Annotated in this window: 53 protein-coding genes, 1 tRNA gene and 1 riboswitch (1 of these 55 only partly in view); of the genes, 35 read left to right on the forward strand and 19 right to left on the reverse strand. The window is 66.6% G+C overall.

Annotated features, from left to right (window positions below; translation table 11 throughout):
* Positions 1 to 279: 279 nt before the first annotated feature.
* The 4 genes from ACH438_RS39435 to ACH438_RS39450 form a co-directional block, all read right to left on the reverse strand.
* On the reverse strand, positions 280 to 1038 hold the full coding sequence (locus ACH438_RS39435) for a nucleotidyl transferase AbiEii/AbiGii toxin family protein (protein ID WP_397015065.1): 759 nt from the start codon (positions 1036 to 1038) through the stop codon (positions 280 to 282).
* On the reverse strand, positions 1038 to 1685 hold the full coding sequence (locus tag ACH438_RS39440) for a type IV toxin-antitoxin system AbiEi family antitoxin (RefSeq protein ID WP_397015067.1): 648 nt from the start codon (positions 1683 to 1685) through the stop codon (positions 1038 to 1040). Before ACH438_RS39440 ends, ACH438_RS39435 begins: the two co-directional genes overlap by 1 nt.
* Before the next feature lie 249 nt (positions 1686 to 1934).
* On the reverse strand, positions 1935 to 2327 hold the full coding sequence (locus tag ACH438_RS39445) for a PIN domain-containing protein (protein WP_397015069.1): 393 nt from the start codon (positions 2325 to 2327) through the stop codon (positions 1935 to 1937).
* Positions 2324 to 2575 (reverse strand): AbrB/MazE/SpoVT family DNA-binding domain-containing protein, encoded by a 252-nt coding sequence (locus ACH438_RS39450; RefSeq protein ID WP_397015070.1) that lies wholly within the window; start codon positions 2573 to 2575, stop codon positions 2324 to 2326. The genes ACH438_RS39445 and ACH438_RS39450 overlap by 4 nt, the downstream gene beginning before the upstream one ends.
* A gap of 67 nt (positions 2576 to 2642) precedes the next feature.
* On the opposite strand from ACH438_RS39450, the gene ACH438_RS39455 reads away from it, so the two are divergent.
* Both ACH438_RS39455 and ACH438_RS39460 read left to right on the forward strand, forming a co-directional pair.
* Entirely contained in the window at positions 2643 to 3395 is a 753-nt protein-coding gene (locus tag ACH438_RS39455) for an SDR family NAD(P)-dependent oxidoreductase (RefSeq protein ID WP_397015072.1), read from the forward strand.
* A gap of 17 nt (positions 3396 to 3412) precedes the next feature.
* Positions 3413 to 4177: a class I SAM-dependent methyltransferase gene (locus tag ACH438_RS39460; protein WP_397015074.1), complete on the forward strand. Its 765-nt coding sequence runs from the start codon at positions 3413 to 3415 to the stop codon at positions 4175 to 4177.
* Between the two features lie 209 nt (positions 4178 to 4386).
* Here ACH438_RS39460 and ACH438_RS39465 read toward each other — a convergent pair whose 3' ends face one another.
* Positions 4387 to 5118: an SDR family oxidoreductase gene (locus ACH438_RS39465; RefSeq protein ID WP_397015331.1), complete on the reverse strand. Its 732-nt coding sequence runs from the start codon at positions 5116 to 5118 to the stop codon at positions 4387 to 4389.
* A 121-nt stretch (positions 5119 to 5239) separates the two neighbouring features.
* On the opposite strand from ACH438_RS39465, the gene ACH438_RS39470 reads away from it, so the two are divergent.
* Positions 5240 to 5686 carry a helix-turn-helix domain-containing protein gene (locus tag ACH438_RS39470; RefSeq protein ID WP_397015076.1) on the forward strand — a complete coding sequence of 149 codons (447 nt, stop codon included), beginning with the start codon at positions 5240 to 5242 and terminating at the stop codon, positions 5684 to 5686.
* A 28-nt stretch (positions 5687 to 5714) separates the two neighbouring features.
* On the opposite strand, the gene ACH438_RS39475 is transcribed toward ACH438_RS39470, so the two are convergent.
* Positions 5715 to 7151 (reverse strand): glycoside hydrolase family 27 protein, encoded by a 1437-nt coding sequence (locus tag ACH438_RS39475; RefSeq protein WP_397015078.1) that lies wholly within the window; start codon positions 7149 to 7151, stop codon positions 5715 to 5717.
* A 98-nt stretch (positions 7152 to 7249) separates the two neighbouring features.
* On the opposite strand from ACH438_RS39475, the gene ACH438_RS39480 reads away from it, so the two are divergent.
* The gene (locus ACH438_RS39480) at positions 7250 to 8071 is read left to right on the forward strand and encodes an alpha/beta fold hydrolase (RefSeq protein ID WP_397015080.1); all 822 of its coding nucleotides are present in this window, start codon (positions 7250 to 7252) and stop codon (positions 8069 to 8071) included.
* On the opposite strand, the gene ACH438_RS39485 is transcribed toward ACH438_RS39480, so the two are convergent.
* Positions 8072 to 9490 (reverse strand): short-chain fatty acyl-CoA regulator family protein, encoded by a 1419-nt coding sequence (locus ACH438_RS39485; protein WP_397015082.1) that lies wholly within the window; start codon positions 9488 to 9490, stop codon positions 8072 to 8074.
* Positions 9491 to 9644: 154 nt separating this feature from the next.
* Here ACH438_RS39485 and prpD point away from each other — a divergent pair, with 154 nt between their 5' ends.
* The 4 genes from prpD to ACH438_RS39505 all read left to right on the forward strand — a co-directional run bounded on the left by prpD (position 9645) and on the right by ACH438_RS39505 (position 13846).
* Positions 9645 to 11147: a 2-methylcitrate dehydratase PrpD gene (gene prpD, locus ACH438_RS39490; protein WP_397015084.1), complete on the forward strand. Its 1503-nt coding sequence runs from the start codon at positions 9645 to 9647 to the stop codon at positions 11145 to 11147.
* Positions 11147 to 12061 (forward strand): methylisocitrate lyase, encoded by a 915-nt coding sequence (prpB, locus tag ACH438_RS39495; protein WP_397015086.1) that lies wholly within the window; start codon positions 11147 to 11149, stop codon positions 12059 to 12061. Before prpD ends, prpB begins: the two co-directional genes overlap by 1 nt.
* Positions 12061 to 13185: a bifunctional 2-methylcitrate synthase/citrate synthase gene (locus ACH438_RS39500; protein WP_397015088.1), complete on the forward strand. Its 1125-nt coding sequence runs from the start codon at positions 12061 to 12063 to the stop codon at positions 13183 to 13185. Before prpB ends, ACH438_RS39500 begins: the two co-directional genes overlap by 1 nt.
* Before the next feature lie 250 nt (positions 13186 to 13435).
* Entirely contained in the window at positions 13436 to 13846 is a 411-nt protein-coding gene (locus ACH438_RS39505; protein WP_397015090.1) for an SDR family oxidoreductase, read from the forward strand.
* A gap of 4 nt (positions 13847 to 13850) precedes the next feature.
* On the opposite strand, the gene ACH438_RS39510 is transcribed toward ACH438_RS39505, so the two are convergent.
* The gene (locus tag ACH438_RS39510; RefSeq protein ID WP_397015092.1) at positions 13851 to 14792 is read right to left on the reverse strand and encodes a DMT family transporter; all 942 of its coding nucleotides are present in this window, start codon (positions 14790 to 14792) and stop codon (positions 13851 to 13853) included.
* An 83-nt stretch (positions 14793 to 14875) separates the two neighbouring features.
* Here ACH438_RS39510 and ACH438_RS39515 point away from each other — a divergent pair, with 83 nt between their 5' ends.
* From ACH438_RS39515 to ACH438_RS39525, 3 genes are all read left to right on the forward strand, one after another.
* Positions 14876 to 15766 (forward strand): LysR family transcriptional regulator, encoded by an 891-nt coding sequence (locus ACH438_RS39515; protein ID WP_397015094.1) that lies wholly within the window; start codon positions 14876 to 14878, stop codon positions 15764 to 15766.
* A 69-nt stretch (positions 15767 to 15835) separates the two neighbouring features.
* Positions 15836 to 16906: a LacI family DNA-binding transcriptional regulator gene (locus ACH438_RS39520; RefSeq protein ID WP_397015096.1), complete on the forward strand. Its 1071-nt coding sequence runs from the start codon at positions 15836 to 15838 to the stop codon at positions 16904 to 16906.
* A 21-nt stretch (positions 16907 to 16927) separates the two neighbouring features.
* Positions 16928 to 17131 (forward strand): hypothetical protein, encoded by a 204-nt coding sequence (locus ACH438_RS39525; protein WP_397015098.1) that lies wholly within the window; start codon positions 16928 to 16930, stop codon positions 17129 to 17131.
* 5 nt (positions 17132 to 17136) lie between these two features.
* Here the strand turns inward: ACH438_RS39525 and ACH438_RS39530 are convergent, their stop codons facing one another.
* The 4 genes from ACH438_RS39530 to ACH438_RS39545 all read right to left on the reverse strand — a co-directional run bounded on the left by ACH438_RS39530 (position 17137) and on the right by ACH438_RS39545 (position 22462).
* Positions 17137 to 17592, reverse strand: coding sequence for an SRPBCC family protein (locus ACH438_RS39530; protein ID WP_397015099.1), 456 nt, complete (start codon positions 17590 to 17592; stop codon positions 17137 to 17139).
* 46 nt (positions 17593 to 17638) lie between these two features.
* Entirely contained in the window at positions 17639 to 18559 is a 921-nt protein-coding gene (locus ACH438_RS39535) for a methylenetetrahydrofolate reductase (RefSeq protein ID WP_397015333.1), read from the reverse strand.
* A gap of 155 nt (positions 18560 to 18714) precedes the next feature.
* Positions 18715 to 20979 carry a 5-methyltetrahydropteroyltriglutamate--homocysteine S-methyltransferase gene (gene metE / locus ACH438_RS39540; RefSeq protein WP_397015101.1) on the reverse strand — a complete coding sequence of 755 codons (2265 nt, stop codon included), beginning with the start codon at positions 20977 to 20979 and terminating at the stop codon, positions 18715 to 18717.
* A gap of 133 nt (positions 20980 to 21112) precedes the next feature.
* Positions 21113 to 21347: riboswitch (cobalamin riboswitch) on the reverse strand.
* Positions 21348 to 21439: 92 nt separating this feature from the next.
* On the reverse strand, positions 21440 to 22462 hold the full coding sequence (locus ACH438_RS39545; protein ID WP_397015103.1) for a LacI family DNA-binding transcriptional regulator: 1023 nt from the start codon (positions 22460 to 22462) through the stop codon (positions 21440 to 21442).
* Between the two features lie 152 nt (positions 22463 to 22614).
* Here ACH438_RS39545 and ACH438_RS39550 point away from each other — a divergent pair, with 152 nt between their 5' ends.
* From ACH438_RS39550 to ACH438_RS39565, 4 genes are all read left to right on the forward strand, one after another.
* Entirely contained in the window at positions 22615 to 23973 is a 1359-nt protein-coding gene (locus ACH438_RS39550) for an MFS transporter (RefSeq protein WP_397015105.1), read from the forward strand.
* A 3-nt stretch (positions 23974 to 23976) separates the two neighbouring features.
* A complete protein-coding gene (locus tag ACH438_RS39555) occupies positions 23977 to 25650 on the forward strand; it encodes a hypothetical protein (protein ID WP_397015107.1) in 1674 nt (557 codons plus the stop codon).
* Between the two features lie 190 nt (positions 25651 to 25840).
* Complete coding sequence (locus ACH438_RS39560; RefSeq protein ID WP_397015109.1) at positions 25841 to 26368, forward strand: MspA family porin; 528 nt, start codon at positions 25841 to 25843, stop codon at positions 26366 to 26368.
* A 13-nt stretch (positions 26369 to 26381) separates the two neighbouring features.
* Positions 26382 to 27161 carry an MspA family porin gene (locus tag ACH438_RS39565; RefSeq protein ID WP_397015111.1) on the forward strand — a complete coding sequence of 260 codons (780 nt, stop codon included), beginning with the start codon at positions 26382 to 26384 and terminating at the stop codon, positions 27159 to 27161.
* A 63-nt stretch (positions 27162 to 27224) separates the two neighbouring features.
* Here the strand turns inward: ACH438_RS39565 and ACH438_RS39570 are convergent, their stop codons facing one another.
* The gene (locus ACH438_RS39570; protein ID WP_397015113.1) at positions 27225 to 29390 is read right to left on the reverse strand and encodes an ArnT family glycosyltransferase; all 2166 of its coding nucleotides are present in this window, start codon (positions 29388 to 29390) and stop codon (positions 27225 to 27227) included.
* A 245-nt stretch (positions 29391 to 29635) separates the two neighbouring features.
* Between ACH438_RS39570 and ACH438_RS39575 the strand changes: the two genes are divergently transcribed.
* Together ACH438_RS39575 and ACH438_RS39580 are read left to right on the forward strand one after the other, a co-directional pair.
* The gene (locus ACH438_RS39575) at positions 29636 to 30148 is read left to right on the forward strand and encodes an Imm42 family immunity protein (RefSeq protein ID WP_397015335.1); all 513 of its coding nucleotides are present in this window, start codon (positions 29636 to 29638) and stop codon (positions 30146 to 30148) included.
* The gene (locus ACH438_RS39580; protein ID WP_397015115.1) at positions 30145 to 31545 is read left to right on the forward strand and encodes an ABC1 kinase family protein; all 1401 of its coding nucleotides are present in this window, start codon (positions 30145 to 30147) and stop codon (positions 31543 to 31545) included. The genes ACH438_RS39575 and ACH438_RS39580 overlap by 4 nt, the downstream gene beginning before the upstream one ends.
* 3 nt (positions 31546 to 31548) lie before the next feature.
* Here ACH438_RS39580 and ACH438_RS39585 read toward each other — a convergent pair whose 3' ends face one another.
* The gene (locus ACH438_RS39585; RefSeq protein ID WP_397015117.1) at positions 31549 to 35016 is read right to left on the reverse strand and encodes a tetratricopeptide repeat protein; all 3468 of its coding nucleotides are present in this window, start codon (positions 35014 to 35016) and stop codon (positions 31549 to 31551) included.
* A gap of 103 nt (positions 35017 to 35119) precedes the next feature.
* Here ACH438_RS39585 and ACH438_RS39590 point away from each other — a divergent pair, with 103 nt between their 5' ends.
* Entirely contained in the window at positions 35120 to 35920 is an 801-nt protein-coding gene (locus tag ACH438_RS39590) for an NAD-dependent epimerase/dehydratase family protein (protein ID WP_397015119.1), read from the forward strand.
* Between the two features lie 12 nt (positions 35921 to 35932).
* Here ACH438_RS39590 and ACH438_RS39595 read toward each other — a convergent pair whose 3' ends face one another.
* Positions 35933 to 37237, reverse strand: coding sequence for a glycoside hydrolase family 1 protein (locus ACH438_RS39595; RefSeq protein WP_397015121.1), 1305 nt, complete (start codon positions 37235 to 37237; stop codon positions 35933 to 35935).
* 122 nt (positions 37238 to 37359) lie between these two features.
* Here ACH438_RS39595 and ACH438_RS39600 point away from each other — a divergent pair, with 122 nt between their 5' ends.
* Positions 37360 to 38361: a LacI family DNA-binding transcriptional regulator gene (locus ACH438_RS39600; protein ID WP_397015123.1), complete on the forward strand. Its 1002-nt coding sequence runs from the start codon at positions 37360 to 37362 to the stop codon at positions 38359 to 38361.
* On the opposite strand, the gene ACH438_RS39605 is transcribed toward ACH438_RS39600, so the two are convergent.
* Both ACH438_RS39605 and sigI read right to left on the reverse strand, forming a co-directional pair.
* Positions 38362 to 39210 (reverse strand): hypothetical protein, encoded by an 849-nt coding sequence (locus ACH438_RS39605; protein ID WP_397015125.1) that lies wholly within the window; start codon positions 39208 to 39210, stop codon positions 38362 to 38364. It lies immediately after the preceding gene.
* A 34-nt stretch (positions 39211 to 39244) separates the two neighbouring features.
* The gene (gene sigI / locus ACH438_RS39610; RefSeq protein ID WP_397015127.1) at positions 39245 to 40114 is read right to left on the reverse strand and encodes an RNA polymerase sigma factor SigI; all 870 of its coding nucleotides are present in this window, start codon (positions 40112 to 40114) and stop codon (positions 39245 to 39247) included.
* A 194-nt stretch (positions 40115 to 40308) separates the two neighbouring features.
* Between sigI and ACH438_RS39615 the strand changes: the two genes are divergently transcribed.
* The 3 genes from ACH438_RS39615 to ACH438_RS39625 all read left to right on the forward strand — a co-directional run bounded on the left by ACH438_RS39615 (position 40309) and on the right by ACH438_RS39625 (position 42260).
* Positions 40309 to 41109 carry a VOC family protein gene (locus ACH438_RS39615; protein WP_397015129.1) on the forward strand — a complete coding sequence of 267 codons (801 nt, stop codon included), beginning with the start codon at positions 40309 to 40311 and terminating at the stop codon, positions 41107 to 41109.
* An 18-nt stretch (positions 41110 to 41127) separates the two neighbouring features.
* The gene (locus ACH438_RS39620; RefSeq protein ID WP_397015131.1) at positions 41128 to 41772 is read left to right on the forward strand and encodes a cyclase family protein; all 645 of its coding nucleotides are present in this window, start codon (positions 41128 to 41130) and stop codon (positions 41770 to 41772) included.
* 200 nt (positions 41773 to 41972) lie between these two features.
* Positions 41973 to 42260: a hypothetical protein gene (locus ACH438_RS39625; RefSeq protein ID WP_397015133.1), complete on the forward strand. Its 288-nt coding sequence runs from the start codon at positions 41973 to 41975 to the stop codon at positions 42258 to 42260.
* 97 nt (positions 42261 to 42357) lie between these two features.
* On the opposite strand, the gene ACH438_RS39630 is transcribed toward ACH438_RS39625, so the two are convergent.
* Positions 42358 to 43287 carry a 2-deoxy-5-keto-D-gluconate 6-phosphate aldolase domain-containing protein gene (locus ACH438_RS39630; protein WP_397015135.1) on the reverse strand — a complete coding sequence of 310 codons (930 nt, stop codon included), beginning with the start codon at positions 43285 to 43287 and terminating at the stop codon, positions 42358 to 42360.
* Between the two features lie 43 nt (positions 43288 to 43330).
* Complete coding sequence (locus tag ACH438_RS39635; protein WP_397015137.1) at positions 43331 to 44545, reverse strand: Ig-like domain-containing protein; 1215 nt, start codon at positions 44543 to 44545, stop codon at positions 43331 to 43333.
* Positions 44546 to 44782: 237 nt separating this feature from the next.
* On the opposite strand from ACH438_RS39635, the gene ACH438_RS39640 reads away from it, so the two are divergent.
* The 13 genes from ACH438_RS39640 to ACH438_RS39700 form a co-directional block, all read left to right on the forward strand.
* Positions 44783 to 44858, forward strand: a tRNA-Lys gene (locus ACH438_RS39640).
* A gap of 178 nt (positions 44859 to 45036) precedes the next feature.
* Positions 45037 to 45408: a hypothetical protein gene (locus ACH438_RS39645; RefSeq protein WP_397015139.1), complete on the forward strand. Its 372-nt coding sequence runs from the start codon at positions 45037 to 45039 to the stop codon at positions 45406 to 45408.
* Positions 45405 to 46430 carry a tyrosine-type recombinase/integrase gene (locus tag ACH438_RS39650; protein ID WP_397015141.1) on the forward strand — a complete coding sequence of 342 codons (1026 nt, stop codon included), beginning with the start codon at positions 45405 to 45407 and terminating at the stop codon, positions 46428 to 46430. The genes ACH438_RS39645 and ACH438_RS39650 overlap by 4 nt, the downstream gene beginning before the upstream one ends.
* 86 nt (positions 46431 to 46516) lie before the next feature.
* A complete protein-coding gene (locus tag ACH438_RS39655) occupies positions 46517 to 47464 on the forward strand; it encodes a DUF2637 domain-containing protein (RefSeq protein ID WP_397015143.1) in 948 nt (315 codons plus the stop codon).
* Between the two features lie 985 nt (positions 47465 to 48449).
* Positions 48450 to 49550 carry a DUF4192 domain-containing protein gene (locus ACH438_RS39660; RefSeq protein WP_397015145.1) on the forward strand — a complete coding sequence of 367 codons (1101 nt, stop codon included), beginning with the start codon at positions 48450 to 48452 and terminating at the stop codon, positions 49548 to 49550.
* Positions 49551 to 49618: 68 nt separating this feature from the next.
* Positions 49619 to 50482: a DNA-processing protein DprA gene (gene dprA, locus ACH438_RS39665; protein WP_397015147.1), complete on the forward strand. Its 864-nt coding sequence runs from the start codon at positions 49619 to 49621 to the stop codon at positions 50480 to 50482.
* 382 nt (positions 50483 to 50864) lie between these two features.
* Complete coding sequence (locus tag ACH438_RS39670) at positions 50865 to 51566, forward strand: hypothetical protein (protein ID WP_397015149.1); 702 nt, start codon at positions 50865 to 50867, stop codon at positions 51564 to 51566.
* A gap of 44 nt (positions 51567 to 51610) precedes the next feature.
* On the forward strand, positions 51611 to 52192 hold the full coding sequence (locus tag ACH438_RS39675) for a hypothetical protein (RefSeq protein WP_397015151.1): 582 nt from the start codon (positions 51611 to 51613) through the stop codon (positions 52190 to 52192).
* A gap of 105 nt (positions 52193 to 52297) precedes the next feature.
* Positions 52298 to 53503, forward strand: a complete 1206-nt coding sequence (locus tag ACH438_RS39680) for a hypothetical protein (RefSeq protein ID WP_397015152.1) — start codon at positions 52298 to 52300, stop codon at positions 53501 to 53503.
* A gap of 57 nt (positions 53504 to 53560) precedes the next feature.
* Complete coding sequence (locus ACH438_RS39685; RefSeq protein WP_397015154.1) at positions 53561 to 53770, forward strand: hypothetical protein; 210 nt, start codon at positions 53561 to 53563, stop codon at positions 53768 to 53770.
* A gap of 147 nt (positions 53771 to 53917) precedes the next feature.
* Entirely contained in the window at positions 53918 to 55636 is a 1719-nt protein-coding gene (locus tag ACH438_RS39690; RefSeq protein WP_397015155.1) for a ParB/RepB/Spo0J family partition protein, read from the forward strand.
* A gap of 79 nt (positions 55637 to 55715) precedes the next feature.
* Positions 55716 to 56564: a bifunctional DNA primase/polymerase gene (locus ACH438_RS39695; protein WP_397015157.1), complete on the forward strand. Its 849-nt coding sequence runs from the start codon at positions 55716 to 55718 to the stop codon at positions 56562 to 56564.
* Between the two features lie 55 nt (positions 56565 to 56619).
* A protein-coding gene (locus ACH438_RS39700) for a hypothetical protein (protein ID WP_397015159.1) crosses the window boundary here: on the forward strand, positions 56620 to 57168 show its 5' portion. The gene runs 183 nt beyond the window's last position; only the first 549 of its 732 coding nucleotides appear in the window; it begins with the start codon at positions 56620 to 56622; its stop codon lies off the right edge, out of view.

The raw sequence follows: 57168 nt of genomic DNA on the forward strand, positions 1-57168 counted from the left end.
CGCCAAGTGAACAGCACACCACCTGCACGAGTACGTCGCGAGTCCTCGGCAGCAGTGTCCGGTCGCCTGCCACCTCGGACATCCTGAAATCGGCATTACCGCGCACTCGAGTCCAGTAGAACCAGAGACTGAAGCGCTCGACGATGAACCGGCCAAACTATCGGCATTTCGGCGGAAATCCACAGTTCATGGCAGGGGCGTGTTGTTGTAGCTGCAGTCAGGTGCCACTCCGCCGGCGCGAACCGCCGCAACCTGATTCGGCACGAGGCCAGCGGGCGGTCAATCAGCCGCCTGTTCCCAAGCTGCACTGACGATTTCGAGCGCGTCCTGCGCGGAGACGGTAAGGCGGGTTTGGCCTGCGAGCTGGGCGTGCCATTGCCGCTCGGTCGGCGCGGTGGCGAATTGCCATGGCTGTGGCACCTTGTTGGTCGGGCCATAGCGGCGAAACAACTCGGCCGCGTCGCCGTCGATCGCGTCGATGTTCGCGAGAGCCCACAGATCCCACAGGTCTCGGGCGGCACCGCGATCACACCACGCCAACGTCTTTCCGGCTACGAAGGCGGACCGCGTCGGCACTCGAAGCATCGCCTCGGGAGCATCTCGATACCGCTGAACAAGCACCTTCGACTCGGTCGGCCACGACGGCATCCCGATCCGTGACAGCAATTGAATCTTCAGGATGATGCTCTCGTCATCGCTCATGAGATACGCGGCATCGGATCCCGACACCTCGGTCAAGGCTGGTCGCCATTTCAATCTGCCGAAACGACGCAACGCCGCACGTGGCAGATCGCGGGTCAACCGATCAGCGATCTCCGTTCTCCTGCCCAGCGCGATCAGATCGATGTCCTCACTCAGGCGGCCATCGGGCAGATGCGTGCGAGCCAGCGCGGTGCCACCGATGAACAGCACGCTTTCGGCATGCCGTTCGGCCAAGTGCGCGAGCACAAGCGAGATCAGGTAATCACGCTGCACCTGAGCAGCCGATACACCGAACCGCGAGGCGATGTCGGCGCGCTCGTCGAATCCTGAACTCATCACTCACCGACCATCGCGGTCACGCGGTCCAACGTCGCTCGCATGCGCTGCTCGGCTGCCAGTTCGGCCAACCTCTCCCGATCGCAGCGCCGATAGAGCGCCCGGATCGCGGCCGGCACATCCACGGCCGCGTCCCCCAAATTCGGACGGCGAGTCAAGTCCAGCACCGTCTGCTCCGGTGTAGTCACAAGCGCCCCACCTAATTCCGTTCGGATCAACTCCGCATCCAGCCGAGCCGTGTCACGAGCGACGAACCGCACCAAGGCATCTCGGTCGACCAACTGCAACGCAGCGCGCTGCCGGGGCACCGCAACCACCGCAACCCCCAGCGAGCGCGGGATCACGCCGTGCATCCGTGCGGCGCTGACGCCCATCATGATCGCGTCGTCTACGCCGAACATCACGGCGCCGATCCCCGCCGCCACCGCTTCCAACCCCGGCAGCCACGCGGTACCGACGTACTCCTGAGGGATCACGACGTAATACCCCTGCGCGGCCCGATGCAGCACCCCCCGATCGACGAGCCGAGCCAACTGCTGTCGCGGATGCCGGGAGACCGCGGCAACCGCCGCCGGCCCGACAGTTCGCAGCGGCTGCCGGGCCAGCCCCGCGAGCAGTTCCGCGCCACGGGCATTGTCCGTCGCCATCCCCGCACCAGCCTCGTTTCAGTATTGGATTCGTCCGCGAAAAAGTTACAAATCCAATAATAAACCCCTCAGACCACTTCTCGCTGCTCTATGACACGGCAGACTTCGAGAGCAGGTAGGAGACATTCTGCTGAGACATGCCGGAGAGGTCGGCCAGACAAGTTTGCGTGTAATGCGCGGGGTCCGCGTCCCGCAACTTCAGCAGGAGCCGGAGACGGGCGGCAATCGAAGTCCAACGCTACCGAGCGATCACGGCTCGATGCGGACTATGGTCTCGACCTTGCCGATGCCTTTGTCGAAAGAAGCGATGCTCGATCCCGGGGCGGCTTCTGCCAGAGCTACCAGATAAGCGTCGGCGAACGAAAGCCGATAGTGCTCGTAGACATCGATTGTCCGGATGAGCAGGGCCGGATCGTCGGTCACGATGTTCCGCGAACTGGCGAGTACGCGGGCCAGGGCGGCGACTTGAGGTCTGGGAACCTGGTACACGCTTTGCAGGACGTAGACCGTCTCGGCCAGGATCATATCCGGCAGATGTAGTGAATCCGATTGCGCGAGAAAGGTGCTCGCGCGCCTCCCCATTTCAGGCGGATCCTGGGTGAGGTGGCGGATGAGGATGTTGGTGTCCAGAAAGACCGTCACGCCTCACCTTCTCGCCATTGCGATGCCCATGCGGCCTCGCGAATTTCCTCCCAGGACCGTCCGCGGACCTGCGGCGGCACCGGCACACTTCCGGCGAGCTCGAGCAGGTCAGGAGTCCGCGCCAGCACTACGACCTGCCCCTCGACGCGAAACAGCACGTTGTCACCAACGTGCAGTTCGAGCGCATCCCGAATCGCCTTGGGCACCGTTAGCTGGCCCTTCGACGTCAACCGAGCAACCGCGTCCATGACTTCTCCTTACTTTTCCCCTCGAGTAAGGATACCGTCTATGAGGCTACGAGCGATGGAGATAGGCATGGCGGTTGAGGGTGCGGGACGGTTTGCGGGGCGGGTGGCGGTGGTTACCGGGGCCTCGTCCGGTTTGGGGCAGGCTGTCGCGCGGTCGCTGAGTGGGGGTGGGGCGCGGGTTTTCGGGGTGGGGCGGGATGAGGAGCGGTTGCGGGAGACTCTCGGGGGGCCTGAAAACGCTTGGAAGGTGGCGGATTTGACTGATCCGGCGGCTTGCGGGGCGGTGGTGGAATCGTGTGTGGATCGGTTCGGTGGGGTGGATATTCTGGTCAATGCGGCCGGGGCGCACACCATGCGGCATACGGGCGAGACCAGTGACGATGAGTGGGCGCATGATCTGGCGATCAATTTGAATGCGCCGTTCTTTCTTTCCCGGGCTGCGCTCCCGCAGCTGCTCGAGCGGCAGGGTTGCATTGTGAATGTCGCTTCTATCGCGGGCTTGGAGGGACAGGCCTATTCGGCCGGTTATTGCGCGGCGAAGCACGGGCTGATCGGCCTGACCCGGGCGATGGCGCTGGAATTCGACGGGCGTGGGATCCGTGTGAATGCGGTGTGCCCCGGTGGCATGACCACGCCGCTGCTGCAGAACTTCACTTTCCCCGAGGACCCCGATTACGCCCTCATCATGAAGACGGCGACCGCTCGCGGGCTGATGGACCCCGCGCAGGTCGCGACGGTCATCGCCTTCCTCTGTTCCGAGGACGCCGCGGCCGTGCACGGTGCCGTCTACACGGTCGACAACGGCAAAATGGCGCACTGACACCTACCGTGGTGACCATGACTGAACATCTGGAGCGGGCCACATCGTTCGGATCGATCGCCGCGGACTACGACCGGTTCCGTCCCGGTCCGGCCGCGGCGGCGGTGGATTGGCTCGTTCCGGATGGCTGTGCGATCGCGGTGGATCTGGCCGCGGGGACCGGATTGCTGACCCGGGCCGTGGCCGAGCGGGTGCCCGAGGTGATCGCGGTCGAGCCCGATGGGCGCATGCGGGCGGTGTTGCAGGCCCGGTCACCGGGGGTGCGGGTGCAAGAGGGCACCGCCGAGGCGATCCCGTTGCCCGATGCCAGTGTGGACGCGTTGTTCGTGTCCGCGGCCTGGCATTGGTTCGATCATGAGCGGGCCACCTGGGAGATCGGCCGGGTGCTGCGCGACGGCGGGCGGCTCGGGGTGGTGCGGACCAGCCGGGATCGGGCCGTCGACTGGGTGCGGGAGCTGGAGCGGGCGCGCGATCTCGAACCGCTGCCCTCGGACGCGCAGCTGCGGCGTCACCGTGACGAGTTCAAGCTGCCCGACAATGACCTGTTCGAACCCGGCGAGCGGGAGTCGTTCGCGTTCACCCGCGTCATGACCCTCGACGATGCGGTGGCCTGGCTGGCCACCTATAGCGGCATGATCATCGCCGATCCCGACGACCGGCGCACCCGCCTGGCCCGGGCGCGCACGGTCCTGGAGGAGCACGCCGGCGGCGCCGGCACCATCGAGATCCCCTTGCGCACCGAGGGCTGGCGCGCACGCCGCCTCCTTCGCGTGGGAATGTGAGCGTCCGTCACGAAAGCCTTTGCGGCACTGCGCATGCTTCCGACTGCGGGTAGACGGCATCGATGATGCCGCACGCTTGCCCCTGTATCGAACAACCTACTGTCCCAGCGCAACATCTGCGATCAGACCGAAGCACCGCTCGTGAAGTTCACCAAGACCGCGCTACTGACGTGGCCGTGGGCGGAGGAACCGAAGGTGCGGACCGTAGGTCAGCCCTGGACTGTTGGGCGGACGATGATTTCGTTGATGTCGACCTCGGGTGGCTGGGTGATGGCGTATTCGATTGCAGCGCCGATCGCGCTTGCGGGCAGGGCCGATTGCATGCCTGTGCGGACCTCCTCGCGAATGTCGTTGTTGCGGATGCCTTCTGCGAGTTCGCTGCTGGTGAAGCCGGGGGTGATGACGGTGACGCGGATGTCGCGGCTCTCCTCGCGCAGACCCTCGGAGATGGCGCGGACCGCGAACTTGGTGGCGCTGTAGACCGCTGCGGTCGGGTCGACGCGGTGGCCGGAGACCGAGGCGAGATTGACTATGTGGCCTGCACTGCGGGCGCGCATCAGTGGCAGGACCGCGGCGATGCCGTGCAGGACTCCGCGGATATTGACATCGATCATCCGATTCCACTCCTCGACCGCGAGCGCATCCAGTGTGGACAGCGGCATCACGCCCGCGTTGTTGACCAGTACATCGACCCGCCCGTATTGCTCGTAGGCCTGCGCGGCGAACGATTGCGCCGATTCCAAGCTGGTGACATCGAGCACATGGTGTTCGGCGCTGCCGCTCGCGGCTCGAATCTCTGCGGCTATGGCCTTGATTCGATCCTCGCGCCGGGCGCCCAGCACCACCCGGTGGCCCGCGGCGGCCAGGAGGCGGGCGGTGGCCTCACCGATTCCGCTGCTCGCTCCGGTGATCAGGACAACCTTGCTGGACACCTCGGTCACGATGACCTCTTCTCTCGACGATCGGCTGGTGCCCCAGAGCATGCAGCCGGTCGCGCGGAACAGGCAGGTCGTGGCTTCCTGGGTGTGCGGCACCCAGGATCGGCGCACGTAAGCTGGGGCGATGACCCGCAATGAACTCGGCGAGTTCCTGCGCGCCCGCCGCTCCCGGCTGACCCCGCCGGAGGTGGGCATGCCGATCACAGGCGCCCGCCGGGTCACCGGTCTGCGCCACGAAGAGGTCGCCGTGCTGGCCAGGGTCAGCGTCGATTACTACACGCGGCTGGAACAGGGCCGTGAGACGAACCCGTCCGGGCAGGTGGTCGATGCCATCGCGCGGGCCCTGCGCCTGGACGGCGATGCGCATTGGCATCTATTCCGGCTGGCGGGCCTGCTGCCCAGGCCCGAGCCCGCCGCCGCACCCGACGGGGTCGATCCGGAACTCCCGGCTCGAATTGATCTATCAGGCGTTCGACGTGCAGCAGGCACCCGGTCTGTAACTACTCGTCGGCACCGCCGCTCCGGGCAGCGTCGACGCACTGGCACGCGACGCCGCCGACTCGAACCGTAATCAGGTTGCAGCTCAACAGATTTGAAGCTCAGCACGCCGCCGAGATCTTCAGCATGGCGACGCCGTGCGCAGGGATGTCCGCGCCCCGCAACGGGCCTGTTGTGGTGGTGCCGTTGTGCGCCCACAGATCTCGGACGGTGTAACAACCCGACGGATGCAATCCCAGTGCGGCAGTCGTTGTTTCGATAGTTGCCGGAGCATCGGCGGTGTTGAACATCGCCACCGCCAACGAGCCGTCGGTGAGCGGCTTGGTGAGGATCCGGGCGTCACCGGGCAGCGGTGCGGCCTGGATGACGGCCGGATCCTGGTCTACCGCAATGACATCGGGGTTGGTCAGCAGGCTGCGGGTCTGCTCGGTCATGGAGCGCACATCATTGCCCGCCAGCAGTGGCGCGGCCAGCATGGCCCAGAGCGAGAAGTGCGCACGTTGTTCGTCGGGATTCAGGCTGAACTGCGGATCACGCAATTGTGCGATGACCTGGGGCGAAACCTCGAGCGAAGACTCCAGGTACAGCATCTGATCCGTGGTGAGCGCACCGCGGAGGACGGTCTCGGGGAACCCGGCGAGATGCGCGGCGATGAACTCGGTGAGCTGTATCCCGACCACGAGCATGTCCGGATCGTTCCAGTAACCGGGCCGGCTGCGGGCGGCCAGCGGTTGCGCGGCACCGACCTCGTCGGTGACGCCGAGCAGGCTACGGGTCGTGGTCGTGCCGATGGGCAGTTCGGGCAACCCATTGCGCCACAGCGGAATCAGATCCGAGGTATTGCGTGTCATATTCGCGACCTGTGACCAGTCGTAGTCGGCGGCCGCGTGCAGATTGTTCGAGCTGTTCGGATTGATGCTGTAGAGAATGCGCCGGCCACTGGCGTGCAAGGCATCCCGCATGGCGGTGAAGTCCCGCACCTGGGTGGCCAGATCGGCATCGTTCCGGCACCAGTCGTATTTGAGCATGTCGACGCCCCAGGAGGCGAAGGTGCGCGCATCGTCGACCTCGTGCCCGAGACTGGCATTGTCCGGCGTCTGCCCGCAGATCTCGTTGTACGGACTGGAATACAGCCCCAGGTACATCCCGCGCTGATGCGCGTAATCGGCCAGCGCGGCCATCCCGTGCGGGAAGCGGCGCGGATCCGCCTGCAGATTCCCGGCGAGATCCCGTTCCGGATAGGCCCAGCCCGCGTCGAGATCGACGTAGCGGTACCCCGCGTCCCGCATCCCGGACGCCACCATCGAGTCGATGACCTCGTGGATGTTCTGCTCGGTCAACTCGATTCCGGAGTTCCACGAGTTCCACCCCATCGGCGGTGCGATCATCTCACCCGCCCCGGCGCGCGGCACCAGATACGGCGGCGCTGCGGCCGCGGACCCGAGCAGCACGCTGGCGACGACGACCACGATGGACGGCAGGGCTCGGAATCGCACGCCGATCGTCTCCTTCGGTTCCATGGACGGCGGGGTGATCATCCACCACAACCCTGGGAACGAGCCTGGCAGGCGCTCACAGCCTGCCAGCGATCATGTAGCGCACCCGAACGCTCGTGTGCGAATCACGCCTCGTCCGCGTGCGACGGCGGACGGCACGATTACCTCATCCCCGGATCGCGGGGAGATGCGAGTCACCGTCGCCGGGACCATCATCGGCAATTCCCTCAAATCCGGAGACCACCGGCGACGGTGTACGCGGCAACTATCGGAAAGCTCTTCATGATCGAGTACTTGACCATCAGCAACGGGCGGATGGCAGTGACGCCATTTCGCGTACCGACATCGCCGGTGACCTGCTCGCCTTGATCGGTCACCTCGGCGGGCCGGCGATCATCATCGGTAATTCGATTTCCGGCGGCGCGGCCACCATCGCCGCGGCTCAGGGGCCCGAATCCGTCAGCGCGATAATCGAACTCAACCCGTTCACCAGGACACAGGGTTTCGACACCGGCGCCTTCCTCACCATCCCCCGCTACCGCAAGGGACTGCTCCGCCTGGGCACGACGCAACTGTTCAAGAGCCTCCCCCAGTGGCTGCGCTACCTGGACGTCGCCTACCCGATCAAACCGGCCGACTACGACCGCTACATGACCGCCCTGGCGCAGAAACTGCGTGAGCCGGGCAGATTCGCCGAATTCATGAAGACCGGCAAAACCACCCCCGCCGACGCCGAGGCTCAACTCCCCCACATCACCTGCCCGGCCCTCGTCATCATGGGCACCGCGGACCCCGACTTCCCCCACCCGGCGGCGGAGGGCGAAGCCATCGCCACCCTCATGCCTCCGGGCCTGGGCGACGTCGCATCGGTCGAAGGCGGCGGCCACCACATCCAGGCCGACTCCCCCGACCGCGTCGCCGAACTCACCCTGAAGTTCCTCTCCGACATCGGCTATCGGTAATCAGGGTTCCGGGGCGTAGGGGACGGTGAGGGCGCTGTTGTCGTCGACGCGAATGGGGCGACCAAGCTGGGGGAAGGCGCGCTGGCTGCAATCGGTGCGTTCGCAGACCTTGCAACCCGCGCCGATGGGGACCGCCGTACGCGGGTCGTCGATGGGCAGGCCGTAGGAGTAGACGAGCTTGCTCGCATACGCGAGATCGCAGCCGAGGCCGATGGCGAAATCCCGCTTCGGAGAAAGGAATCCGGGGGTGCTCTCGTCCGTGGTGCGGGCCAGCCACAAGTAGTTGCGGCCGTCGGGCATCTGCGCGATCTGGGTGCGGATACGGCCGGGAGTGGCGAAGGCTTCGTGCACCACCCAGAGCGGGCAGCTGCCGCCGACCCGGGAGAAGTGGAATGCGGTGGCGGACTGGCGTTTCGAGATATTGCCCGCCCGGTCGGTGCGAACGAAGAAGAACGGGATGCCGCGCTGCCCGGGGCGCTGCAGGGTGGACAGGCGGTGGCAGACCGTCTCGAAGCCGACCTCGAACTTGGCGGCCAGCAATTCGATGTCGTAGCGCAGGGTTTCGGCGGCCTGCTGGAACCGGGCGTAGGGCAGGATGAGCGCGCCCGCGAAGTAGTTGGCCAGCCCGGTCCGCAGCACCCCGCGGGAAGGCTCGGGCATGGTGTCGGCCTCGTCGATGAGGTCGCCGATGGTGGCGGACTGGGTGAGGAAGGCCAGCTGCGTCGCCAGCTGGAAGGCGCGCTGTCCCGGAGAAAGCCTGCGCGCCAGGGCGAGTACGCGGGACTCGGGGTCGTACTGCCGTTTCGGGCCCGGGTGGTCCGGATCGTCGCTGCGGACCACGACCACGATGCCGTGCTGTTCGCGCAGCAGCTGGGTGAGCTGCAGATCGAGTCCGCCGATGGTCAGGGCGTTGTGCGCGAACAACTCCTCGGCGGCGGCATCGAGCTGCGGGATGTGATTGCGGCGGTCGTAGAAGTAGTCCCGGACGTCTTCGTAGGGGCGGGCGGTGGTGGAATCCGTTGCGCCGCCGTCCAATCCGGCGGAGACCCGCTCCAATTGCTCGGTCGCACCGCGTAGCCGGCGGTGCAAGCCGACCAGCAGGTGCGCGGCCGCGGGAATGCGGGCGACGAGATCGTCGATCTCGGCCGTGGTGATCACGGTGCCTTCGGGATCGTCGGCGAACACATCGGTGAGGTCGGCGATCAGCCGCGCGTCGGTGTCCGCGGCGAAGAAACCCATGTCGAGGTCGAAACTCGAATTGAGCCGCAGGAGCACCTGCACGGTCAGCGGGCGCTGATCATGCTCCAGCTGATTGACGTAGCTGACCGATATCCCGAGCACCTTGGCGAGAGCGGACTGCGAGAGCCCACGCTGTTCCCGCAGCGCGCGCAGACGTCCGCCCGCGTACATCTTCTGCATGACCGAAATCTAGCACTCGGGAGGTTTCACAACTTTTACAATTTCACAGGATGGCTTCCGCAAAAATCGACATTTGCGGGGTATATCCGCAACACCAGCCTCTGTGTAGCGTGCGAAAAGTACCGGTGAAAACAATGGCTGGAGGTTTCCGACAGTGAAGAATCATCTCGTCCGCACCCACCGTTCGGCGGAGGACTTCCCACGCGAGGAACACCTTGCCTGGCGGATCGCCGAGGTCGCGGCGGACACCGTGGAGGTGGCTCCGGAAACCGAAGAGATGATCATCAACCGGATCATCGACAATGCCTCGGTCGCCGCGGCCTCGCTCACCCGGCGGCCCGTCGCCAATGCCCGCGCCCAGGCGCTGGCGCACCCCTACCAGCCGGGCTCGACCGTGTTCGGCGTCGACGGCCGATACTCGCCGGAGTGGGCCGCGTGGGCCAACGGTGTCGCGGTGCGCGAACTCGACTTCCACGACACCTTCCTGGCCGCGGAGTACTCACACCCGGGTGACAACATTCCGCCGATCCTGGCCGTCGCCCAGCACGCCGGACGCTCCGGCCGCGACCTGATCCGCGGTCTCGCAACGGGTTACGAGATCCAGGTCGATCTGGTGCGCTCGATCTGCCTGCACGAGCACAAGATCGACCACGTCGCCCACCTCGGCCCGTCGGCCGCCGCCGGTATCGGCAGCCTGCTCGGCCTCGACACCGAAACCATCTACCAGGCCGTCGGCCAGGCGCTGCACACCACCACCGCGACTCGGCAGTCCCGCAAGGGCGAGATCTCCAGCTGGAAGGCGTACGCGCCGGCCTTCGCCGGGAAGATGGCGGTCGAAGCCGTAGACCGCGCACTGCGCGGCGAGGGCGCGCCCTCGCCGATCTGGGAAGGCGAAGACGGCGTCATCGCTTGGCTTCTGGGCGGCCCGAACGCCGAGTACTCGGTGCCGCTGCCCGGTCCGGGCGAGGAGAAGCGCGGCATCCTCGACACCTACACCAAGGAGCACTCCGCGGAGTACCAGAGCCAGGCCCCGATCGACCTGGCGTTCCGCCTGCGTGAGCGCATCGGCGATCTGTCTCAGATCGCGTCGATCGTGCTGCACACCAGCCATCACACCCACTATGTGATCGGCACCGGCTCGAACGACCCGCAGAAGTTCGACCCCAAGGCCTCCCGCGAGACCCTCGACCACTCGATCATGTACATCTTCGCGGTCGCGATGCAGGACGGCGTCTGGCATCACCAGCGTTCCTACGCACCCGAGCGCGCGCAGCGGCCGGACACCGTCGAGCTGTGGAACAAGATCTCCACTGCCGAAGACCCGGAGTGGACGCGGCGCTACCACTCCACCGACCCGAACGAGAAGGCCTTCGGCGCCCGCGCCGAGGTCACGCTCAAGAGCGGTGAAGTGATCACCGACGAGCTGGCCGTCGCCGACGCACATCCGCTGGGCGCGCGGCCGTTTGCCCGCGAGCAGTACATCGCCAAGTTCCGCACCCTCGCCGACGGTGTTGTCGCGCCCGCCGAGCAGGATCGCTTCCTCGAGGTCGTCCAGCGCACCGGATCGCTGTCCGCCGGTGAGCTTTCGGAGCTCACCTTCACCGTCTCGGCGGACGTGCTCGCCCGCGCGCCGAAGTCCCCGAAGGGCCTGTTCTGATGACCGGGCTGATCGCCGCCTCCATCTCGGCCGCCGACAAGCGCGCCGCGTTCAAGGCGGGACTCGCCTCCGAACGTATTCAGCGGCTCCCCGGCGCGTTCAATCCGTTGGTAGCCAAGCTGATTCAAGAGATCGGCTTCGAAGGCGTCTACGTCTCCGGCGCGGTGCTCTCCGCCGATCTCGGCCTGCCCGACATCGGTCTCACCACCTTGACCGAGGTATCAGGGCGCGGTCAGCAGATCGCCCGCGTCACTGACCTGCCCGTACTCATCGACGCTGATACCGGTTTCGGTGAGCCCATGAGCGCCGCCCGCACGGTCACCGTCATGGAAGACGCCGGAATCGCGGGCCTGCATCTGGAAGACCAGGTCAACCCCAAGCGCTGCGGACACCTCGACGGTAAGGCCGTCATCCCGGTCGAGGACATGCTCCGGCGGCTGGGAGCGGCAGTGGCGGCCCGGCGGGACCCCAACTTCGTGATCTGCGCCCGCACCGACGCTGCCGGTATCGAGGGCATCGACGCCGCCATCGACCGGGCCGAGGCCTACGCCGATGCCGGCGCGGACCTGATCTTCACCGAAGCCCTCTACACCGTGGCCGACTTCGAGAAGTTCCGGTACGCCATGTCAATCCCCTTGCTGGCCAACATGACCGAGTTCGGCAAATCCGAACTCCTCTCGGCCACAACACTGGAAAAGATCGGCTACAACGCCGTCATCTACCCCGTCACCACCCTGCGCCTGGCCATGTACGCCGCCGAATCCGGCCTACGGGAAATCCTCGCCACCGGCACCCAAGCAGGCCTCCTCGACCGGATGCAACACCGCAGCCGCCTCTACGAACTCCTGCAATACGAGCGCTACAACGAATTCGATTCCGACATCTTCAATTTCACCCTCGGAAGGAATCAATGATGACGGAAACCGCGACCCCGACCATCTTCAAGGGCCTCGCCGGCGTCGTCGTCGACACCACCGCCATCTCCAAGGTGGTGCCGGAAACCAACTCCCTCACGTACCGCGGCTACGCAGTCCAGGACCTCGCCGCCCACTGCACCTTCGAACAGGTCGCCTACCTCCTCTGGTACAGCGAACTCCCCACCCACGCCCAACTGGCGCAATTCACCCAGCAGGAACGAGCCTTCCGCCGCGCCGACCGATCACTACTGTCCCTGGTAACCAAACTCCCCGACAACTGCCACCCAATGGACGTAGTCCGCACCGCCATCAGCTACCTAGGCGCCGAAGACCCTGCCGAAGACGACAACTCGCCGAAAGCCAACCGCGCCAAGGCCCTCCGCATGATGGCGGTACTCCCAACCATCGTCGCCGCCGACCACCGCCGCCGCCACGGCCTGGACCCCATTGCGCCCCACTCACATCTGGGCTTCGCGGAGAACTTCCTGAACATGTGTTTCGGAAAGGTGCCGTCGCCGGAGCTGGTCAAGGCCTTCGAAGTCTCCCTGATCCTCTACGCCGAACACAGCTTCAACGCTTCCACTTTCGCCGCCCGCGTCGTCACCTCAACCCTCTCGGACATCTACAGCGCAGTCACCGCCGCCATCGGTGCCCTCAAGGGCCCCCTACACGGCGGCGCCAACGAGGCCGTCATGCACAACATGATCGAAATCGGCGACCCGGCCCTGGCCGAAGAATGGCTACGCAGCAAACTGGCCAAAAAAGAAAAGGTCATGGGCTTCGGCCACCGCGTCTACAAAAACGGCGACTCCCGAGTCCCCACCATGAAACAAGCCTTCCTGGACATAGCCACCGCCACCGACGGCCACCGCTGGGTCCGCATGTACGACATCCTCGAACGCACCATGACCGAGGCCACCGCCATCAAACCCAACCTCGACTTCCCCACCGGCCCCGCCTACTACCTCCTCGGCTTCGACATCGAGGTATTCACCCCCATCTTCGTAATGAGCCGCATAACCGGCTGGACCGCCCACATAATCGAACAGGGCGAATCCAACGCCCTGATCCGCCCCCTGAGCGAATACACCGGCGTCCCACAACGTCCCGTCGTTGCCTGAAACCCACCCCCTCGACACCAGCCCAATTCGACGGTCCAGGTTCGTCCGGGGTGCGTTGCACCTATGAGAACGGCGGCCTCCCTGCGTGTTTCCTGGGCGGGCAGGGTGGGTTGCATGGAAATGAATCGGATGGCGGGGCAGGGGCGGGGCGACGGCGATGGCAAGGTGGTGCTTGTGACGGGGGGGGGCAGTAGTGGGATCGGGGAGGCTACTGCGCGGCGGCTTGCTGCTGATTGGGGAATGGGATCGGATGATCGATGTGAATTTGCGGGGGGTGCTGCACGGGATTGCGGCCGTTTTGCCGAGGATGCGGGAGCAAGGTGGCGGGCATATTGTGAACATCGCTTCCGTTGGGGCCCGGGAGGTCTCGCCTACCGCGGCGGTTTATTGCGCCACGAAGTTTGCGGTGCGGGCTGTTTCCGAAGGGCTGCGGCAGGAATCGGGTGGGGTGGTGCGGGTCAGCCTCATCTCGCCGGGGGTTACCGAGTCCGAATTGGCTGACAGTATCGGCGATCCCGAGGCTCGCGAGGCCATGCGTAGCTACCGGCGGGTTGCGCTTCCGGCGGGCGCGATTGCTGATGCGATCGCCTATGCGGTCGATCAGCCTGCCGATGTGGACGTCAATGAGATCACCGTCCGGCCTACCCGCAGTGCTCAATAGGCTGTCAGGCCGGCTTCGGTTGAGTGGTGGTGCGGCGCGAAACAGCCACTCCGGCAAGGCAGATCGCGCCGCCTATCAGGGCCCAGACGGTCGGGACTTCGTCGAGTAGCAGCCACGAGAGGATGATCGAGATGGCTGGGACCGCGTAACTGGTGGCGGTGAGGCGGCCGGCCGGGGTTCGCTTCAAGGCGTAGGACCAGGCGGTGAAACCCAGTGCGGTGGGGAACAATCCGAGATAGACGGCGTCGAGGATGATGCGGGGCGGGGCGACCGACAGTTCGCGGGTCAGCTGGGGCGCCCAGGGTAGTAGGACTACCGTGGCGATCACGCAGCCGAGCCAGATGGCGGTGAGTCCGTCGGTGTGGCGTAGTGCCGCTTTCTGCGTCAGTACGCCGATTGCGTAGAGCACGGCTGCTACCAGGCCGAGGAATACGCCGAGCATGTCGCGGTGACCGTCGGTACCTACCGCGATCGCCGCGACACCGGCCATGGAGATCAAGGCGCCGACTATCAGTGAGCGCGGAAGTCCTTCGTGGAAAAGCATTCCCGCGCCGAAGGCCACCAGCAACGGGGCCACGTTCACCAGCAGGGCTGCCGTGCCCGCATCCACATGCCGTTCGGCGGAGTTGAGGGCGACCGTGTAGCCGGCCAGCCACAAGACCGCGTAGATCACGATGAGCAGCAAGGGTTTCCGGCCCCGTGGAATCCGCTGCCACGCTCCGCGCCGGGCCGTTGCGAGCACCGTGAGTGCGACGGCCGCGACGGCCAGCCGCATCAAGGCCATGGGAGCGGGAGACAGGGCCGGGCCCGCATCGCGGATCGCGACGAAGGCCGAGGCCCACAGCACGACGGCGATCAGTGCCGCCACGGCACTGCGCCAATCACGGGCGGAAACGGTGGCGGCGGTGGACGCGCCTGGTCGGCGGGGCTGCAGCTCGGTGGACACTCCGCTATCGTCACCGCCCACCATCGGACAGCACAAGTGAATGATCGAGCACTACTGTTCAGTCCGACTGTACAATCACGCGCATGCTCGACATCACCCGGCTCCAACTGCTGCGCACGGTGATCGCAACCGGCTCACTACGAGCCAGCGCCACAGCCCTCGGCTACACACCGTCGGCGGCAAGCCAGCAGCTGGCCGCGCTGCAACGACAGACCGGCCTGCAACTCGTGGAACGAGTAGGCCGAGGCATCGAACCCACCGCCGCCGGCCGGGCCCTCGCCACCGAAGCCGAGCCACTCTTCCGAGAGCTGAGCCGCCTCGACGGAGTAGTCGGCGACCTACGCGAAGGCCGCATGGGCAGCCTCTCCATCAGCTACGTCACCTCGGTCGGCGCCGCCTGGCTGCCACCCATCGTCGACGCCCTGCGCCGCGAATTCCCCGAACTGCGACTCGAATTGCGCATGGCGGAATTCGACACCGGCCGCCCCGACATGCGAATCGTGGTCTCCGACCCCAACGCCCCCTCGCCCGAGACCCTCTCCTCGGCAACCGTAGCCGTCCACCGTCTGGTTTCCGACCCCTACCTGGTGGTCCTCCGCGACGACGACGCCCTCGCGAGCCACCCCGACATCCGCATGGCCGACCTGGCAGCCCGCTCCTGGATCGACAACGAACTCAACGACGACGTCTGCCGCCGAGTCGTCCTGAACGCCTGCGCAAGCGCCGGTTTCACCCCCTGCTTCCAGGTCCACGCCCCCGACTACCGCACCGCCCTGGCCTTCGTCGCCACCGGCATCGGCATCACCGTCCTCCCCAGCCTCGCCGCGGTAGACCTCCCCCCGCGAACAGTCGCCCGAAACCTCCTCGCCCCCACCCCCATTCGCGACATCTCCCTCGTAGTCCGCAAAACCATCGCCGACCACCCCGCCGCCCGCCGCACAATCGAACTCTTCACAGCCGTCGCACGATCCTGACCGACGAATACTCTCGACGCCATCCGGCACTCTTCTGTATCGTTTTACTAGAACGATTCAGAAGCTGGCATGCAGGAGGTGGGCATGACACCGGGAGCGAGCATGAAGGCTGTTGCCGCGGCGGTGGGGGTGTCGATGTCGACAGTGTCGAATGCGTACAACAAGCCTGATCAGTTGTCTGCGGAGGTTCGGGAGAGGATCTTTGCGGCGGCGCGCGAACTCGGGTATTCGGGGCCGCATGCTGCGGCGCGGACACTGCGGAGTCGGCGGGCGGGGGCTATCGGGCTGCTGCTTACCGAGCAGTTGTCGTATGCGTTTTCGGATCCGTTCGCGGTGGGGCTGCTGGCTGGGTTGAGTGAGGTGGCTGAGCGGACTCGGACCGGGTTGCTGCTTATTCCGTTGCCTCGTTATGAGGCGGGGGCGGATGAGGAGGCCTTGCGGGAGTCGGTTGAGACCATGCGGAACGCGGTGGTCGATGGGGTGGTCGGGTATTGCATCGATGTCGGGCATCCGGCGCTCGAGGTGATCTCGCAGCGGGGGTTGCCGTTTGCGCATACCGAAGATCATGTGACGCCTGGGCGGCGGGTGGTGATCGATGAAGCCGGGGCCATGCGGGATGTCGGGATGTACCTCGCCGGGTTGGGGCATACGGATGTCGCGATGGTGGTCGACTCGGGGCGGGCTACCGGGGCGCCGCATGAAATCAGTGATGCCACTGTGCTTTACGCCAATGCTCGGTCGCGGATACAAGGGCTTCGGGAGGGGCTCGGGGCGAAGGCGCGGCTGACTGTCGTTTCCGGCGGGCACAATTCGGTCGAGTCCGGGGTCGCCGCCGCCGCGCTGGCGCTCGATCGACGTGATCGGCCGACTGCGATTGCGGCGGGTGGGGATGTGCTTGCGTTCGGGGTGATCGAGGCGATGCGGCGACGGGGGCTGACTCCGGGGCGCGATATCTCCGTCACCGGATTCGATGACATTCCTGCCGCGGAGAGTGCGGGGCTCACCACTGTGCGCCAACCGATTCGGGACAAGGGACAGCTGCTGGGGCGCATGCTGCTCGACCCGGCTTATACCGAAGAACGCGTCGTGCTACCGACCGAACTGGTTGTTCGCTCCAGTACCGGGCCGGTACGCAGCTGACGCTCGTATGAGGAGATCGACATGCTATCCATTGCCGGGCCCATTGCCGTCAATGCGGTACGGGCCCAGGCCAATTCGGCCCTACCCGATGCACCCGTCCTACCCGACCCGCCGGCACGCGAGACCCGGCTGCGCAAGCATGTCGCCGCATTTCTGCGCGCGTCCGCTCAGCGCCGAGCCCGCCTGGCCGACCGGCTCGACCCCTGCCCGGCCGTGACCTGCTGACGCGGTCAGGCGGGTTTCGTCAGTTCGCGGGCGGCGATGTCGAGGATGCGGCCGAAGGAGTAGGTCAGGACCGGCCGGATCACTGCGCGCGTGAGGAATTCGGCGACGGCGGGGATCGGGAAGCGGAGTTCGGCCGTGGTCACCCAGAGAACGTGCGTGCCCTCGGGAGTTTCCGTGAAGGCGACTCGGCCACCCTCGTGGATCAGTGGCGGGAAGCTGCGATCTATGTGGTACTCGAAGGAGTGCGGTGCGCTGTAGGCCGTGATTCGCTCCCAGAAGCAGGCGCCGACGCAGAACACCACGCGGACTGCGTCGAGGCCGTAGGGGGCGTCCTCACCTGGCGTCTGCAGATGCTCGTGCAGGACCGGCCACAAACGGGTGTAGTTGTGCGAGTTGGTCACCCAGTCGAATACATCGGTGATCGGTGCGGCGATTGTGCGTTCGATAGTTATCGTTTCCACTGTCGACTCCCTTGAGCTACTACATTTGATAGTAGATCTCCGCGCCTCAGGCGCTCAAGGGCGCGGCGGTGACCTCGTAGCCAAGATTGGTCAGGACCTCGCTCGTCGCCTTGGCGAAGTTGAGGGTGATGAAGTGCAGGCAGGGAGCGCCTTCCGCGATGAGGCGCTGTGCCATCTCGGTGGCGATCTCGATGCCTGCGGCACGGACCGCGGCCCGATCCTCTTCCGCACCATCACCCGCCGCACGCCGCAAACGGGCCAGCACAGCCGGCGGCAACTCACGCCCGGACAGCTCGACAGCGCGCTGCACGGTGCGAAGCGAGGTGATCGGCATCAGTTCGGGGATGATCGGTTTCGCGCCCTCGATCGGGTCGTGCGCGGCCACCCGGTCGCGCAGGCGCAGGTAGTGCTCGATGTCGAAGAACATCTGGGTGATCGAATAGTCGGCTCCGGCACGGAGTTTCGCGGCGAGGAACGCGGTGTCGGTATCCAGGTCCGGGGAGCGGTGATGACCCTGGGGGAAGGACGCCACGCCGACGTGGAAGTCTCCGAGGTCGCGCACGATCCGCACCAGCTCGTCGGCGTACTCCACGCCGCCCGGGTGCTTGCGCCATTCGCCGAGCGGATCACCCGGCGGATCACCGCGCAACACGAGGATATTGCGGATGCCGCAATCGGCGTAAGCGCCTACCAGCGCACGCAATTCGGCCACGCTGTGCCCCACCGCGGTCAGATGCGCGACCGGGAGCAGTGTGGTCTGCTGCGCCAGCTGGCCGGTGATGCGCACGGTCCGGTCCTTGGTGGAACCGCCCGCACCATAGGTCATCGACACGAATGCCGGATGCATGCGCTCGAATTCGCGCACCGTCCGCCACAGCCGGGCCTCCCCGGCGGCATCGCGAGGTGGATTGAACTCCACGGAGAACGGAACCCGCGGCCCCGAATGGGTGCGCAGGCTCTGCACCACCGACGGCACGCCGGAAACGATCGGTGAAAGCCGTTGAGAGCGCCACGGTATCGGACGTCCCTGGCCGGAAATGGGATACATGCTCGCCTCGAAAGTAGAAGAGATCCGAAGGCGGCCGGGGTGTTCCGCACGCGGCGGAACACCCCGGCCGTCGATCAGCGCAGCGACTGCGCGGCCGCCACCAGGTTGCGCAGTGACGCGGTCACCTCATCGGTGCGACGGGTCTTCAGACCGCAGTCCGGATTGACCCAGAGCCGCTCGGCCGGAACGGCTTTCAACGCCAAGGCGAGCGACTGCTCGATCTCCTCGGCGCCCGGCACTCGCGGCGAATGGATGTCGTACACGCCCGGGCCCACGCCCAGGTCGAAACCCGCCGCATTGAGATCGTCGAGCACCTCCATGTGCGAACGCGCCGCCTCGATCGAGGTGACGTCGGCATCCAGGCCCGCGATCGCCCCGATGACCTCACCGAACTCCGAATAGCAGAGGTGGGTGTGGATCTGCGTGGCATCCGCGACGCCGGAAGTCGACAGCCGGAAGGCATCCACCGCCCACTCCAGGTAGGCGGCCTGATCGGCCTTGCGCAGCGGCAAGAGCTCCCGCAGCGCCGGCTCATCGACCTGGATGATGCCGATACCGGCCGCCTCCAGATCGACTGTCTCGTCCCGGATCGCGAGGGCGATCTGCCGCGCGGTATCGGCCAGCGGCTGATCGTCGCGGATGAACGACCACGCCAGGATGGTCACCGGACCGGTCAGCATGCCCTTCACCGGCTTCGCGGTCAGCGACTGCGCGTAGGTGATCCACTCGACGGTCATGACCGCCGGGCGCACCACATCGCCGTACACGATCGGCGGTCGCACGCAACGGGTTCCGTAGGACTGCACCCAGCCGTTGACCGTGGCGGCGAAACCGTCCAGCTGCTCGGCGAAGTATTGCACCATGTCATTGCGCTCGGGCTCGCCGTGCACCAGCACGTCCAGGCCGATCTCCTCCTGCAGCGCAACGACTTCGGCTATCTCGGCGCGCATACGCGCGTCGTACTCGGCCTGATCGATCTCGCCCTTGCGCAATTCCGCACGCGCCACCCGGATCCGGCTGGTCTGCGGGTAGGAGCCGATGGTGGTGGTCGGCAGCAGCGGCAGGTGCAGCCGCTCCTGCTGCAGCACGCGGCGCTCGTCGGCCGGGGCGCGGCGGATCGCGTCGGCGTCCAGCTCCGCCAGGCGATCTCGCACCGCCTGCACGTGCAGTCGCCGGTCGGCCTTGCGGTCCAGCACGGCGGTGCGAGCGATGTCCAGGCCACCGGCCACGGCCTCCTCGCCCCGGTGCAGCGCGGTGGCCAGCAGCACGATCTCGGCGAGCTTCTCGTTGCCGAAGGCCAGCCAGCTGCGCAGGCGCGGCTCCAGATCGGTCTCGGGCTTCAGGCTGTACGGAACGTGCAGCAGCGAGCAGGAACTCGACACCGCGACCGTCACCCCGGCATCCCGCAGATCGGTCAGCCGCGGCAGCGCATGGTCCGGATCGACGCGCCAGATATTGTGGCCGTCCACGACACCGGCCACGATCAGCTTGTCCGTGATCGACCGCGCCGCAACCACATCCGCGTCACCGCCCGCGACCAGATCGACGGCGATGCCCTCGATCCCGGTCTCCGCGAGTACCGGCAGCGCCGCACCCAGCCGCCCGAAGTACGAGGCCACCAAGATGGCCGGCCGCGCCGACAGCTCGGCCAGCCGCCGGTACGCGGTGTGCACCACGGCGAGTTCGGTTTCGGACAGATCGGTGACCAGCGACGGCTCGTCGATCTGCACCCACTTCGCACCGGCATCGGCGAGCAGACCGAGCAGTTGCTCGTAGAGCGGCAGCAGATCGGGCAGGCGGTCCAGCAGATTGCTACCGTCCACCGACTTGGCCAGCTTCAGGAAGGTGATCGGGCCGACGATCACCGGCCGGGCCGGAACACCCAGCGCCAGCGCCTCTTCCAGCTCGGCGAGCGGCTTCTCCGGGTGCAGCGAGAACTCGGTCTCCGCCGCGAGCTCGGGCACCAGGTAGTGGTAGTTGGTGTCGAACCACTTGGTCATCTCCAGCGGCGTGACCTCGGCATTGCCGCGCGCGGCCGCGAAGTAGCGGTCCAGCTCGTCGGAGATACCGAGCACCCGCTCGGGCAGTGCGCCCAGCAGCACGGCGGTATCGAGCACCTGGTCGTAATACGAAAACGTGCCGACCGGAACGGAATCCAGCCCGGCATTCCGGACCTGCGTGAGCTGCGCCGTCCGCAGCTCCCGGGCGACCTCGTGCAGCCCGGCGGCGTCGAGGCGGCCCGCCCAGTACGCTTCGGTGGCGCGCTTGAGTTCGCGATTCGGTCCGATTCGCGGCAGCCCCAGCACAGTGGCGGTGAAAGTGTTGTCAGGGTTCAACATCGATGAACTCCAGAGTCAGCAGTCAGAGGGACGCCACCCATTTCGAACGCACGCTGAACGAGCCCACACGCATGATCCGTGCCCGGTCCACTCGGCGTGACGCCCGATCCACGAGGCGACGACCGCCGGATACGGCGTATCCGGCACAACGGGCAGGTCTTCGGACTCATGGGCGCCGACCCGTACGGGGTCGATCCCGGCGCTCTCGGCCGGGGCTGTCCTACTGACCGTCGCTTCCCAGGCATCACTTCATGCGCCCAGTGCGAATGACGGCTGTCGTTCCCACTCACCGCTGCGGGACAGTCCCGGATTCTCACCGGGTTCCCTCTCACCACGCCGACAACGCGAACGTCATCGCCAGGTTTCGACGCCATCGGGCGGATCAGGGGCTCCTCGACTCCGCCTCCGGCGAACCAGCTGCACCCGCAAATATAGCGAAGTTCTTACGGGTTCCGCACCGCTACCCGTCCACTCGGGGTGGAGGCGCGGTGGAAGCTCGCGCGTGCAATGTCACCGGGAGGACGATGTTCCGGGTGGCGATGGGACGCTCGTGCAACGCGTCGAGCAACAACGACGCCGCGCGATGGCCGATCTCCCGGCGGTCCACCGCGATGGTGGTCAGGGCCGGGTACAGCGAGGCGGAAGTAGGGAGATCGTCGTGACCGACCACCGAGATATCCTGCGGGACACGCAGACCCGCGTCCGCCACCGCGAGATAGGCTATGTGGGCGATGTAATCGCTGTTGGCGATGAACGCGGTCGGCCGCTCCGGTGCGGGCACGGCCAGCGCTTCGGCTATCGCGCTGCGCGCGGCCCGGGCGGACAGTTCGGTGGTCACCGTCAGGGCGGTGAAGCCGAGGTCCACGCTCAGCTGCCGGAAGCGTTCGAGCCGTTCGGGGTCCGGCGACTTGTCCGCCGGCGCGACGATCATGGCGAGCCGCCGGTGCCCCAGCTCCAGCAGGTGGCGGACGGCGAGATCGACCGCGGTCTCCTGATCGGTGCGCACGCTCATGGTCGGGCCGCCGGCGGTATCGAGCAGGACCAGCGGCCGACTGGTGACCGAAGACCATTCCCGCACCTGCGGACTCACCCCGATGGGCGCGATGGCCAGGCCGTCGATGGCGCGGTGCTGGAAGGCGTCCAGCAACTGCCCTTCCCGGTCCGGGTCGTAGCGGGAGGAACCGACCATCACGTCGTAGCCTGCGGCGGCGCAGGTTTCGTCGAAGCCGTCGATCACGTCCAGGAAGTGCGGATTGCGTAGATTCCGGATGAGCAGACCGAGCACCCGGGTTCGGTTGGTGCGCAAGGCGACCGCCGAAGCGTTGGGCCGATAGCCGAGTTCTTCGGCACGTTCGAGGATGCGTTCCCGCAGCTGGTCACTCACACCGGGCCGCCCGGACAAAGCCAGGCTGACGGCGGAGATGGAGACCCCGAGGGACGATGCGACATCCCGCTGCGTGATCGGTGCGCTACCGGTTGCCACGAAAAGACACCCTAGCGAACGGCCACTGAACATGAATGAGCAGACTCTGAACTCTTGGCGAGAACCCCTGACTCGATCCCACTGCCAGTGCTAAAACGATTGAGTACTCAGTTCCATAAGGAAGGACCCCTGTGTCCGTAAGGAAGGTCCCAGTGGCCCGCGATGCCTTCTCGGCCCTCGACTCCACGCAACTGACCCCGTTCCACCGCAAGGTGATGGTGCTGTCGGCCGCGGGAATGTTCCTCGACGGCTACGACATCACGGTGATCGCCGTCGCACTGCCGACCGTCACCAAGGAATGGCACCTGTCCAGCTTCATGACCGGCGCACTCTCCGCCGCCGCCGTCATCGGAATGTTCGTGGGCGCCTTGGTCTTCGGCCGGCTCACCGACCGGCTCGGCCGCAAGAAGATGTACCTGGTCAACTTGATCGGATTCGTCGTCTTCGCGCTGATCGCCGCCTTCGCGCAGAACGCGTGGGAACTGCTGGTGTGCCGCTTCCTGCTCGGCCTAGCCCTCGGCGCCGACTACACCATCTCCACCTCATTGCTCGCCGAATACGCGCCCGCCAAACGCCGCGGCAACCTGATGACCCGCCTCGGCGCCACCTGGTTCATCGGCGCCGCCGCCACCTACGTCTTCGCCCTGCTGCTCCTGCCGCTCGGCCACAACATGTGGCGGGTCATGCTGGTGCTCGGCGCCGTCTTCGCGCTCATCGTGCTGTGGATGCGGCGCAGCATCCCCGAATCCCCGCGCTGGCTGGCCGCCCAGGGCCGCGGCGAGGAAGCCAATGCCGTCCTCACCGGACTCGGCGACACCACCGTCGACCTCACCGGACCCGCCGCGCCCGAACACGATTCACCCTGGCGCACCCTGCTCAGCATGCCGCTGCTGCGGATGACGTTCTTCTGCTGCGGCTTCTGGTTCATGTACACGCTGTCCTACTACGGCATCACGCTGTACACGCCGACCATCCTCGAGCAGGTCACCTCCAGCACCACCGGCACCTACGTCGGATCGCTGATCATCGCGCTCATCGGCGTGGCCGGCGCCGTCATCGGCGTCAACCTGGTCGACCGGATCGGGCGGCGGCCGCTGCTCATCACCGGATTCATCGGCATGTTCATCGCACTCACCGTGCTGGCGCTGTGGCAGAGCCCCGGACTCGCCGGACTGGTGCTGCTGCTGGGTCTCGCCGTGCTGTTCGCCAACTCCGGGCCAGGCATCGTCAACCTGGTGTACCCGAGCGAGGTCTTCCCGACCGCGGTGCGCGCCACCGCCAACGGGCTCGGCACCGCCGTATCCCGCGTCGGCGCGATCATCGGCACGCTGTGGCTGCCGACGCTGATCAACGCGTGGGGCCTGCACCGGGTGCTGTGGCTGTTCGTCGGCGCCAGCATCATCGGCCTCGCCATCGCCGCGGCCCTGGCGCCGGAGACCAAGGGACGCAGCCTGGAAGAACTCTCCGAGGAGTACTCCGGTTCGGCCGCAACGGAAACCGTGGGCCGCTGACCGATGACCGACCACAACCGAACACCCGATCACACGTTCGTGCCCGGACCCGCCCTCGATGCCGGGCTGCGCTACCGCAGCCTGGTCCACGGGCCGGCCGAACCCCAGTTGCCGCGCACCGACCTCGCGCCCGATCGGGAAGTCGAGCCCGGCGCGAACCTGGTGCCGCTCATGCGGTTCGTGCACCTCACCGATTTCCAGCTCGCCGACCCGTACTCCCCCGGCCGCCTCACCTTCCTGCACCCGCTGGCCGGGCGGCCCGGCTGGGAATCCATGTTCCCGGCCTACCGGCCCCAGGAACCGGTCGCGCTGCAGGCCTTCGAGGCCACCATCCGCACCCTGCGCGAACAGACCGGCAGCGGAGCCGATTTCGTCATCAGCACCGGCGACAATATCGACAGCGCGCAGGCCAACGAGCTGGACGCGCTGCTCGCCCTGCTCGACGGCGGCTCCGAGCTGGACCCGAATTTCGGCGTGACCGAACCGAAGTCACATCCCGCGCACACGGTGTCCGGCGAGTTCTACAACCCGGAACCGGATTCGCGCGACGCCTACAAGCGCGACCACGGCTTCCCCGACGTGCCCGGCCTGCTGGCGGCCGCCGCCCGGCCGTTCCACACCCGGGGCCTGGGCATTCCGTGGCTGGGCTGCTTCGGCAATCACGACTGCCTGGCCCAGGGCCGGGCTCCGGTCACACCGGAGTTCCAGGCGCTGGTCACCGGTGATCGGCAGCCGGTGGAACTGGGCATGGAACCGCCCGCCGATCCGATGGGCCGCTATCTCGCCGATCCCACGGCCCTGTCGCAGGGCCCGGCCGTGCCGATCCGGGCGCGCGAGGACCGGCGCGTGATCAGCCCCGCCGAATACGTGCGCGCACACCTCGATAGTCCGACCGAACCGCGCGGACACGGGTTCACCGAGCAGAATCTCGCCGAGGGGACCACGTACTACGCCTACGACGCGGTGCCCGGTGTCCGGATGATCGTGCTGGACACCACACATCCCGCCGGTCATGTCACCGGCAGTATCGGTGCCCGGCAACGTGATTGGCTCATCGAGCGGCTGGTGGAGGTGCATTCCTCCTATACCGGCGCCGAGGGCGAAACGGTGCGAACCGGAAATCCCGATCGCGTGGTCATAGTCGCTTCACATCACGGCCTCACCATGCTCGACAATTCGACCACCGGATCGGGCGCGGCGGATGAGCCGAGATATCATGCCGCCGATCTCATGGCACTACTGCATCGCTTCGAAAATGCCGTGCTCTGGATCGCCGGACATGAACACCGCAATTCGGTCACTCCACAGGTACGCGCGGGCGGCGGATTCTGGCATGTGATTACCTCCGGACTCTGTGAATGGCCGTGCCAGTCCCGATCACTGGAGTTTTTACTACCGGATACGAATTCATCGGATCACTTGGTTATCCGATCCACCATGCTGGACCACGCCGCCCCCGCACGACCTGGTGCAACCCTCGATTTGTGGGACCTCGCCGCACTGCACCGCGAACTGGCCTACAACGAACCCACGCGGGTGGGCGGACCGAATTCCGCTGGTAAACCATCCGACCGGAATGTGGACCTACTGGTACCCATCAGGCCGGCGCTCGCCGCGGCACTGCGCACAGCACATTCACAGAATTCATCGGACCGTGTGGTGCCGGTCACTCAATAGTCGGTAAACACACCGCAATGCCCTGTCTACCAGCCAGTTACAGGGTTGTGCACGCGTAGTCGCCCCCCATATAGTCGACCCTCGATTGCTCATTTTGGATTCGAAGGGTCGACATAGATTGAATTCGAGAATTGGGGGGCGACTCGCCGGATTCGGCGTCGTTCTCACCGCGGCGATTCTCGGATCGGCCGTGGCTCATGCCGATACGACAATTCCACTGCCGGACGGCGAGCAGGCGCTCACCACCGCCACCGGAGTACAGGTGGATCTCACCCGGACCGGCGAACAGGCGATCGTCTCACCGCCGTTGTCGTCCACCCCCACCTCGCGCACCGCGAGTGTGACCGCCACCGTCTTCGCCAAGGTGCAGAACGCCACCAAGGGCACACTGACGACCGGCTACCTGATCGGCTGCCAGGTCGACCTCAGCGGCGGCCTCTCACTCGGCGGTGACGTGTACGTCTCGCCGAGCTCCGTCACCCCCGAAATCGCCCCCAGCATCAGCCTCGTGCCCGGCGGCGTGTCCCAGGTCATCCTGGACACCAAGAACCTCGACCCCACGGCCGGGGCCGTCGGCGTCGCCTACGCGGGCCGCGGCATCGAGATCTCCGGATGCGGCGGTTACGCGCAGGCACGAGCGTTCAGCACCTTGACGGTGACGAACGATCAGGGCTCTGCCGAGATCACGTTGTACGGCCAGCCTTTCAGTGTCGGGTGAGAAGGAAAGCCACATGCGGAATTCGATGGGCCTCGCGATCGCGGCCGGCAGCTTCCTGACCACCTTCCTGCTCGCGGCCGGACCGGCCGGAGCCGACACCACCGTGCCGCTCCCCGACGGCACCGGCAACTTCACCGGCCCCGACGGCGTTGCCGTCCAGGTCAATCGGAGCGGCGAACAGGCCGTCCTCTCGGGATCGATGGCGGCCAGCCCGCTCTCGCGCAATGCCATGGTGTCCGCCGTGACCTCCGTGACCGTCACCGTGCCCGCGGGTGTGACCGTCACCGGAGGTCACATCGAGACCGGATACCTGGTGGGCTGCCAGGTCGACCTGAGCAGCAAGGTGACCACCGAGGGCAGCGGTGACACGGCCGGGCAGACGACCTCACCCGCGCCCGGCGGCGACCAGTCGCAGAACGGCGGCGGGGGCGGCGGCAACAGCGGCGGCGGCAGCCCGGGCGGCAGCCCCGGCGCGGGCGGCGGTGGCGGCGGCGGTGGCGGACTCTCCGTCGGCACCGGCGACTTCGGCGCGGGCCTGTCCACGTCGGGCGTCACGCCGTACGCCGACCCGAACGCGTCCCTGACCATCAAGCCGGGCAAGGTTGCCACCAAGGCGATTCAGACCTTCCAGTTCACCGGTACGTCGGGTACGACCCAGTTCGTGAACCACACCATCTCGATCGACGGGTGCGCCGGTTATGCCGAAGCGCGGTCGTACACCACGGTATTGGTGCAGGACAATGTCATGGACGTGACGCAGACGCTGTGGGGTCAGCCCTTCAGCCTCGGCTGAGCACGACGAAAGCCCGGTGGGCAACGGATTCCGTTGCCCACCGGACTTTCTCGTTTCCGGCGGTTACCCCTGATATCCGGTCAGGTGGTAGACCGTCGCATTGCCGACCTGCTGCGGGGTGAAGGTCGCGGTCACCCAGTTGGTGATATCGGTGTGCTGGTTGCGCCCGAATCCGCCTGCGCCGCCGGGGTTCTGGGCCGGATCCGCCCCACCCTGCTGCCGCGCCGGCTGGCCACCGCCGGTGGTCCGGTCACCGGTCGCGCCCGGAGTCCGGTCGGAGTACCGGCCGCTGCCGTCGCCCTGACCGTTGCCTCCGCCGTTTCCGACGCCCTGACCATTGCCGTCGCCCTGGCCACGGCCACCGCCATTGTTGTTCTGGACGATGTAGTAGGAGACCTTGCCCGCCTTCACATCCGCCTGGAACTGCGCGAGCGTGGGCGTCGGATCGCTACCGGAGAAGCCGCCGATCGCCATGACCGCCTTGTCGCTCTGCAATTCGAGCCCCGCCGCGGCGGACGAACCGTTGATGGCGGCCGCCCAGGTCGAATTCGTGTTCTCCAGCAGGCTCGCCAGCGCCGGGTTGGACTGGGTCTGCCCGAAGCCGCCCATACCGCCGCGGCCACCCGCCTGAGCCGGTCCCACGGTGGGCCCGCCACCCGCATGCGGAGTGGCGATGGTCGCGAAGGTGTAGGCCGCCGCACCCGAGAGGCTGCCGGCCACACCGACCGCCAGCACCACGGCCGCCAGCTTCCGCCGCGCCGTATGAGTCCACGGCACCACCAGCAGCACCGCCGCGATGAGAGTCACCGCCAGGATGCCCCAGCGCAATTCGGGATACCAGCCGCTGTTGCGGTGCAGCAGAACGAAACTCCACACGCCGGTGATGGCGATCAGTGCGGCCAGGCCGAACCGGCCCAGGATCGTCCCCCGCTTGCTCCACATCTCGTAGAGGCCGACGGCGAACATACCGGCCACCGCCGGGGCGATGGAGAGGCAGTAGTAAGAATGCACGATGCCGCTCATGTAGCTGAGCACGCCACCGTCGATGATGATCCAGAAGCCGAAGATGATGGCGGCGGCCCGCATCAGATCGGTGCGCGGTGCACGACCCCGGGAGATGAGCACCAGCACCATGGCCACCAGCGCGGCGGGCAGCAGCCAGCCGATCTCGAAGCCGAACTCACCGGTGAACAAGCGGGTCACGCCGTGCGACTGCCCGCCGCCGAAGCCACCGAAGCCGCCGCGTCCGCCGCCCGGGAACTGTTGTGCCGCATCGGCCGTGGTCGCATGGCCGCCGGCCGCCGTATTCGCGGCGGTGGTCGGATCGGGCTTGGGTGCGCCACCGCCACGATTGCCGTGGTTGCGGCCCAGCACCCGGGAGAAGCCGTTGTAGCCCAGCACCAGGTTCATGAAGTTGTTGTCGGTCGACCCGGCCAGGTACGGGCGGCTCGAGGCCGGCCACAGCAGGGTGACGAACACGTACCAGCCGCTGGCCAGCAGCATGGCGACCAGCGCGCCGAAGAGTTGCAGGATCCGGGTGCGAATCGGATTGGGCGCGGCGATGAGATAGGCCAGACCCAGTGCGGGCAGCACCATCAGCCCTTCCAGCATCTTCGCCAGGAAGGCGAAGCCCAGGGCCACACCGGCCAGCATGATCCACTTCGTGGAGGCCCGTTCCAGGGCCCGCACGGTGGCATAGGCCGCCGCCATCATGAGCAGCACCATCACGGCGTCCGGGTTGTTGAACCGGAACATCAAGGCCGCGACCGGAGTCAGGGCCAGCGCCGCACCGGCGAACAAACCGGTGTTGTGGCTACCCGTGACCCGCCGCACCGCGCCGTACAGCAGCGCCACCGCGGCCACCGCCATGAGCGCCTGCGGAATCAGCATGCTGGCACTCGAGAATCCGAAGATCCGCCCGGACAGCCCCATCACCCACTGCGACACCGGCGGCTTGTCGACCGTGATGAAGTTCCCGGTATCCAGCGAGCCGAAGAGCAGGGCCTCCCAGTTCTTGGACCCCGCCCAGGCGGCGCCGGCATAGAACTGATTGCCCATTCCATTGCTGGTGATGTTCCAGAGGTACATCACCGCAGTCGCGATCAACAGCGCGACCAGGCCGGCGCGTTCAGCGGCTCTACCACCGAACCTACCGGCCGTGCGGGGGGCCGCTGCGTGCGGCGGGACCACCGAAGTGGTGTCCATGAGTGATGCGGTCACGGTGACCATTCAGCCCTCCCGACTCGCGAGCAACCTGTGAGCCCACCGTGAGCTTGCCGTGGGCCTCGAAGCGCCCCACCACGACGTTCCGGAGCGGAGGCGGGTTTTCCGGACCGGAAACCCACGCCGGGCAGGCGTTTCCGAGGGGCGCGGCGATCATGGTGGCGACGGGGCGCGGCGCCCGTTTCCTACGGTGCCGGGGTGACGATTTTGCGGGGTACGAACGTCCTCGGGGCCGGTGAAAAGGTGCGATGATGTTGATCGGGGATCGCGCCCGCTTCGCGATCGAATTCGAATGTGATCCGGTGGCGAGGGGCGGAGAACCGGGGCCGTGGATGTTCGGTCGGATCCGATGGTGGTGTGGCGGCATGGCGGTGGGACGGTACGAGTCCTGTTCGGCGATCGACGAGATCGCCGTGACCGTGCGGCGGCTCCTCGCGAGTGAGGCCGCCCGGCACAGTCCCGAGTTGATGGCGGCCCCGGCGGCGGACGTGGCGCGGATCGTCACCGACGCCTTGTTCTCGGACAGTGATCGCAGTGACGAGCAGATCGCGGCGGACGGGGCCCGGTATTGGCCGTTCTTCGTCAGTCCGCGGAGCGAGAACTTCGATCCCTGGGACGTTTTCGTGGTGGAGGGCGCGGCGGGAGCGCGGCTCATCTGGGGGACGGCCGGGCAGCCGGAGGTCGACGAATGTGCTTTGCGCCGTGGCGAATTCGCCTGGGTGCTGCGCGGATTTCTGAAAGCACTGGGGCAGGAGGGGCGATGACGGGGAAACCGGTGGCGACCTCGCGACTGGCGCGCGGATCCAAACTGGGTGCGGTAGTGGCCAAACAGGCGGTGCGCAAACGCCGCACCAAACTGTCCATGATCGGCAGATCCGCCGAGGTGCGGGCGCGGCTCGCCGACGAATCGATACTGCAGCTGGCCGAACAGCTCGTCCTGGTGCTGGGCCAGATGAAGGGCCTCACCATGAAATTGGGGCAGCTGCTGTCCCTGCTCGATCTGGAATTGGTGCCCGCCCGGCATCGGGAAATGTTCCGCCACCGGCTCGCCACCCTGTTCGACGACGCCCCCGCCGTCGAATTCGAGGCCATGCGGCAGGTCATCGAGGAAGATCTCGGCGCACCCCTGACGCAACTGTTCGCCGAATTCGATCCGGAACCGTTGGCCGCGGCCTCCATCGGCCAGGTGTATCGCGCGCGGCTGTTCGACGGCACCGAAGTGGCGGTGAAGGCGCAGTATCCGGGCGTCGACCTCGCCGTCAGCGCCGACCTGCGCAATCTGGGGCTGCTGCGGGTCATGATGAAACAGGCGCTACCGGGTTTCACCTCCGGCGTATTCGACGAATTGCGCGGCAGCCTGGAGAAGGAACTCGACTATCCGCTCGAGGCGCGCACCCAGCAGCGCGTGGCGGCCATGTATGCCGACCACCCGTTCATCGCGGTGCCACGGGCCTTTCCCGAACTGAGCGGTCCCCGCGTGCTGGTGACGGAATACGCTCCGGCACTGGGCTTCGAAGACATTCGCGCGCTACCCGACGCCGACCGCAATCGGGTGGGCGAGATCATTCACCGCTTCTATGTGGGTTCCCTGTTCGAATTCGCCGAGTTCTGCGGCGATCCGCATCCGGGCAATGTGCTGCTGCGCGCCGACGGCAAGGTGGTGTTCGTCGACTTCGGCCTGTACAAGCGAATGGCGCCCGAGCACATCGCCTTCGAGGCCGCCTGCCTGCGCGCCACCGCCGAGGACCGCTGCGACGAGCTGTACCGGCTGATGGTCGGCCGCGGCATCATCGACGCGGATTCCGGTGTGACGGACCAGGAATGCTACGACTACGTGCTCTCCGCCGCCGAATGGAGCCTGACCGACGAGGAACTCGCCATCACCCCGGAACTGGCCAGCAGCGCCTTCCTGCACGCCATCGATCCGCGGCTGTCGGAATTCGCCGGAATGCGGCACCAATATCTGCCGCCCGAGCATCTGTTCTCCCGGCGCACCGAATTCTGGACCTGCGGCACCCTCGGCCAGTTGCGGGCCACCGCGAATTGGCATCGCATCAGCCGGGAATGGCTCTTCGGCGACGAGCCCGTCACGGAACTCGGTCAGCTACACCGGGAGTGGAAGATCAGCAACAATCTGGACACTCCGGTGAGCGCGGGCTGACCGCTAGCGCGGCGTATCCGGCACCGGCAGATCCCGCCAGACCCGGCGTTTCTTCCAGCGCACCTGGATCTCACGCACCAGGCGCAGGGCGTCGATATAGGAGATCACGGCGTCCTGCGGTGCGTTGAATTCCCAGAGGGCGGTGAGGCGTTCCAGCATGTCGTCCTCGCCCGGCCGCTCGCCGATCTCCTGGAATACGGCCAGGAACCGCTGCAGCATATTGGCCAGGTCGGAGTAATCCCCGGACTTGTAGCGCAGCATGCTCAAGCCCATGAATGCGTAGGCCTCGCCGAGCCGGTCACCGATTTCCCGGAACAAGGCCGGCGCCTGCTCCACCAGTTCGGCCGCACCGGCATGATCGCCGGCCTGATACTTCGCCAGCCCCAATCCGATGAAGGTGTAAGCCTGACTGACCCGGTCACCGATCTCGCGGAATATCCCCAGCCCCTGCTCCGCCAATGCGGACGCGGCGGCGTAATCCCCGGTGGCGAAACGCAGAATGCTGATGCCGCCCATGGCGAAAGCCTCCGCGAAACGATCGCCGATCTCCTGATAGATCGCCAGCGCCTGATCCACCAGCACCGTGGTGCCGTCGGTATCGCCCTCGGCGAAACGTAGGCGGCCCAGCGTACTCAGCGCATAGGCCTCCCCCGCCCGGTCACCGATCTCCCGGAAGATGGCCAGCGCCAAGTCCAATCGCCCGACCGCGCTCGGGAGTTCGCCCATCGCGTATTCGAGCCGGCCCAGGCCGCTGAGGGCGTACGCTTCCCCGACCCGGTCGCCCATTTCCCGGAATATGGTCAGCGCCTGCCGGATCAGATCGTCCGCGAGGTCGTATTCCGTGCCCGCATACCGCACCAGCCCCAGCACGATCAGCGTGTACGCCTGCCCGGTCCGATCGCCGATCTCGCGAAAGATGCTCAGCCCCTGCTGCATTTCGGTGGCCGCGCGCGCATAGTCGCCGGTCGAATACCGCACCAGGCTGAGATCGTTCAGGCTGTAGCCCTCGCCGACGCGATCACCGATCTCGCGGAACACGGTCAGCGCCTGCTCCATATGTGTCGCAGCACCCGCCAGATCACCGACGGCATGCCGCAGCCGGCCCAGGTTCCCGAGCGCGTACGCCTCCCCCAGCCGGTCCCCTGCCTCCTGATGCAGGGCCACCGCCTGCCGCACCAGCGCTGTCGCAGCCGGATAGTCACCGGTGGCGAAGCGCACCGACACCAGATCGCCGAGGGCATAGGCCTCGGCGAACCGGTCACCGAGATCCCGGTAGATCGCCAGCGCCTTGTCCACCTGTTCGGTGGCGCCGGGATAGTCGCCGGTCGCGTACCGGACCACGCCGAGTTCGTTGCGCGCGTACGCCTCCCCCACCCGGTCGCCGATCTCCCAGAAGATGGCGAGGGCTTTCCGCACCAGACTCGCGGTGCCGGGATAGTCTCCCGTCGCATACCGCACCACACTCAGCCCGATCTGCGCGTAGGCCTGGCCGCGCCGATCATCGAGGTCCTGATAGATGGCCAGCGCCCGGCCCATGAGATCGGCCGTGCCCGGATAGTCGCCGGTCGCGTAGCCGAGCCGGGCCAGGCTGCTGAGCGCGTGCGCCTGCCCGATGCGATCGCCGATCTCCTCGTAGACGGCCAGCGCCTTGCGGATCAGATCCGCGGTACCCGGATAGTCACCGGTCGCGTACCGGACCATACCCAGGTCGGTGAGGGCGTCCGCGGCCCCGACCCGGTCACCGCTGTGCTCGGCGATGGTGGCCGCGCGGCGATGCAGCTTGATGGCCAGCGGCCAAGGCCCGTCCAGGCGCAGCAGCCCGGCGAGAATGCTGGTCAAGCCGACCACCCGCGCCGACTGATGCTGCGACGCAGCGTATTCCAGGCAGGCCAGCACATTGCCGCGTTCGGCGCGCAGCCAGTCCAGGGCTTCGGCGCGATTCGAGAAGTACGGCGCGTCCGCGCATTCGGTGAAGGCCTGCTCGAGATCGGCGTCGGTGGACAGGTATCGGTCGGCGATGTCACCGGTGTGCTGGTAGTAGTTCAGGATTCGGTCGATCACCGCGCGGCGGTCGTCGGCGGAGTCCCGGGTGAGCACGAGGGCGTATTGGCGCAGCAGATCGTGCATCCGGTACCGGCCGCCGACGGGTTCCTCGAGGAAATGGTCGGTGAACAGCGCATCCAGTTCACGGCGGGCCGCGGTCACCGGGATCTCGTCCAGTACCGCGGCGGCATAACTGTCGATATCGGGACCCGGATGCAGGCTGAGCCGCCGGAACAGGCGCTGCCGGGCGGGCGGCAGCTCCCGATAGGACATGGTGAAGGCGGCGTAGACGGCGCGCTCGCCGGCCTCCAACTCCCGCAAGCGATCCTGGGCACGCACCAGATCACCTGCCATCCGGGCGATGGTCCAGCTGGCGTGATGGGCCAGCCGCCCCGCGAGCAGCACGATGGCCAAGGGCAGAAACCCGCAGAGCCGGACGATTTCGGCCACCGCCGCGCGCTCACTGTCGGCGGGCGTGCGGCGGGCCAGTGTGCAGAACAGTTCGGCGGCCTTCTCCGGTTCGAGCGTGTCCAGGGCGAAGGGCTCCGAGCCGTCCAGCGCCACCAGCCGCCGCCGGCTGGTGATCAGGGTCAGGCAGCCCGGACCGTTCGGCAGCAGCGGCTCGACCTGCGCATGATCCTGCGCATCGTCGAGCACCAGCAGGATTCGCTTGCCCGCCACCCGATCTCGCCACAGACTGCGCCGGTTCTCCAGACTGTCGGGGATACTGCCGGGATCCATGCCCAGGTCGGTGAGCAGCCCGGCCAGCACATCCGTCGGCTTGGCGGTGGCACGACCGGCGGTGTGGGCGTGCAGGTTCACGAAGAAACGGCCGTCAGGAAACTGATCCGCGAGCCGGTGCGCGGCGCGGGTCGCCAAGGCGGTCTTGCCGATTCCCGGCATGCCGTCGATGGTGTGGATCGACGCCACCCGGCCCGTCCCGGCCGCCTGCAGAATGCGGGCCAGCTCCTCGTCGCGGCCGATGAGCGTCGCCACATCGCGGGGCAGGGTGTCGGTCAATACGGGCCGCGGTGTCAGGGATTCCTGCGCGGTCGAGGCGAGGGTGGCCGGACCGGCGGGCGGACCCACCTCCACCACCGCCGTCTCCCAGAGCCGTTGCCACGCAGCCATGTTCAGCAGACCCGTGGCGACCGTCTCCCGGCGCGGCTGCGCCAGGTAGATCAGCGTCGCCACCACGGGTTCCAGCGAAGCGAAGCGGGCCGGCACATTGCGCCCGGAGCGCCAATCACTGATCCGCTGAATCGTCGGCAACCCCCGCGAACCGCGCAACCGCCCCTTGGTGGCCCGCACCACCTGTTCCAGTGTCGGATTGCCGGCCGCCTCGAACAGCTCGGACAGCCTCTGCGCGAACAGTTCTCGCGCCGTGCCGAACTTCCCCCCTGCGCCCCCGGGCGCCGTTCCTGCCACTCAGTCAGGTTAACCGCGTCCGCCGCGCCCAGGAATGCGTTCGCAACCTCTCACCCGCCCGTTTTCACCCCGGACCGAGTCCGGCCGACAAGGAGTCCCGCCCATGCCCGAACACCGTGTCCTCATCACCGGCGCCGCCGGAGCCGTAGGAAAACTCCTGCGTCCCCGGCTGATTCGGGACGACCGCATCCTGCGACTGCTCGACGTGCAACCGATAGCGGCCGCCGTACCCGGTGAGCGCGTGGAAATCGTGCCCGGCTCGGTGACCGACCCCGCCTCCATGACCGCCGCCTGCCGCGACGTCGATGCCATCATCCACCTCGGCGGACTCAGCCGGGAAGACGACTGGGAACGGCTGCTCGCCATCAATATCGACGGCACCCGCACGATCCTGGAAGCCGCGCGCACCGCGGGCGTACCACGCGTCGTGCTCGCCTCCAGCAATCACGCCGCCGGGTTCCGCCACATCGGCGAGGCCGGCCCCGGCGGCCTGCCCGCCGACAGCAACCCCCGGCCCGACACCTACTACGGCGTGAGCAAGGCCGCCATGGAAGCCCTTGGCAGCCTGTACCACTCACGCTTCGGCATGGACGTGACATGCTTGCGCATCGGCAGCTGCTTCGAACGGCCCGCCGACGTCCGGCAACTCTCGCTGTGGCTGTCCCCCGACGACTGCGCCCGCCTCATCGAATGCTGCCTCGCCACAACCGAACCCGCCTATCGCGTGCTCTGGGGCGTCTCGGCGAACACCCGTGCAGTCGTCTCCCCCGGCGCAGCGGAGGCCATCGGCTACAAGAGCCTCGACGACGCCGAACGCTTCGCCGCCGACCTGCCCGGCACCCTCCCGGACCTGCTGGGCGGCGAATTCTGCACCACCCCATTGGGACGACCCGGCCCTATGTGAAACGTCCGGTACTCAGCGCACTGGCCCGGTCACGGGCTGGGTGCAGCTGATCGGCGGGTCCACCAGGGAGCACGAGGTGGTCGGATGCGACAGCCGGTAGTCGGCGGGCACGCCATTGGCCGCGGTGATGTCACGGTAGGCGTCGACCGCGTCGGTGGGCTTGCGGGTCAAGGTGGGGTCGGTCAGTACGTCTACCGTGTACAGGCCGAATCGCGGTGTGTAGGAGCCCCATTCGTAGTTGTCGGTGAGGCTCCAGTAGTTGTAGCCCATGACGTTCATGCCGTCGGCCTTCGCGCGTTGCAGCCAGTAGACGGTGTCGCGGAGGTCGTCCGCGCGCGTCCAGCCGTCGGCGCGGGGCTGCCCGTTCTCGGTGGGCATGCCGTTCTCCACGATGTAGAGCGGCTTGCCGGGGAAACGTTGCGCGTAATGCCGCAGCGCGTAGTAGATCCCCTCCGGCTGTAGCGAATTGCGCCAGGGCTCGTTCTTCAGGGCATCGGCGTTCGGCGGGTTGCCGTAGTAGTAGTCGATGCCGATGTAGTCGAGTTTCGCGGCGACCCGGTCCTCGAAGGGCAGGGCGGCAACCGATTCGAGGCCGGGCATGTAGGCGACATTGCTGGTCACCATCGCGCCGCGCTGCACGGCGTGGATGTAGTCGTAGATGGCATCGTGCGCGGCGACGAGCCGGTCCTGCATGGCAGGGATATCGGCGGGCCCGAGATCGCCGTGCGAGAGCTCGAGCAGCGGGTAGCCGACGGGCTCGTTGATGGTGACCCAGAGCGGGTCGGCGGCGGCGTAGCGGTCGACGACGTGCCTGGCGTCGGCCACCCAGTCGTCGACCATGGCCGGGTTCTTCCAGCCGCCGCGATCGACCTCCCAGCCCGGGTACACCCAGTGATCGAGGGTGATCATCGGCCGCATGCCCGCGGCTTTCACTGCCGCGATCACATTGTCGTAGAAGGCGAAATCCGCGTCGTTCCAGACGCCCGGATGCGGTTGCACGCGCGCCCATTCGACGCTGATCCGGTAGACCTTGACGCCGAGGTTCTTCGCCAGCGCGATGTCGTCGCGGTAGCGGTGGTAGAAGTCGACGGAATCGCGGTAGGGGTCGGCGGTCTTGCCCGCGGCGGCGTACCGGCTCCAATTGCTGTCGGGTGCACTACCTTCGCTCTGGAAGCCGGAGGCGGCCACGCCCCACAGGAAGTCGTCGCCGAGCGCGGGCACGCCCGGATCGGCCGCGGCGAGGCCGGGCCCGGTGAGCGCCGCGGTCATGGCGAACGCCACCGCGGCCATACCCGCGGCGAGCGAGCGAACACCCATGTTCATCCCATCTGTCGAATCCGGAGTACATCGAAGCGCCGCACTTGCGCGCGCAAGTCGTCTCGATAGTAGCGGCGGAAAGGACGCCGGAAGAGTGAAGAGTCTCTGAGAGAATTCGCGGCATGGGGACGAAGCGGATCACCGCCGCCGATATCGCGCGCTCGCTCGGGGTCTCGCGCGCCACGGTCGGCTACGTCCTCAACGACACGCCCGGCCAGAAGATCTCCGAGGCGACCCGCGGCCGCGTCCTGGCCGAGGCCGCCCGGCTCGGCTACCGGCCCAACCTCACCGCCCGCGCCCTGGCCGGCGGCCGCAGCCCGTTCGTCCTCCTCGTCGTCCCCGACTGGCCGCTCACCTCGTTCAGCATGGGCAGCGGGCTGAACGCCGCGAGCCAGGTCATCGACCAGGCCGGATACTGCCCGATCACCTACACCTTCCACCCCGGCGAACGCACCCGGCGGGCCTGGGAGTCACTGGATCCGGCGGTCGTCATCTGCATCGGACTGTTCCAGCCGGACGAGATAGCCACCATGCGCGAATGGGGAATCGGGCCGATCGTCCCGGATCCCCAGCATCAACAGCTGGCGCCGGATACCCCGGCCATCGAGGACACCGTCGGCGCGCAGGTCGACCACCTCTACGAACTGGGCCATCGGCGGCTCGCGGTGGCCGGTCCGGCACAGCCGGACCTCGCCGCCCTGGGCGCCAACCGGGCCCGCGCGGTGACACACCGCGCCGCGCAGCTCGGATTACCGGCGCCCGATATTCGCGCCGTGGACCATCGGGACGGCTCGGCCGCCGCGGCCGTCACCGCGTGGCGGGCGGTGGGCGTGACCGGCGTGGTCTGCTACAACGACGACATCGCGGCCGCCGTGGTGGGCGCGGCCCTGGATACCGGATCGGCTGTGCCCCGGGATCTTTCGGTCATCGGCCACGACAATTCGCCACTGGCGGAACTGTTCCGGCCCGCGATCACCAGTGTCGACTTCGATATCGCCGGGCTGGCAACGTATCTGGCGCGGCTGGCCCTGCACAAGGCCGACGGCCGGGATCTCCCGGACGGTACGCCCGGGATCACCCCCATCCTGACGCGACGCGATACCACCGGGCCCGCACCGTCCTGATCACCGGTGCATCGAGCCCGAGCTCAGGAAGTAGTCGTGGCCTTGCGCATCGATGCCGGTCATGATCGACGCCAACTGCTGCCCGTCACCGGCTATCGACCAGAACGACATGCTCGCCGCACCGCACACCTGGTGTGCCGGAGCGAGTTCCGCGGTATTGCCGTGCGCGGCCAAGGTCCAGTCGCAGCCGTCGTCGGTGCGGGCGACGAGACGATCGCCCGCGGTCGCGGTCAGGGTCACCGTGCCGCTCTTCGGCTGGAAGCCCGGAGTGGTGAGGTTGTTCAGGTAGAGCGGATTCGTCGCGTCATAAGCCCAAGTGCCGGTGAGGGATCGGGCCGCCTCGCCCGGATCGGCGGCAGCGGCGCGGGTGCGTTTGCCGTCGGCCAGCACGAAATCGAAAGTGCCGTAGGGCAGATAGCTGTTCGCACGGATCACTTCCTGCTCGCGATCACCCTGCACGGTCACATGCCAGTAGTAGATGTTGTACCCGGAGCCGATGACATTGTTGTAGCAGTACTGGTCCGTCGAGGTCAGGTCCAGGCCGTCGCCGGACGGGCGGAAATGCCAGGTGCAGCCCTGATCGGTGTGGCCGGTGAGGTCACCGTTCGCCGCACGTTCGAAATCCACGGTGCCGATCTGCGGATAGGTCAGCGGATTCAGGCCGAACTTGCCGGCCGTCGCGATATTCGTGGAATCGGCGCGATCGGGCTGATCGTAATTCCACACGCCGAGATAGGGATCGGCGGAATCGGCGGTGGCCATGGGCATCCCGTGCACGAGGCAGGCCGCCGCGGCCACCGTCATCAATCCGATTGCCTTGAATCGCTGGGTAATTCGTGTGAGTTTCATACTTCAAGGACGAGACCGCTCCCCGAAAAGTTACTCAAAGGTCGATGCTCGCTTCGATTTTCACGATCCGATCGCCGTCGATGGTCAGCACGAACACAGCGAACAGCACCCGGTCCCGATACAGCAGTACCGCGGGCCTGCCCAGCGCCGCATGCGTGACCATGGTGACCGCCGGTGCGCTGAACCGGGCCATATTGGCGGCCACCATTTCCGCGCCCCGGCTGGGTATCGCTTCGATGGCCGAACCGGGCGGGAAGGTGGCGACGCCCCACACGTCCGGATCGAGAACGGCCAGTAGCCCTTCCAGGTCACCCAGGGCGCAGGCGGCCATGAATCGTTCGGTCACGGCGCGATGCTCGTCGGGCAGCACCACGCCCTCGGACCGGTGGGCCTCCGACATCTTCTGCCGCGCCCGGCGAGCCAGCTGGCGGCAGGTGCCGACCGGGCGGCCCAGGGTGTCGGCGACGACGTCGAAGGGCACCGCGAAGACGTCGTGCAGGACGAGGGCGATGCGCTCGGCGGGTGCGAGCCGTTCCAGTAGCCGGTAGAGCGCCAGCTGCACTTCCTCGTCCAGGGTGATGCGGTCGGCGGGGTCGACGGGGGCCGAACCGGTCAGTGGCACAGCGGAAATCAGCTCGACCGGATCGTTCGGGCGTTCGCGCCGGGCGCGTGCGCTGCGCAGGTGGTCGAGGCACAGCCGGCTGGTGACCACGGTGAGCCAGGCGCGTTCGTCGTCGATCTCGCCGGGGCGGGTGCGGGCCAGGCGGGTGAAGACCTCCTGGGCGACGTCCTCGGCGTCCCCGATATCGCCGAGCAGGCGGAAGGCGAGGTCGACCACGTAGGGGCGGTTGGCGCGCCAGCTGCTGTCGAAGCGGTTGTCCGGTGCGTGCTCGTCGGTGCTCATGCGGGTGTCCCGGGGTTGTCGGTGTTCATGAAGATACGACGGGGCGGGGCGGTGGAAAGTTACGCGGCGGAAGTCGGCGGTGCGCACGCGCTCTCGGGAATCGGAACATTCCAGGTACCGGACCGAACGGTCTGTGATTAGCTGGGCATACGCCACCGGCATCCCTCCCGTGCCCGACACGACAGGAGACCACCATGCCCACCCGCGATTCCGCCTGGCCACAGGGCACACCCTGCTGGGTCGACTGCTCGGTCGACGATCCCGCCGAGGCCCGCGCGTACTACGCCGAACTCCTGGGCTGGGACATTCTCGACAGCCCGCCCGAAGCCGGCGGCTACCTCATGGCCATGCTCGACGGCCACCCCGCCGCGGGCATCGGACCCAAGATGGGCGACGTGGCCATGCCCTCGGTCTGGACCACCTACCTCGCCGCCGACGACGCCGACGCGGTCGCCGGAGCCATCACCGCCGCCGGTGGCGCGGTCTTCATGCCGCCCTTCGACGTCATGGACGTGGGCCGTATGTGCGTCGCCGCCGACCCCGCGGGCGCGGTCTTCGGCCTCTGGCAAGCCAAGGCGCACAAGGGCGCCGGTGTGTTCAACCAGCCCGGCGCGTACTGCTGGAACGAACTGCACACCACCGAGTACTCGCCCGCCCAGGACTTCTATCGGCAGGTATTCGGCTGGTCCTTCCAGGAGATCGGCGACGGCGAGAACTTCATCTACTCGACTTTCGCGCTGCCCGGCGCGAACCAGCCCTCGGGCGGCCTGATGGACACCACCCCGCTGCCCGGCGATATGCCGCCCAACTGGCTCACCTGGTTCCAGGTCGGCAATACCGACACCACGCTGGCCCGGGCCGCGCGGCTCGGCTCGACCACCCTGATGGGACCCGACGACAGTCCGTTCGGCCGGATGGCCGTCATCCAGGCGCCACAGGGCGAGGTCTTCGGCATTCTCGACCCGAATGTCACCATCGGCGCCCCGCCCGAGTAGTCGGGTTACGCTGACGGCGTGCGCATCATCGACCTGTCGGTGCCACTCCGGACCGGGATGCCCATCTACCCCGGCGATCCGGAGGTGACCATCCAGCCCGCGCTGCGCGTGGCGGTGGACGGCGTCAATGTGCTGCGCCTGCATCTGGGTTCGCAGACCGGCACCCACGTGGACGCCCCCGCGCACATCGACGATGCCCTGCCTGCCCTCGACGCGCTGCCGCTGGAACGATTCCTCGGGCCCGCGGTGGTGGTGGACGCCCGGGACGTGGCGGCCGGAAACGGCATCGGGCGAGAGCATTTCGAGGGCCGGGTCACAGCCGGGCAGATCGTGCTGATCGACACCGGCTGGTCGGCACACTGGGGCACGGACACGTACTTCACACATCCGTATCTCACGCCCGAAGCCGCGCGATATCTCGTGGATGCCGGAGTGCGGACCGTCGGCATCGACGGGTTGAGCGTGGATCCCGCACTCGCGGAGGAGATTCCGGTGCATCGCATCCTGTGCGGGGCGCACGCGGTGATCGCGGAGAACCTCACCGGACTGGACGAGGTGCTGGCCGCGCAGCAGGCCGGAGAGCGTATCGAGGCCATGCTGCTGCCGCTTTCACTGCCGGGAGCGGACGGCGCGCCCGTGCGGGCGATCGCCCGGATCGGCTGATCGAGGGCCGCTGATTCCTCGGGAACCGCTCTCATTCAGAAGTAACTGAAACATCACTATGTACGATTTTGTGGCGTATCGCACTCGATCTTCGTAGACTGCATAGCGATACTCGGGGGAAGTCGGGGCCCCTGGTCCGTGCTCGACCAGAAAGTCATCTCGTGAAACGTTGCGCCGCAACCGCTTTACTCGCCACCGCCATGGTTTCGGCTGTGCCGGCCGTGGCCTCCGCAGACATCGTGTTGCAGGATGCGCCGCACGCCACGTCGACATCGACGGCCGACTCGAGTGATCCCATGCAGACCTGGGCCGGGTCCTCCGGATCTTCCACCTTGTCCTCCAACGCCGTCCTCGGCTACGCGGGCGGCTCGGCCACCACCGGCTCGGCCGGGACGAAGGGGCTGTGCGCGGTGACCGGTAGCGCCTGGGCCCTGGCCGGATACGCGGGGCTGGGCTGCAGCCCGACCGGGCCCGGAACCATCGGCTGACAACGCGCGATCCGCGCTCGAGCACGACGGAGGGGCACCAGCGATCACGCTGGTGCCCCTCCGTTCTGCATATGCGGCCCAGCTGTCTCGATGCGGCTCAGCTCAGCCAGTGCGCGGCGAATCCCGAATAGCGGGCGGCGATTTCATTGCGGGCGGCGGCCGCCGCGGCGGCGCCGTGGTCGGACGCCTCGTAGTCGCGCACGACCTCTTCCCAGATACTGCGGCCGATCGCGAAGCCGACGAAGGCCGGGACCTGCACCGCCACATCGATCCAATGGTCGAGTCGTTCGGTCGGCGCATCCCGGCCCAGCACGATCAGGTCGGTGCTCCGGCCACCCGCCTTCGCCTGATCCGCCACGTGGCGCGCGCCGTCGACGGTTTCGAAGCCCTCGACCTTCCACAGCTCGGGCTCGATACCCGCCGCCTGATTGTCCGAAATCACCTGCGCCACCAGGCCGGGACGAATATCACGGTCGTAGACCCCGGTATCGCCGCCGACCCCGGCGAGCTGCGCGTCGGTGGCGGGGACCAGCAGTTCGTACAGCAGTGGGACACCGATCTTCTGCAGTCCGCCGCCGACGTTCGCGAGATCGGCGAGCTGTTGCTCACGCTCTTTGGCATCGAAGTCCGGGTTGTCGCGCACCAGCACCTTGGCGTAGGCGGGCCGGATCCGCTCGACATGCTCCAGCCAGCTGTCGCCGTACTGCAACGTGAACCACGGATGCCCGCTCGCCTCCACCGGCACCGCCAGCACCACCGGCGTCGTGGTCTGCTCGACCGTGTCGATGACCGCCTGCCCGTACAGCTCGTCCACGAGCACGCCGGGCCGGCCGCTGCTCAGCGGGCCGACCTCGTTCAGCCCGTCGAAGATCAGCTGTTTGGCCGCCCGCATCGCGGCGGTCTGCGCCGCGGTCGGCCGATCGCCGACGACGCCGAACAGCGTCTTGCCGAACGATTCTCGATGGTCCATCGCCAGGATGAGCAGCGGATCGTCATGCTTCGGTCGCCAGGCTGCCGCGGCTGTCATACGTCCCGACGCTACGCCTGGCTCCGATCCGCAACAAGAACCGTCACGCGCTGGCGTTTCCGGCCTTCCACTGCTCCCACGGAATGTTCCAGTCGCCCAGGCCGTCCACTCCGGACAGGGTCGGGCCCACCGTGTTCTTGATGACGGTGACGTCGCCGCGCTTCACGTTGTCGTACACCCATTTGGCATCTGCCGGACTGAGATTCAGGCAGCCGTGACTGGTGTTCGAGTAGCCCTGCTGCCCCACCGACCACGGCGCGGAATGAAAGAAGATGCCGGAGTAGGAGATTCGGGTCGCCCAGTCGACGGGGGTGCGGTAGCCGCCGGGCGCGTTCACGGCGACGCCGTAGGTGGAGGAATCCATGATGATCTTGTCGAACTTGTCGCCGACGAGATAGATGCCGTTGTAGGTCGGCGTGGAATCCTTGCCCATGGAGGTCGGCATGGTCTTGATCACCTCGCCGTTGCGTTCCACCGTCACCATTTTGGTGCTGTCGTCGGCGGTGAAGACGGTCGCATCGCCGACGGTGAAACTCGAGGTGATGTCACTGTCGCCGACCAGTCCGTTGCCCAGATCCTTGCCGTAGGCGCCCACCGCGATATCGACCTTGGTGCCCGGCGCCCAGTAATGCTCGGGCCGCCAGCGCACTTCACGATTGTTGACCCAGTAGAACGCGCCCTCCACCGGCGGATTGGTGGTGATCTTGATCGCAGCCTGCGCGGCATGACGGTCCGGAATGTTCTCGTCGAACTGCACCGCCACCGGCTGCCCGATACCGACGACCTCGTTCTCCGCGGGCAACAGATACGGATGCGTGCGATTGTCCGGCGAAATTGTGGTGAAGCTCATGGTGGAGTTGCCGGCGCCGCCAAGACCGATGGCTTCGACACTCAACTTGTAGGTCCGCCCGAACCCGAGCTGCTCGGTCAGCGTCCAGGAGCCGCCGTCCTCGGCGATGGTCCCCGCCACCGGCTTCCCGTCCGGATTGGTCAGCGCCACCTTGGTGATCAGCCCGTCCTCGACGCGTAAGGACAGATCAGTGGGCGACACCCCCTTATCACCGTCTCTGACCGGCGAAATCAGCTTCGGTTTGATGAGCTCCCCGACCGGATTGGAATCGATCGCCACCCCGGCGGAATCCTGCTTCCCGCCCGCGGAGCACCCCGCCACCGCGAGCACGGACAGCACCGCCAGGGAAACCGTCCACCGTGCCGAATGGTTCCGAACCACTCGACGCCAACCCAGACCATCGCTCATCGCAACCCCACTCTTCATGTCTCGTGCGCGGCAAACCGTCCTGCCCCTCGACAGAGGCCTCGCACCTTCATCCTCACCCGCCCGCACGGTGTTACCACCTGGCACCAATCCTCCCATCCCCAACAAACCCCCAGCTAGACGGCACGATTTCACATTCCCCACACATCCCTGTTAATGTTCTTTCCGCACCGCAGAGCGGCCGGAACCGAAAGGGACCAGCCACCCGGCGAGCGAAATGCGCCATTAGCTCAATTGGCAGAGCAGCTGACTCTTAATCAGCGGGTTCGGGGTTCGAGTCCCTGATGGCGCACCATTTCTCTACTCACGAGAAGAACAACCGTGTTCCGTGCTCTTGTGCACTTGAACACGCTCCGGATACCGCTCCCAGCAGCGGCTTTCACACATCGGCGCAGGTCAATACTGTTCCGCCGATCGTCCCACTCTCCTCACCCGAGTCGGTCGTCGTCCCGCGCCGCGCACGGCTCGAGGCGATGCCGCCGACTTCCTACAGCCGGATCCGTGTGGTCTTCGGATCGGTGCTGCTGAATCACGCCGGTCGGCTCGCGGAGCAGGCGGTCCTCAATTCGCTGGCCTGGCCACCAGGGACACCGATCGATATTGAGCTCGCCCTCCCCGGTGTGCTCGTCGTCACGGGAGCGGCGGACGGTGCATACGCCATCGCCCGCAACGGCCAGTTGCCGATTCCCGCTCCACTCCGTCGGCAGGCACGCCTGCCCATCGGCCACCGGGTGCTGCTGGCCGCGCATCCGGATCAGAATCGGCTGATCATCGTCTGCCAGATCGCTTTGGACGCCCTCGTCACCGATCTCCGCACCGTAATCGACGGGGGTGAGACCCGATGACGACGAGCGCTCAGGCCGTCAGCGAGGCCGAAATCGACGCCGCCCGCACCCTGCTTGCTCGGATGGGGATCACCCCAGCCGACCTGCTCGACATTCGCCCGGCCGCCCCCACCTTCGCCGAATACATCCCAGTCGTGCGAGACCGGGTGACCTCGCAGGGGACCCTGAAGACCTACAACACCCACTGGAAGACCCTCGAACGTGAATGGGGCCCACGCCCCATCAACGACCCGACCGTCGGGGAGATCACCGACATGCGAGATGCGGCACGGCGCAATGCCAAACGTGACCGCAACACCCGTGACGGCCGCGGGGCCGCCGAGGCCATGATCAGCGCTTTGCGGTTCCTCTACAGGCATGCGGAGAACGACGGACTGATCCGGACGGGCGACAATCCCGCGAAGCGGGTTCCCAAGCCCCGTCGTGTCCCGTCCACCAGGCGAGGATTGCCCCTGAGCCAGGTCGCCGAGATCGCGCAAGTCTCCGCGACGACCGGCAACGACCCGGACCTGGACACGCTACTGCTGCGGCTCCACTCGGAAACCGCCTGCCGCCGTGGCGGAGCGCTGGCTCTGCGACCGGAGGATCTGGACGTACAGCAATGCCTGATCTTTTTGCGGGAGAAGGGCAAAGTCTCCCGCTGGCAACCTGTTTCCCCGACGCTCATGGCAAACCTGCTGCACCATGCCGAAACCCGTGGCGCGCAACCTGGCGAACAGCTACTTCGATACCGCAGCGGCAAACCGATCACCCGCCGCCGCTACGACGGCCTGTGGACTCGCATCGGATACGAGCTGCCTTGGGTGGAGAAACAACAGATCAGCACGCACTGGCTGCGACACACAACGCTGACCTGGGTCGAGCGCACCTTCGGATACGCCATCGCGCGCGCCTACGCCGGCCACGCCGAGAGCAAATCCGACGGATCCACCGCAACTTACGTTCGTGCCCAGATCGAAGAAGTCGCACTCGCACTGGCGACCCTCACCGGCGAACCGCACCCACTCGCTGCTGCTGCCTGATCGAAACCTGCACCCGGCCGCACCATCCCGTCGTCGGTGCTGGCTGCGGCCGGGTCTTCCGCCCATCTCACATGGAGCCATCTGTCATGCCCCTTATCGAGAAACTCGTGCGCACGCCCGATGTTGCGCACGCTTCGACCGCACCGGCTCGATCAGAACATCGCCCATCCACTGCAATCCGCTTCTTCTGGTGCGTGCTGGCTGCGTCAGTCACGGTGAGCATCACCGGCAACGCCACTCATGCTGTACTGCACGCCAACTCCATGCCGGTCGTGGCCGCTGCCGTGGCGATCGTGCCACCGTTCGCGCTGCTGGCGGCGGTGCACGGCGTCACGATGATGCTGCGTGCGCACGCCCGATCCAGGATCATCCACCAGCTCACCACCTTTATGACGGTGCTAATCGCAGCCGGAGCATTTCGGTTATCCTTCACCGCCCTGCGCGATCTCGCGATCATGGCCGGAATCGCAGAGCGGGAAGCCTGGATCTGGCCAGTCATCATCGAAGGCTCGATGGCCCAAGCGACCCTTGCGCTCCTGGCCATCGCGCACACGCCGACCACCTGTGCGCACCCCACTTCCGCAGTGCGAACACCGCCTGGCGCTGCTGCACCGCAGGCAACCTTCTCGGCTCAATCCGACTGTGGCCCTGCGCCCGACGCCAATGCATGCGCTTCCGAAGCCTGTACGCGAGACGAATCTTTCCTTAACGCTGAGCCCTGGATGCAGGTTGCGAGGCTCGTATGTGCGGGCGATCCTGCCCGCCGCCGTGACCCCGCAGTGGTGGCCCAAGTCCTCACCCGTCATCACGATGATGGGAGGAACCCCTCACAGATCGCTCGCGAGATGAATCGAAGCCGCTCAAGTGTCAGCCGGATCATCAGCCAGTCACGCCAGCTACTGACCAGCCCGGCATTGAGATGGGCAATGGACCCCACGTGCGTGGATCCGCAGAACATCCCGGATCCTGCTCTACAGCAACAAAACTCGGTCCCGTCTGCGCAAGAATCATCCTCGCAGAGCCACATCGGGTGAATCCGCACCATCGATCGGGAGTCCAGACGGCATCCCAATCAACTGTCAGTCTGTTCGGCTAGGTGCAGAACAGGGCAAAGAGACTGGCTTCGAGTGAAATTCATCGCAAACCGAGGAGTCGGTTCCCTGCTCGTTTGCTATGCAATCCGTGAGGTTATCAGGGGTAACTCGGGTAACCCCGCTGATCACAGCACATCGAGAGAGCAACCCTGAAGTTGGTGTATAACGGGGACGGTGTGTATGGTTTGTACGGCAGCCACTTTCATGGCCAGTTTGTCATGCCTATGATCGCATCATGCAACTCCTGCACTCGGCGGTCAGCTCCACTGCCCTCCCAGTCTTCAGCGTATGGATCTATTGCGACGGTCCAATGCGAGTTGCTGCCCAATCAGTAGCGCTCTTTCATCCCGATCCGCAACGCCGTGAAGAGGCGCGTCAGCTACTTAGGACCCTACGTAGGCCGCCGCGTCCTGCCCTGAAATGAATGTGCCCCGACATATCCAGAAGGGCGACATCCGACACTGCTACGCTTCCGCCGTCGGTGGTCCCACACATAAGTGATCCGCATAGGCCGACACCGCTGAGAAAGGCCCCGGCTGACAGATTCGTCTGTCAGCCGGGGCCTTTCGTGTTTCTGAGCCACTGCTGATCTCGCGGTTCTGTTTCATTCTCAACATCGACATTCATGCCTGCACTTCCGACAAGAGTTCATGACTTAAACCGGTTGGGCGATGTCGCCGCGTGGCCTTCGGGGCGGTGGGCGGGCGCACGCTACACCGGCGGCGAGGGCGGTCAAGCCGCACCTGCCGACGACAGACGTACCGACGGTCTGAGAGTGCCAGGGCTGGTGAGTTTCTCGGCTTGACCGCCCCCTTGCCGCCGGTGTCGACGCGTTGCGCCCACCGCCCCGAAGGCGCAACGCGGACACCTGAAATCGAGGGTGTCTCCCTGCGCTGATCGGGCTTATCCCGTTGAGGAGTAGTCCATGTCGTCCGAAGCTGTGCTCAAGGAACCGGATCAATTCATCGCCGCTGTGCCCGCGATGCTGGGATTCACCCCGGAGCGGTCATTGGTCGTTGCCATGTTGCGGAAGGCCCCTGACCAGACACACGATGTCCATGTTGTTGTTCGTCTCGATCTGCCACCGGCCGGTCAGTATTCCGAAGTTCTGCAACATATTACGCGGATCTGCCGAACGTCCGATGCGGTTGCGGCGCTGGTGGTGATTGTGGATGACCATCGCTCGCGCTCTCGTAGCGGGCATCCTGTCGGCTCTGCCGGGCATCGACGGCTGGTCGAGGTGTTGCGTCAGGGCCTGGCCGAATCCGATGTCGCACTCACCGGAGCGTGGGCGGTGCGGGCGATCGAGAAGGACGCCGAGTGGTGGAATGTCGAATCACCAGAGTGCCGGGGCCTCCTGCTTGATCCGTCGGCGTCGCTGGTAGCTGCCCGGCATGTCTTCGATGGTCGTGTATTGCGTTCATCGCGCAGTGAGCTGGTCGATTCGATCGCTGTCGACGAGGCGATGCGCGAAGAGGTCACAGCTCATTTGCCAGTCGCTGCGACCGATGCAGCGCGGCGGCTGACTCGCGCGCTCCAGATCGACAATCCCGATGCCTACCTTCGAATGACGGTCTGGCAAGTGATGTCGGTCATCACCCAGGTTCGTGACGGGGCCAAGATCTCTGCGAGCACGACCGCCGAAGTTGCTGTCGCGCTGCGGGATAAGTGTGTCCGCGACATCATGTTGGGCGTCGCGGGCGGTGCATACGCCGAGGCGGCCGAGCGCCTGTGGACTGTTCTGACCCGTGCACTGCCCGCCCCGGACCGAGCCGAGGCCGCGACCCTGCTTGCATTCAATGCGTATCTGCGTGGCGACGGCCCGTTGGCCGGAATCGCCATCGACCAGGCTCTGGCCTCCGATCCCGAGCACCGGATGGCCTACCTCCTCGACTTCGGCTTCCGGTCCGCGATGGTCCCGGCCCGCTTGAAAAAGCTGGTCGATTCCGGCATCGCCGCGGCTGCCGGTTTGCGTGTCGATATCGGTGCCACCACAACCGATTCCGGCGTGACGGTGACGCGATGAGCGTTGATCGTCTGGCATGGGCATTGCATTCCCGCGCGGCAGCAGGACCGTGCGAGACACTGGCAACCTTGATCGGTCAGATTGGGCCCACCCGCGCGGCGCTGATGGTGCAGTCCGGTGATCCGGCGGTGGATCAGGCTGTCCTCGATCGGGGTGCTGGTGGGCTGAAGGCCGCAGCGCGCGATCTCGACCTGGTCGAGCGTCTCGGGGGCCGACTGGTGACTCCCGAGGATGATGAATGGCCCCACGAACTGTTGGAGTGCCTGCCGTCAGGTTCGGACAACGTCGGTGATATTGCACCAGTGGCGTTGTGGGTGCGCGGGAACCGGTCCTTGAAAGAAGTCACCTGTCGTGCGGTCGCTGTGATCGGAGCACGAGCCAGCACCGAGTACGGCAATCATGTCGCCACCGAGATCGCCGGTGACCTTGCACGTTCGGGATGGACCGTCGTGGCTGGCGCAGCGTTCGGCATCGACGCCGCGGCGCACAGGGCTGCGATAGGCGTCGGAGGGATAACGGTGGCGGTGATGGCGTGCGGGCTCGACCGCCCGTACCCGCCCGCGCACGATCGCCTGCTGGAGGCAATTGCCGACGATGGGCTGGTCGTCACCGAGTACCCGCCTGGCACACCGGTATCACGGCAGACGTTCTTGGACCGCAACCGGCTGGTCGCGGCGTTGTCGCAGGCGTCGGTCGCGGTGGAAGCCGGTGTCCGATCCGGGACGGCCTCCACTCTGCGCTGGGCCGGACGTTTCGGCCGGGAGGTGTTCGCCGTTCCCGGTCCTGTCACCTCCGCGGCGTCGAGGGGTTGTCACCGATTCATCGCCGATGGCGAGGCCGCGTTGGCTACGTGCGCCGAAGACATCCGGCGGGTTCTGGCCGAACCAGCGTGGATTCGCACGGTGCCGGTTCCCGCCAACGTCGGCGAGTAGCGGAATCGGTTCTCTACGTCTGAGTTTCGCCTCGTGCGGGGTGGTCGGTGGGGCGGGCGCACGCTACACCGGCGGCGCGGACGGTCAAGCCGCACCGCGCCCCGCACTAGCGGGCACGAACCGTCACCTTCGTGGCACGCATCGTCGGCGGAACGGCTTGACCGTCCTTTCCGCCGCCGGTGTCTGCGTGTAGCGCCCCACCGACCACACCCGCCCGACAGCGGCCAGTCCTGAACAGGGCGGCGGTCGTGGCCGGTCCGGGGCGCTGCGTCGTCGGTTGGCGTGGGCATGTCGTCGTGGCCCGCGCCAACCGATCTCCATCCTTCACCGCTCCGGCTCGCCGCACCTGGCGTCCCCTCGCCTCACCCAAGGAGTTTTCTCTATGTCGGGCTATCGAAATCATCAGGGCAGCACCGTAATCGTCTCTCGCGAAGGTTCGATCCTGCACGTCACGGTGTCGCGGGCGATCGATGATCCGCCCGTTTCACACGCCAGTTGGTCGGCTCAGCTCGCCGCGGCAGCACGGCGAGAGCTCGGCCATCCCGCGCAGCGTTTGCCTTCGGGGTCCACCGCCGTGCGTGATTCGTCCGGGGCGCACCGGCAAATGCGGTCCGCGGCCTATCTCATCGATTCCGCGTTCACCATCTGTGATCGCGGCGACGAGTTGCATGTCACGGTGTCCGGGCCACTCACCGCCGACGGCGCTCAGGCGATGTCGGACCGGCTTCCGCTCGACTTCGAGGTGCGCCGCCACCGGGGTGGATGGTGGCTCACACGCGCAGACCAGTACCTGCGGAAGCTCGCTGTCGGCGTGAAAGTCGTTGTGTCACTGCCGCCGCGGTGCGAATTGGCCGAGCACTTCGGTCAAGGGGTCCCGGCCACGACCCGCATCACAGTCCGCGGATCGATGGCCCCGTTCCTCACCGTCGCCTACGCCTGCACCGCGCACGCGCCAGCGCCGCAACAGATCCTCGCTCACAACCACGCGCACGGCGAAACGGTCGATTCGATCCAGATCATCGATCTGCCCTCCGGCGAGCCGGTCGCGTCCCGGACACCCGAACTGGCCGCAGCACCACAGTGATCGATCACGCGAAATCACCACTAGAAGAAGGGATTCCATCCATCATGTCCACTCCTTCCTTCGACGAGGAGAGCTACGAGAACTCCTCCGAGCACGGGTCCTACTACACCTTCGAACCCACTGGCGAGGTGCCCGTCGGCGGACGAGTGTTCGTCGACATGGCCGAGCACATCTTGCCGACCGAGGACGGGCAGCAGCGTCGGCCCAAGGTCGTGTTCCGGTTTCTCGGGTTGTCGGTCCACGGCCGCTGGCTGGGCGAGCCGGTCGCCACTGCGGCCTTCTACCCCCGGTGGAGTGATCATCCGTCTGGGATCTCGATGCTCAGTCTCGGCGAACCCGGGCACCTGGTCATCGACCTCGGTCGGCTACTCACTGATCATCCCACTCACGTCCAGCAGGCGGTCGAGACAGTGGTGGGCGCGTTGGCTCACCTGTTCCTCACCGACCTGCGCGTGGCGCGCTATCGACAGGACAAATGTGCGCGGCGCTGTGAAAGCGCGTCTCGTGCACACGAATTGGCGGGGATTCGCAAGGACGTCACGGGTCTGCGCTACCGCCGCGCTCGCCTGGCGGCCGAGGAAGCGGATGCGTTGCTCGCCGCCGTCCGAACCAAGCCCGGTTCGTGACCGTCCACTGCTGCGACCGCCCCCTGGGCTGCTCTCGCCCCCTGTGTTCTCCAGTCTCGTTGAAAGGAACTAGTTCTCATGTCACTCGACTCGTATGCCCGTCATTTGTCGTTGCAAAAGTTGGTGCCGTTGCTGCAGGAGCAGCAGGCGGCCAAGGTCGATGTCGTCGCCTCCGCGGCCGCGATCCGCGCCCGTGAGGGGATGATCGAGCTGTTCGGTGTCACCCCGGTCGTCGACGAGCGTGGTGTCACCGTCGTCGACGGCCTGTATCGCCCGAGTGGTGCCGCGGACGCACAGATCGCCGACAAGCTCGGTATCCCGGTGCGCTACCTGCGCCGACTCCGCGAGCGCGACCGTTTGGACCTCTACGACGGCAACGTCAACGGCTGGCTGCACGGCCCGACCGAGACCGATTTGCCCGAGCCCGATGATCGGTCGTTTCTGTTGCGATTGTTCACCCCACCCGGGGCCGGGCAGCCCGGGGTGCTGCGGGCGGTGGTGTCGGACCGGTACGGGATCATCGACAACCTCGATGTCCTGACCGCCGTGCTCGAAGGCATCCATGATGCCGGCGCGGACACCGAGATCCGGGCCTGCGATCTGACCGATTCCACCATGCACGCCAAGGTGTACTCCCCGCAGATGTCGGCGCTCGCGCCGCGGTTCCTCGCCAACTACCGCAGCGCGTTCTCCAACCCGAACCTGGAGGCCGAACGTCGCCGTGTCGCAGGTGATCTCGACCGCTGGCGTCCGATCGCCGCCCGCGAGGGCAAGGGATACACCCCTGGGTCCGAGCCGGTGGTGTTCGCCGGATTCCGGTTCAGCAACGACGAAACCGGCCACCACGCGGTCCGTCTCACTCCGGAGCTGGTGGTGCAGATCTGCGGCAACGGGCTGACCATTCCGATGTTCGCCCATACCCACCGCCACGTCGGTGAACGCCTGGACACCGGGACCGTGTCGTGGTCGCAGGACACACTTCGCAAGAAGCTCGCGGTCATCACCGCCGAAACCCGTGACCGGGTCGCGGAATGGCTCTCACCGGAGTTCTTCGCGGCCCGCGTCGAGGAGCTGGAACAGGCCGCCGGCGCTCCGGTCACCCAACCGGACAAGACCATGGAGGTGCTGGCCAAACGACTCGGGTTCAGCGACACCGAACGCGCCGGGATCCTCTCGCACTTCATCTCCGGCGGGCAGCTCACTGCCGCCGGGATCGCCAACGCGGTCACCAGCTACTCCCAAACCATCCCCGACCCCGACCGCGCCAACGCACTCGACGACCTCGCCTACCAGGCCATGACCCTGGCTTGACCTCGAACACACAGCATCACAGCGCAATTCGCACCAATTCGACGGAGGTTCACTCCCATGATCGACACGTTGTCTCGCTCCGACTACGAGCATGAGCGGCACTTCGGATCTGCCGGACCCGTCTCCCAGCTCGACACGAAGACCATCGACGCCTGGCGTGCCAATGAGCCCGAGTGGACGGGCAAGTACTGGCTCTACGTCCGCGGTGACGACCGGGTCTGGTCCCTGCACCCGATCAACGTCAGCGCCCGCGACAAGACGAAGTAGCTGTATCCACAGTAATACTCGCGCTCAGCAGCCGGGATTCGCTGCCCAGCAACAGGATTCGACGACCTTAACCTTCTCCGCTCTCAGGCGGGCACCGGGCCATCCGCTGGCCGGTGCCCGCCTCTCGCGTTTTCGACAGGAGTTCTGATGACCACCACCGCAATCGAAACCACCGATATCCCCGCCGAACCCGATACCGGGAGTCCCGCCACCGGTATCGCACCGGAGGTCAGTGCGGAGGCCCTGTATTTGCCTCCGAAAACGCTGGTCATTGACGAGAATGTGCGCAAGTCCTTTGACTTGGATGATTTTCCCGAGGTCAAGGCGTCGATTCAGCGCGGGGTCGAGATCCCGATCATCGCGCACCGTGAATCCGACGGAACCATCACCGTGGTCGACGGCCAGATCCGCACCCTGGTCGCGATCGAGCTGAAAGTCAAGACGGTGCCCGTGTGGGTGACACCGGCACCGCAGGCCGATCCGGCCGAACGCGAGATCCGCCGCACCTCACAGCAGATCAGGATCAACGATCACCGGATCGCGCTCACGGACGGTGACCGTGCCGCGGGCATGGCGCGTATGTTCGACTTCGGCGCCTCGCTGACCCGTATCGGCGAGGAGATCGGGCAGCGACGCGAGCAGGTCAAGCTCGCGGTCACGGTCGGACGCAGCCAGACCGCCTGCGCCGCCGTCGATGCCCACCAGCTCGATTTCGAGCAGGCCGCTGTGCTTGCGGTGTACGAGAACGCCGGTGATACCGACGCGGTGGCGCGTCTCCTGGCCGCACCGCGAGCGATGTTCACCTATCACGTCAAACGCATCGCCGCCGAGCGTGACGAATCCCGCGACCGGTTCCGCGAATCCCTCGCCTATGCCGCCGAGGGCTTCGGCGTGCACAGCAACGCCCCCCGTGAGGATGACGGATTCATCGCCGCCGACTTGCTGAGGACCAGCGACGGCGAGCAGATCAGCGTCGCCCAGATCCATGCCACGCCTGCACTGTGGACTATCTACTGCCAGCCCACCGAGGTCGAGGTGCTCATCGACCGCGACACCGGCGAGGTTGTTGACCCCGACAGCATCGACCCCGCCACCAAGGGTCACCCGAATGCCGCTGCTGCTCAAGGGCTTCGCCATGCCGACAGTGTCGACACCGGATATCTGTGGGCACCGGAGTACTACCTGCGCACCGACCGACTTGGGGAGTCCGGATATCGCCCCGCCGGCGACTTCGCCGAACCAGCCGCAGAAGAACCCCTTGTACCCCACGCCCGGCAGGAGATCGACGCGCGGCCCGGTCCGGGCAAACCGGCCGAGCCTGAAGATCCCGATATCGTCGAAGCCCGCCGCCGTGATGCGGCGGAGCGAGCGGCTGCGGCTCAGGCGGCTGCGGAAGAGGCTCGGGCGCGCGAGGCCGAGGCCAAGCATCGCCGCGACGAACTGAACAAGCAGGGCCACGCCGCGCTCGGGGCTCGCCGCGAATTCCTCATCAAGTTCCTGTCCCGCAAAACAGCGCCGCCTGTGGCGGTTTGGGCATTTGTTGCGCACGCGCTCGCCGAGAAGCCCGATCTGCTGCTCGGCCCCGACGCCGACCGTCTCGCTTACGGTCTGCTCGGCCTGAAGGCCGGAAAGAGCGCTGTGCTCACGTCGATCGAGTCGGCCAAGCCCCCACGGTGCCAGGTGATCGTGCTGGCGCTGGTATTGGGCGCCTACGAGGCCCGGACCACCAAAAACGCCTGGCAGTACCGCGACACCGAGGTGGCCGGCTATCTGCATTTCCTCGCCTCGCTCGGCCACACTCTCACCCCGATCGAGCAAGCCTCCGCCGGTGACCTCGATCCCGACAGTATCGACATCAACTCCTGATATCACCCTTCCCCTCCCGCGCCGGGTCGGACCCCTGATGTGTCCGGCCCGGCGCGACTCGCATACGTAGGAGTTTCCGTTGTCTACCAACAGATTCCGTGACGCCGCCTATGCTGCGGCCGCTCGCGGTTGGATGGTTTTCCCTTTGCGGCCCGGCTCCAAACGGCCCGCCATCGACGCGTGGCCCGACCGGGCCACCACCGATCACAAGTGCATCGCCCGATGGTGGGCAGAGAACCCCGCATCGAACGTGGCCATCGCAACAGGCCCGAGTGGACTGCACGTGCTCGATCTCGACACCCACCACGGTCGAAGCGGCGCCGACAGCCTCTACCGGCTCGCCGACAATGCGGCGGCGCGGGCCTCGCTGCTCACCTTTGCCGTATCGACGCCATCGAACGGCCGTCACCTCTACTACCGCGTCCCCGACGACGTGCACCTGCCCAACACTGCTTCTCGTCTCGGCCCCGGGATCGACTCACGCGGGCACGGCGGCTACATCGTGGCCGCGGGATCACGAATCGGACCAAAGTCCTACCGCATCGTGTCTGCCCGCCCACCGCTCGCACTCCCCAACTGGCTGCTGGAACTGCTTGCGCCACAGCCGCTCTCCCCATCCCCCGCGACATCGGACCCGCCACACAGTCCCAGCGCCTACCTCAACGCCATCGTCGCCGCCGAAACCCACAAGGTCACAACTGCGGAGCCAGGCGTCCGCAATATCACCTTGTTCCGGGCCGCGTTCACCCTCGGCCGGCTGGTCAGCGGCGGAGAGCTCGACGAACGCTCGACCCGCGACGCGCTGATCGCTGCGGCGCAGGGCCACATCGGAATTCAGGAGTTCACCGCCCGCGAGATGCATCGCGCCATCGCCAGCGGCCTCCTCATCGGCGCCAACAGACCCCGCCGTCTCACCCGACCGCAGTGATTCTCGACGCCGCCCTTCATTTCCACCCTCTTGCTTCCGCTTCCGAGGAGTGCTCATGCCACTGCGCGCGCCGCAGCTGTCCAGGCCCGCGAGGTCCAGCTCGACTCCCACTGCATCGCAACCGTATTCACCGTCACAAGCTCGGCCGACGGCATCGCCCATCAGGCCGATCTCGCTGTCGCGGACTCAGCCCCGAGGGGATCCGAGGTCATGGGATCCGATCACCGCAGCGGGGCTCTCACCTCGCCGCATCGCCAACAACATTGCTCGAGTCTTCGCCGCCGCGACACCCGCCGATCTCGACGCCGGACACCGCTGGTATCCCGACGCCCGTGCTCTCGCGGTCCGCCTCGCCGCCGAGGGCGGGGTCACCATCGAGACCGCCGCGATCGTGCTGGCGCACCTTTCGCCCCGCACCCCCTGGGCGCGCACCATCGGCTTCGCCCATGTACTGCTGACCAACGGGGAGGTGCGCGGGGCGATCGGCGCCAACGTCGCTCGTGCCCGCAACGCGCTCGAAGCCGCCAATCCTTGGACAAGTTTCACCGCGACCGCACCGAAAACCCGCGCGTTCGCTGCCGCAATCCTCGGTGACCCCGACGCC

The sequence above is a fragment of the Nocardia sp. NPDC020380 genome (assembly GCF_044386975.1).
GTDB lineage: Bacteria > Actinomycetota > Actinomycetes > Mycobacteriales > Mycobacteriaceae > Nocardia.

Excerpts from the sequence above, each read along its gene's own strand:
- ACH438_RS39565 (WP_397015111.1), top strand. The coding sequence starts at position 26,382 with ATGCGGAATTCGATGGGCCTCGCGATCGCGGCCGGCAGCTTCCTGACC.
- ACH438_RS39500 (WP_397015088.1), top strand. The coding sequence starts at position 12,061 with ATGACGGAAACCGCGACCCCGACCATCTTCAAGGGCCTCGCCGGCGTC.
- ACH438_RS39455 (WP_397015072.1), top strand. The coding sequence starts at position 2,643 with ATGGCGGTTGAGGGTGCGGGACGGTTTGCGGGGCGGGTGGCGGTGGTT.
- ACH438_RS39570 (WP_397015113.1), bottom strand. The coding sequence starts at position 29,390 with ATGGTCACCGTGACCGCATCACTCATGGACACCACTTCGGTGGTCCCG.
- ACH438_RS39590 (WP_397015119.1), top strand. The coding sequence starts at position 35,120 with ATGCCCGAACACCGTGTCCTCATCACCGGCGCCGCCGGAGCCGTAGGA.
- metE (WP_397015101.1), bottom strand. The coding sequence starts at position 20,979 with ATGTTGAACCCTGACAACACTTTCACCGCCACTGTGCTGGGGCTGCCG.
- ACH438_RS39485 (WP_397015082.1), bottom strand. The coding sequence starts at position 9,490 with ATGCAGAAGATGTACGCGGGCGGACGTCTGCGCGCGCTGCGGGAACAG.
- ACH438_RS39600 (WP_397015123.1), top strand. The coding sequence starts at position 37,360 with ATGGGGACGAAGCGGATCACCGCCGCCGATATCGCGCGCTCGCTCGGG.
- prpB (WP_397015086.1), top strand. The coding sequence starts at position 11,147 with ATGACCGGGCTGATCGCCGCCTCCATCTCGGCCGCCGACAAGCGCGCC.
- ACH438_RS39575 (WP_397015335.1), top strand. The coding sequence starts at position 29,636 with ATGTTGATCGGGGATCGCGCCCGCTTCGCGATCGAATTCGAATGTGAT.
- ACH438_RS39440 (WP_397015067.1), bottom strand. The coding sequence starts at position 1,685 with ATGGCGACGGACAATGCCCGTGGCGCGGAACTGCTCGCGGGGCTGGCC.
- ACH438_RS39605 (WP_397015125.1), bottom strand. The coding sequence starts at position 39,210 with ATGAAACTCACACGAATTACCCAGCGATTCAAGGCAATCGGATTGATG.
- ACH438_RS39595 (WP_397015121.1), bottom strand. The coding sequence starts at position 37,237 with ATGGGTGTTCGCTCGCTCGCCGCGGGTATGGCCGCGGTGGCGTTCGCC.
- ACH438_RS39645 (WP_397015139.1), top strand. The coding sequence starts at position 45,037 with ATGCCGCCGACTTCCTACAGCCGGATCCGTGTGGTCTTCGGATCGGTG.
- ACH438_RS39580 (WP_397015115.1), top strand. The coding sequence starts at position 30,145 with ATGACGGGGAAACCGGTGGCGACCTCGCGACTGGCGCGCGGATCCAAA.
- ACH438_RS39685 (WP_397015154.1), top strand. The coding sequence starts at position 53,561 with ATGATCGACACGTTGTCTCGCTCCGACTACGAGCATGAGCGGCACTTC.
- ACH438_RS39650 (WP_397015141.1), top strand. The coding sequence starts at position 45,405 with ATGACGACGAGCGCTCAGGCCGTCAGCGAGGCCGAAATCGACGCCGCC.
- ACH438_RS39435 (WP_397015065.1), bottom strand. The coding sequence starts at position 1,038 with ATGAGTTCAGGATTCGACGAGCGCGCCGACATCGCCTCGCGGTTCGGT.
- ACH438_RS39460 (WP_397015074.1), top strand. The coding sequence starts at position 3,413 with ATGACTGAACATCTGGAGCGGGCCACATCGTTCGGATCGATCGCCGCG.
- ACH438_RS39635 (WP_397015137.1), bottom strand. The coding sequence starts at position 44,545 with ATGAGCGATGGTCTGGGTTGGCGTCGAGTGGTTCGGAACCATTCGGCA.
- ACH438_RS39670 (WP_397015149.1), top strand. The coding sequence starts at position 50,865 with ATGTCGGGCTATCGAAATCATCAGGGCAGCACCGTAATCGTCTCTCGC.
- ACH438_RS39615 (WP_397015129.1), top strand. The coding sequence starts at position 40,309 with ATGCCCACCCGCGATTCCGCCTGGCCACAGGGCACACCCTGCTGGGTC.
- ACH438_RS39675 (WP_397015151.1), top strand. The coding sequence starts at position 51,611 with ATGTCCACTCCTTCCTTCGACGAGGAGAGCTACGAGAACTCCTCCGAG.
- ACH438_RS39450 (WP_397015070.1), bottom strand. The coding sequence starts at position 2,575 with ATGGACGCGGTTGCTCGGTTGACGTCGAAGGGCCAGCTAACGGTGCCC.
- ACH438_RS39475 (WP_397015078.1), bottom strand. The coding sequence starts at position 7,151 with ATGATCACCCCGCCGTCCATGGAACCGAAGGAGACGATCGGCGTGCGA.
- sigI (WP_397015127.1), bottom strand. The coding sequence starts at position 40,114 with ATGAGCACCGACGAGCACGCACCGGACAACCGCTTCGACAGCAGCTGG.
- ACH438_RS39690 (WP_397015155.1), top strand. The coding sequence starts at position 53,918 with ATGACCACCACCGCAATCGAAACCACCGATATCCCCGCCGAACCCGAT.
- ACH438_RS39515 (WP_397015094.1), top strand. The coding sequence starts at position 14,876 with ATGCTCGACATCACCCGGCTCCAACTGCTGCGCACGGTGATCGCAACC.
- ACH438_RS39660 (WP_397015145.1), top strand. The coding sequence starts at position 48,450 with ATGTCGTCCGAAGCTGTGCTCAAGGAACCGGATCAATTCATCGCCGCT.
- ACH438_RS39470 (WP_397015076.1), top strand. The coding sequence starts at position 5,240 with ATGACCCGCAATGAACTCGGCGAGTTCCTGCGCGCCCGCCGCTCCCGG.
- ACH438_RS39520 (WP_397015096.1), top strand. The coding sequence starts at position 15,836 with ATGCAGGAGGTGGGCATGACACCGGGAGCGAGCATGAAGGCTGTTGCC.
- ACH438_RS39655 (WP_397015143.1), top strand. The coding sequence starts at position 46,517 with ATGCCCCTTATCGAGAAACTCGTGCGCACGCCCGATGTTGCGCACGCT.
- ACH438_RS39555 (WP_397015107.1), top strand. The coding sequence starts at position 23,977 with ATGACCGACCACAACCGAACACCCGATCACACGTTCGTGCCCGGACCC.
- ACH438_RS39525 (WP_397015098.1), top strand. The coding sequence starts at position 16,928 with ATGCTATCCATTGCCGGGCCCATTGCCGTCAATGCGGTACGGGCCCAG.
- ACH438_RS39625 (WP_397015133.1), top strand. The coding sequence starts at position 41,973 with ATGGTTTCGGCTGTGCCGGCCGTGGCCTCCGCAGACATCGTGTTGCAG.
- ACH438_RS39505 (WP_397015090.1), top strand. The coding sequence starts at position 13,436 with ATGATCGATGTGAATTTGCGGGGGGTGCTGCACGGGATTGCGGCCGTT.
- ACH438_RS39630 (WP_397015135.1), bottom strand. The coding sequence starts at position 43,287 with ATGACAGCCGCGGCAGCCTGGCGACCGAAGCATGACGATCCGCTGCTC.